The sequence below is a fragment of the Arthrobacter sp. Sr24 genome (assembly GCF_054511175.1).
In genome coordinates this window covers 1-57671 of record NZ_JBTNDB010000020.1, presented here as the reverse complement: position 1 = coordinate 57671, position 57671 = coordinate 1, and the positions used below count along the sequence as shown (strand labels likewise).

Here is a 57671-nt window from a genome sequence, read left to right as displayed (position 1 = left end):
GCGGTGGCTGATTCGCCAACAGCGCCGGTGGCTGCGGGGGTGGCGGGCCGGACGCTGGGAGCCATGGTGCGATCGGCTATTTTTGATCGGCTCGGCGGCGGTTTTGCGCGCTACAGTGTCACGGCGGATTGGTCCGAGCCGCACTACGAAAAGATGCTGTACGACAACGCCGGGCTGCTGCAAGCGTTGGTGCACTGGATCCGGCTGGCCGAGGACACCCCTGGCCAGGAACCGCTGAACGTCCAACATGCCGGTGGTATTGCCCCGCTCAGCGTTGCCGAGGCTCGTGATGCCGTCCGGTCCACGGTGGCGTGGCTGCTGACGGAGATGCGGCTGCCCAGCGGGGCGTTTGCTTCCTCGCTGGATGCTGACACGGTTGTTGACGGCGTCCACTCTGAGGGTGCCAGCTACACCTGGACCCAAGCGGAGTTGACGGTGGCAGCTTTAGAACATTTCCGTGCTGATCATGCTGATCATGCTGAGGGTGCTGACGCGGCGGCACTGGTGGCAGAAGCGGCGGCCATGTTGACTATTGGCCCGCATGGATCGCATCCGCTGCATGCTGGACGCGAGCTGAACGCTGGCGAGCAGGCCACGTGGGAACGGCTCAAGCCAGCCCTCCTGGCTGCCCGGCGGGATCGCACCATGCCTGCCCGTGACGACAAAGTGGTGGCCTCCTGGAACGCCATGCTCATGGGCGCAGTGGCCGAGGCAGCCATGGTCTTGGCGGAACCGGAATGGTTGGTGGCCGCTACCGAACTCGGTGAATATCTCTACGCGGTCCACTGGGACACAGCGCTGACGCGAGTATCGCACAATGGCCGGGCACGCGGCATCAAGGGCCTCCTAGAGGACTACGCCGCCTGCGCCAACGGATACCTGACACTGTACGCAGCCACTGGCGAGACGCGGTGGTTTGACTTCGCTGGCGAGCTAGTGCGCGTCGCGGAGCAGGAGTTCATCGTCGACGGCGTGGTGCTCAATCACGGTTCCAATGGTGATGGTGTTTCTGCTAGCGCACGTGCTGGTGGGGCAGCCGCTGCCGTGCAGGGTTCACGATTCGCGGATCCCTTTGATAACGCCACGGCCGGGGGAGTCGCCCTGTTGGCGCAAGCTTTCACCTCGTGGGCGGCCTACACCGGATCTACCCGGCACAGGGATCTGGCAGGACATTTACTGGCCACGCTGCCGGAGCTGGCCCGGCGGGCGCCGAGATCGGCCGGGGGATTATTAGCTGTTGCTGAGGCGTTGCAGGCAGGGCCGCTGGAAGTGGCGGTGGTGGGTGCGGCCGGCACGGACCGGGAAGCGTTGGTCCGTTCGGCTTGGGCAGCCGCTTCCCCGGGCATGGTCATTGCTGTCTGGGACGGCAGCAGTGCCACATCCGTGCCACTGCTACACGGACGCGCGTTGGCAGATCGTGCTCCGTTGGCCTATGTGTGCCGTTCGCTGAGCTGTGCCCGGCCGGTCTCAAGCACCGAAGAGCTCCGTACCCTCCTGCGCTGACTGGCCAGTTGGCCAGTATTTGACCCTGAATGGTGCGTCATATGGACAGGCGGAGTGTGGCCAGGGTCTCGTTGCTGTGCCGTCGGGTAGATTAATCGGGACACTTCTCCGTTCGGGGATCTGTGGGGAGATTTTCGGAAGGTAAACAAGTATGCGTGTGCTGCGTCGTGTCGTTTTTCCCATCGTCTGGATTCTGATTTTCAGTATCATTGCGGTGGCTCTCGTGAAAATTGCGTTCATTGATGGACTCAGTGACACCAGTGAAGAGATTTTTCCCGAAGCGCGTATTGAAGCGCCGGTCATTGGGGCAAGCCGCGCTACGGTGACCAATACCGTGGAATTGACCGGAACCGTAGAAAGCGACTCCGCTGTGCCGGTGCGCTCCACCGCTGCTGGTAAGGTGGTGCACTTCTTCGTGGAGTCCGGTGCGCAGCTCATTGCGGGGGAGCGGATCTTTCAGATCCGCAGCGAGGTGATGCCCGAGCCGTCCACCGTGGTCATGGACGACTCTGATGATGAGGACTCTGGCGCGTCGCGGCCAGCGCCTGGACCCACCTATTCCTACACCGATGTGCTGGCCACAGCGGCTGGCACCTTGGACACACTCACCGTTTTGATGAACCAAGATACGAGTGTTGGCGAGAGTGTTGGAACCATCAGCCCCGGCACCTTTTCCATCAGCGGTTCGCTGACAACCGCCCAGCAATTCCGCCTCATGGGTAAGCCGACCACCGCCACGGGCACCGTTACCAATGGTCCGGCACCCTTTAACTGCCAAAATGTACAGCTCAGCAATGCAGACGCACCAGCCAACGCTCCCGCTGCAAATACCCAAGACCTGGGCGTCATGCCCGGCACCGGGGCCGATACCGGAACTGGGCACGTCAGTTGTGCCGTTCCAACAGATGTGTCCGTGTTCCCAGGACTTGGAGCCACCATCACTTTGACGGCCGGCGAGGCCAAGGACGTGCTGACTTTGCCGCTAACGGCAGTAAAGGGCAGCGTCCAAAATGGCATTGTCTGGATTCCATCCGTAGACGGCAGCGATGCCCCCGAGGAACGCGAAGTAGTCCTAGGACTCAACGACGGCAGCCAGGTGGAAATCGCCTCCGGCCTCGCCGAGGGAGAGCAAGTCCTGGAATTTGTACCCGGCACTGACGCCCTGATACCTGAGGGTCAGATGTCCGGCTACGGCATGATGGGCGGCTGAGGATGACCAGCATCTTCGAAGACCGTAGCGACCGTAATGACCGTACTGCCCTTGGCGACAGGGATGACCGTGATATCAGCAATGAACTGCGTCCCGCATCAGTTCCGGACGAAGCGTCTCCGGATCAGGCAGACCTACCGTTGGTGGATCTGCGCAATGTTACCCGCACCGTGGTGTTGCCCGATGACGAAAAGCTACACATTCTCCGTGGTGTTGATCTACATGTCCGGGTGGGCGATCACACTGCGATTGTGGGCAGATCCGGCTGCGGCAAGTCCACGCTGCTGAACATTCTGGGTTTGTTGGATGTCCCCAGTAGCGGACAGATGCGCTTTGCCGGAACTCCGGTAGAAAAGCTGCGCAATAACACCCGAGCCAAGCTGCGCGGATCCAAAATTGGTTTCGTCTTCCAGCAGTTCAACCTGTTGCCGGGGCGCACAGCGTTGGAAAATGTGGTGACCCCGCTGATGTACGCCAGCCGCAAGGAGTTTTGGCGCCGCAATGAACTCGGCATGGAGATGCTGGATCGGGTAGGGCTCTCTGCCCGCGCCGCCACCCAACCGCACATGCTTTCCGGCGGTGAGCAGCAACGCGTCGCGATTGCCCGGGCTCTGGTCCGGCGGCCGCGGCTGATCCTCGCCGACGAACCCACCGGAGCCCTCGATGTGGAGACCGGCCAGGCCGTCATGGACTTGCTGGATACCATCGCCACGGAATCCGGGGCAGCCTTGGTTACCATTACCCATGACTACAACGTGGCAGCGCGCGCACGCACCCGTTACCGCCTAGACGCCGGCGTGCTCTCTAGTACCGACGGCATTCCCACCGCCGCAGCCCTCATGGGAGCTGGCGCATGACCGCCTTCATTTCCGCCATGGTCGAGGCCTGGTCCGAGCTGCGCATCCACAAAACACGGGTCCTGTTGGCGTTGATCGGGGTGGCCTTGTCCGTCGCCGTACTGACTACCGTAGTGGGTGTTGGGAACCTGGCACGCGAAGGAATCCGGCTCGATTCTGAGCGTAACGGCGGCCGCGAAGCCACACTCTCCGTCTCGATTTACACCGATCCCAGCGGCGCCGAGAGTCCTGATGCTGCACGGGTCAATGAAATCCTCGACGCCGTGGTGAACCGCTACGGCTTTAACCACGCATCGCACTTGCAGCAGGCGCAGGCCCGATTCCAATTCCCCAGTGGGGTGCAAAATGTGGAGCTGATGGTGGTGGACCCGCCCTACGGCACCATCCACCGGGTGGACGTCTCCAAAGGTGCGTGGTTCGCCCCGGACGACGCCGAGCGGCTGGCTCCCGCCGTCGTCGTCAATGAGGCTTTCTACTCGGCTGCGGGACGGCCGAACCTGGTCACCGAACCCCGGGTGGGGATCTTGGGCAAGCAGCCCGCCACGGCCGTGATCATCGGGGTTATGCCGAATCAGTATCCGGAAGCGATGCCGCAGGCGTTCATGCTGACGGAGGCTGCTGCGGCGGTGGGTGTTGGCGGCGACGGTTATGGCGGCGGGCAGGAGCTGCGCATTTGGGTGCCCAACGGGATGGCTGAGGACCTGGTCCAGGTTCTCAACGCCGACCTCATGCAGCAGCTCCCGGGCGCACACGTGGGGGTTTATCGCAGTGACTATGCGGCCTATGGTGATCCATTTGCTGTCATTCAGATTGCGGTGTCCGGGATTGCGGCGCTTATTCTGTTGCTCGGTGCCGTGGGTCTGCTGAATATTTCCATGGTGACCGTGCGTTACCGGGTGCGCGAGATCGGTATCCGGCGTAGTTTCGGGGCCACCTCGGGCCGAATTTTCACCGGGGTCATGATGGAATCCGTGGTGGGCACCACCGTGGCCGGTGCGCTCGGGGTGATGTTGGCAGTGGCGATCGTGAAGAACCCGCTGGTGGAGGCGCAAGTGGCTCCCGGACTGGAGGCCTACCCGGCGTTCCCTGTGGAAGCAGCGCTTTTGGGGTTGGGATCGGCCGTGTTGGTCGGCGCCCTCGCCGGGGCTATCCCGGCCTTGGTGGCCATTCGCGTCAAGGTCATTGACGCGATCCGCTTCTAGCGGGCGCTGAGCATTTGCTCAGCGGGCGCCCAGCGGTTGCCGAGCGGTTGCCGACGGTGCTAGGCGAAGACCACCAGCACTACGGCCACAAAGTGAGTGGCGAAGGCCGCCACGGTGAGGGCGTGAAACAACTCGTGGAAGCCGAAATGGTGGTGGCTGAAGTTGGGCTTTTTGATCCCATAGATGACGGCGCCGGCAATGTACATGGCCCCGCCCAGGCAGATCAGCAGCGTGGGTATTGCTCCGGCTGCCCAGAATTCTGGGAGGAAGAACAACGCGGTAACGCCCAATAGTACGTATATGGGAACGTACAGCCAGCGCGGGGCGCCCACCCACAGCACCCGGAACAGGACTCCAGCCACGGCTCCGATCCAAATCATCCACAGCAGTAACGTGGCTGTGGGACGGGGCAGCATCAAAAAAGATAAGGGGGTGTAGGAGCCGGCGATCACCAGCATGATGTTGCTATGGTCCAGCCGCTTAAGCGTGGCTTTGGCCGTGGGGGACCAGTTCCCACGATGATAAAACGCACTTGTGCCAAAAAGCAGTACGCCGGTGACGATGTAAATGGCGCACGCAATTTTTGCGGATGTCCCCGGGGCTAGTGCCACGAGAATGATCCCCACTACCAAAACCAAAGGAGCCGTTACGGCGTGCAACCAGCCGCGCCACGTGGGTTTGTGTTCCATTCCGGAGAGGGTGTCCATGGGAAAATTATATCGCGGCACCGCGCTAAGTTACTGATCAGTAGAAAATGGCACAGCGCATCTTGGCAGGATTCCCCGCATGGTGCGGGTAACCTAGAGCTAGCAAGTTTCGTAAGGCCGCAGGGCCATGATCCGTAAAGGTCCGGTGTACTTTCATGGGGGTTTCCACCGCGGCTTTGCGGATGCCCAAGTTCATCTACAACTTTTATGAGCGGCGGCTGGCGAGCCAGCTGGATCTCTCCAACGTGCCCCGCCACATTGGCGTCATGGTGGACGGCAACCGCCGCTGGGCCAAACAGTTCAACGCCCCCACCAGCCAGGGCCACCAAGCCGGTGCAGATAAGATCCTGGAGTTCTTGTGCTGGTGCCAGGACCTCGGCATCAAAGTGGTCACGCTTTACATGCTCTCCACCGATAATATGAGCCGCTCACCAGAAGAGCTCGACGAGCTCATGGGGATCATCGCGAACACACTGGACTTGCTCGACGCCGATGCCGACATCAGCGTCCACGCCATGGGGGCCCCTGAACTTTTGCCAGATTACTTAGCTGCACGGCTCTCATCGCTGACCGCCAGGGTCCCGGCCAAGGAACGCATCCACGTGAACATGGCCATTGGCTATGGCGGCCGCCGTGAAATTGTTGACGCCGTCCGTGAACTGATGCACGATGCCGACTCGGAGGGACGCAGCATGGCCGAGGTAGCCGACAGCCTCACGGTCGATGACATCTCCAAATACCTCTACACCCGGGGCCAACCCGATCCGGACCTGGTGATCCGCACCTCGGGTGAGCAGCGGCTCTCCGGCTTCCTCATGTGGCAGAGCGCCTATAGCGAGTTCTACTTCTGCGAAGCCCTGTGGCCAGCCTTTAGAAAGATCGACTTCCTACGGGCACTGCGCGACTATGCCGGACGTAGCCGCCGCTTCGGCGGCTAGGACCCGGCACCAGTGCAAAGCCACCACCGTTCCGAGATGGCCTTGGCCGCGATTCTCTCCAGCGCTGCCGGATTTGTTGACGCCGTAGGGTTCATCCATTTGGGCGGCTACTTCGTCTCCTTCATGAGCGGCAACTCCACCCGCGGCGGAACGGCCTTGGCCGAAGGAAACTGGAGTGGGTTCGCGCTGGCCTTTGGGCTGGTGGCCGCCTTCTTGACGGGTGTGGTGAGCGCATCGATCCTGCGCCGGCTAGTCCCGTCCCGCAAGCGCATGGCGGTATTGCTGTACGTAACAGCGGCACTGACATCCGCCATCTTCCTCTTCAATTTAGGACTGGATGGCTGGCTGGCGCCGGCCATCATGGCGCTGGCGATGGGAGCCGAGAACGTCATTTTTGAGCGCGACGGCGAGGTCAGCATTGGCCTGACGTACATGACCGGGACGCTGGTGAAGATGGGCCAACACCTAGCCAATGCGATCACCGGCGGAGACAAGCGGCTGTGGCTGCGGTACCTCGCGCTGTGGCTCTCACTCACCCTGGGCTCCATTGTGGGTGGTTTTTCCTACTTCGCGCTGGAGATGAATGCCCTGTGGATTGCGGTGGGCGTGCTGGTAGTGGCCGTGGTGTTCAACGGCTGGTTGCGCCTCAACCCGCCGCGCCCACACGCTACCCGCGTGGTGCTCTAGCGCTTCCGCTGCGAGCTTTAGCTAGGCCCTTTCCGCATTCTGGCAACGTCCCTGGCCGTTGGCAAAAGCGATGCCCAACGTTCACCTGTAGTTATGGCGTGGCTCCCGCAGTGGATGCTGATGCGGCGTAACTTGGAGTCAACGGAGGGCAACTCCGCCCGACGTACCGATTGAGATCCGGACGTTTGCGAGTCCGGAGGGCTGGAGCGTAACGTGGTCGACACCGTGAACCTTGAGCAGCATGCAGAGCCTGCGCACACCGCGACGGATTTGCGCACGTACGTCATCGACACCTCGGTTTTATTATCTGACCCCCGTGCCATCACCCGCTTCGCCGAACACCAGGTGGTGGTGCCGATCGTGGTGGTCTCCGAGCTGGAGGGCAAGCGTCACGATCCTGAACTGGGCTACTTTGCCCGCACGGCCTTGCGACTTTTGGATGACCTGCGCACCGATCACGGCGGTCTGGCATCGCCGGTTCCCATCGGGCACGATGGCGGGACGCTCCGTGTGGAGCTCAATCACGTTTCCCTTGAGGTGCTTCCGCCAGGGATGCGGGGGATGGACAACGATTCACGCATCCTGGCCGTCGCCAAGAATCTAGCCAATGAGGGCCACCACGTCACGGTGGTCTCCAAGGATGTACCGATGCGCGTCAAGGCATCCGCTCTGGGGTTGTCCGCGGAGGAATACCGCAACGAACTGGTGCAGGATTCTGGCTGGACCGGTGTTGCTGAGGTGGATATCACCGAGTCGGAGATGGCTGCGCTGTACAACCATGAGGCGGTGCCCGTCCCCGAAGCTGCCGTGCTGCCGGTGAACACTTCCTTGGTGATCACCAGTAACCGCGGATCCGCGCTGGGACGAGTCGGTGCCGATCAGCAGGTTCGGCTGGTGCGTGGGGACCGGGAAGTCTTTGGTCTGCACGGGCGCTCCGCGGAGCAGCGGCTGGCCTTGGATCTGTTGATGGACCCGGAAGTGGGAATTGTGTCTTTGGGCGGCCGGGCCGGAACCGGCAAGAGCGCTCTGGCCCTGTGCGCTGGGTTGGAGGCGGTGCTGGAACGCAACGAACACCGCAAAGTGGTTGTTTTCCGGCCGCTGTACGCCGTGGGTGGCCAGGAACTGGGTTTCTTGCCAGGTTCTGAAAGCGAGAAGATGAACCCGTGGGCGCAGGCTGTCTTTGACACGCTCGGCTCGGTGGTTTCAGGCACGCTGATGGATGAGATTATGGAGCGCGGGCTCTTGGAAGTGCTGCCACTGACCCACATCCGCGGACGCTCGCTGCACGATTCCTTCGTCATTGTGGACGAGGCGCAGTCCCTGGAGAAGAACGTGTTGCTGACCGTCATGAGCCGTATCGGTCAGCGTTCCAAGATCGTGCTGACTCACGATGTTGCACAGCGCGATAACTTGCGGGTAGGTAGGCATGACGGCGTCGCGGCGGTGGTGGAGACGCTCAAGGGGCACCCACTCTTCGGTCACGTAACCCTGACCCGCTCGGAGCGCTCACCTATTGCAGCGCTCGTGACCGAACTGCTGGAGCGTGCCGAGATCTAAGCCGTTAGCAACATCCACCTCCCGCTCCGCTCCCGTTCCACTCCCGCTCCCGATCCGCTCCCGCAAAATTCGAGTTGCCACTAGATGTTCATGTTTTTGTGCGTCATGAACGTTAAGTGGCAACTCGAATTAGGGGGTGGGGTTGGGTGGCTCTTTGCCATCGATGACTCCCGAACGCATCACTATGAGATCAGCGGAGCCGGACGAATCGATTATCAATATCACAACATCTATGCCGGTGGAGTAGTCGGCGATCCTCACCGAGTGGTTGCGATGATGACCACCAACTACGGGAGCCACTGACAATCGATACGTCCTGTGGTTCTTAGAGGCGCAGATTCTAGGCGGTGGGGCCTAGATCCCAAGGGATGTGGGACCGGACATCTGTCAGACCCATGCTGACCTCTTCGAAGAGGTCATCGAGCATGTATTCGTCAATGCCGTGCAGCACCATCCAATGCCCGGCGCCGGCGCTTTCGCCATCCAGAGACTGCGAGGCCACGCAGATGCCGGTTTCAAGGTCGATCCGAACGGCGGTGCGTCCTGGAAAAAGTAGCGGAGCATCGGCAAAGAGTGGCCGGTAGCTGGTATTCGGTGTCAGCACCGCTTCCACTGCCGCCCGTCCCTGATGGCTGAGCGTGGCAATGTCCGTCACTTCGGCAACATTGGCGAAGGGCGCCTCCAACGGGACAGGGCGCTCTCCTGCCAATTCCACCGGGTCCAACGCTGCGGCGGCCCGGCCGGAACCGTAGGCCGGTTCGCCATAGAGAGCCTCAGGGCGGCGGACCACAAAACCGTTATCGTCTTTGACCGGATTCACCAGCGCTGGAGGCAACAGCCACGGCTTACGGTTCCCGCTAATGAACAGCGAATCCCGGGACTCATTGATCTTGGTGGTGCTGGCCAATAGTTTTCCCTCCAGCGTCTCCACGCGCAGCGCACCGGGCCGACGCACCCAGCAATTCAGCGCCAACACCGGATCGCTCACCCCCGTCGAGGTCCCCGGCACCCAACTGTTGCCTGGTCCGCCGTCGGCCGCGTTGGGAAACTTCCGGTGCAGCTCAAAGCGAAGGCTCTGCCAGCGCCAGGGCGAGGAACGGCAAAGATGTCGAAAGGTATCGGCGGTGAATTCCGTGGCGCTCATATCCACAGCTTAGCCCCGCACCCTGCGCCGGGCGGCCGCGGCGCTGGTAGCATCGCGCTATGGTCACCCGGCTGATGGACTTGTGGGAGAGCAGTGCGCTCGCGCTGGTTTGTGCTCTGGCCGCCACCCTGTATTTGTTGTGGCTGGCGGCGGTGCTGAGCGTCATCGATATTCGTACCCACACCCTCCCGAACCGATATGTGTTGCCGGCCTACCCGATTGCCGGGGCGCTGCTACTTGCGGCGGCGTTGCTGGCCGGGATGCCCGGGCATGCTCTTCGGGCCATGGGTGGCGTGCTCGCAATGTTCGCGCTGTATTGGCTGCTGTGGGCCGTGTATCCGGCTGGCATGGGGTTCGGTGATGTGAAATTGGCGGGGGTGCTGGGCCTTTTTCTCGGATTTCTCAGTTGGCACCATGTGATGTTCGGTGCGGCCGCGGGCTTTGTTGTTGGGGGAGTGTGGGGTGTTCTCTTGATCGTCAGCCGCCGCGGGACAGCCCAATCCGCTCTACCGTTTGGTCCTGCCATGCTGGCCGGCACGTTGGCCACCATGCTGGTACTGCCAGCGTGAGCTAGTGCGGCGCCACGCTGTAGCGGTGCTCGGGCCGCCCGGTGGCGCCGTAACGCAGGGAGATGGCGACAGCGCCGTCGTCGGCCAATGAAGACAGATACCGTTGGGCAGTAGTACGGGAAATTCCGACGGCGGCCGCCACATCCGCCGTCGACTGGTCGCCGCGGGTGGCCAAGGCAGCCAGCACCGCCGTCTCGGTAGCTGTGGCCGCTTTGGGGCCAGCCGCCGGAGAGCTGGGATGGAGTGATTGCCAGGCCGTTTCAAATCTGTCCTGGCTCAGATTCCCAGGCTCGGCCAGCAACCGCCGGTAGCGGGCGTAGCCGCGCAGCCGGGACTCGAGCAGCTCAGCGGAAAACGGCTTGATGAGGTAAGCCAAAGCGCCGCGGCGCAGTGCTGTGCGCATGGTTTGAGGATCGGAAGCGGCACTGAGCATCATGGCGTCCACATCGATGGTGCGCAACAAATCCAGGCCCGACGCGTCCGGCAGGTACACATCGAGCAGGACCAGATCCGGGCGCTGCGCGTGAATGACGTTCAGTCCCTGTGCGGCGGTGGGAGCCGGGGGCAAGGCGCTGAAGCCGGGCACCGAGTCAACGATTCCGGCGTGTAGGCGGCCTACATGAAAGTCGTCTTCGACGATGAGGACGCGAATATCGCCGCTCATGAATGCTCCTTGTTGATGGGCGTCAGGGCCGGGATAAGGCCCACAACGCCGGGCAGTCGGGCACAGAATACTGCGCCGTGTGTTTGGGGTGAACCAGCATCAGCAACCCACACCTCGCCGCCGCGTCGGCGGGCCAGATGGCGGACCAGGGCCAAGCCCACGCCGTGGCCGGTGATGGGATCACTGGGGCCGGCGGTGGTGGGATGAGAGGTAGCAGGGGCGCTGGGAACTGAGAATTCGGTTGATTCGGTTGAGTAGCCAGGAGCGAAGATGAGTTTTGCGCCGTCGGGCTCTTCTACTAGCTCCTGGCCACTAGAGAGGCGCAGCCCGTCACCGGAATCGGCTACCACCAGATGCAAGATGCCCCCGGCCGCTGTGTGTTCATCGAGGAGTTCGACCTCCACCCATTTATGGGGCGAGGTTCCGGCAACAGCGGCTCGGATGGCGTTGTCTAAAAGGTTTCCCAGAATGGCTGTGACGTCTTGCGGATCCGTGATGTGTCCACGGATGAGGGTAGTGGCGCCGATCCGTAACTCCACACCACGCTCATGAGCTTCGATGCTCTTGGCGCCAACGAATGCCTCCAAGTACGGGTCACTGAGCAGGCTCAGATCCTGCACCGGATAGTTCAGTGGTCCGTTGTGCATGATCTCGCCAATGTAGTCGCGAGCCTCGGCAGCGCGGTCAATGTCCAGCAGCCCGGCCACGGTGTGTAGCCGGTTGGCGAACTCGTGCCGTTGCGCTCGCAGGGCGGTGCCGAGTGCGTTGACGGCATCCAGCTGGCGGGTCAGGGCCTGGACCTCAGTTCTGTCCCGCACCATGATGACCCGGCCCAGCGCCAACGCCCCGTCATCACGGTTGTCCTTGAGCCGCACGGCCCTTGCGGTAACGATGACTACCCGGTCGCCCACCACATGCTCGGAGGGGCCAAACTCGGCGGCGGCGTTCACACCACTCGCTGCCAGAAGAAACTCCGGAAGACCGCTGTCAGCGAGGGGGATTCCGCTGTAATCAAGGGTGGAACCGGGCGCCAGTAATCGCCGGGCTCCTTCGTTGAAGACCGTGATGGTGCCGTCGTTGGTGAGGCCAATAACTCCTTCGTCGACGCCGCGCAAAACAGCTTCCTGATCCTGTACCAACCCGGAAATTTCCTCAGGTTCCAGCCCCAGCGTCAGCCGCCGCAGCCGTGAACTCATGACCACTGTGGCCACGGCGCCCAGCGACAAAGAAACCCCCGCAATCAGCGCCACCGGCACAATGTTGGCCAGCATGCCGGCCACAATGTCATCGCTGGAGAAGCCCACACTGACCTCGCCCACCACAGTGGAGGACGATCCCGGAGCGAACACGGGAACCTTGGCCCGCGCCGAGTGCCCCAGGGTCCCGTTTTGCTGTGAAGTCTCCTCGCCCCCAGACAGCGCCACAGAGGGGTCCGTGGATACCTTTTGCCCCAACAAAGCCGGGTTGGGATGCGCAAGCCGCAATCCGTCGTCGTCCGTGATCACCACAAACAGGGCATCAGTTCGCTCCTGGGCCGAGCCCGCATACTGCTCCAAGGGCCCGCCCGCCAGCAAGGCAGGTGTCAACTGTGCCTTGTCGGTGGCGGCCAGGGCGGCAGTTTCACGGCGCACGTCCTCCGAGGAGGCAACGGTGCGGGCCACGGCCAACGCCCGCTCCTGGGCCTGATCGCCGAGCCACTGGTAGGTCAGCGCGGCAAACGTCCCGGCCGTCATGAGCACAATCGTCGAAACCACGGCCAACTGCAGCACCAGCACTCGCGTGGCAAAGCGCATGCGCGGCGTCCGGGCCTGCTGCATTGCAAGGGCTCCTTCAGGCAGTGGACGGAAAGCCGGTGGGCTTAACGGGTTAAACGTATTCAAAGGGTACTAGTTCGGGCAAGTGGGCTAAACCCAATAAGTGATGCAGGCCACTCTAGTCTCTGTAAGTCAGCTCATAAATGCGGCTGGTATTCAAAAGGAGTTCTAATGTTGGTAATCCTCGGATTCGCCATGATCGCGGTCTTCATGGCCCTGATCATGACGAAGAAATTGACGCCCGTGGTGGCCCTGATCGTGGTGCCCACCATTTTCGGGCTGTTCGCCGGGGCCGGGCTGGGCATTGGCGAGATGGTCATGGATTCGATGAAGAGTCTAACCTCCACCGCCGCATTGCTCATGTTCGCCATTGTTTTCTTCGGCATGATGATCGACGTCGGCCTGTTCGACCCCCTCGTGAAACTGATCCTGCGCACACTGGGCAACGACCCCGCGAAGGTAGTAGTCGGCACGGCCGTTCTCGCCGCGGTGGTCTCGCTTGACGGCGACGGATCCACCACATTCATCCTCACCACGGCCGCCATGTTGCCCATCTATTTGCGCCTGGGCATGAGCCCGGTGATCCTGACCTGCGTGGCGGGCCTGGCCAACGGCACCATGAACATCCTGCCGTGGGGCGGCCCCACGGCCCGCGCCGCCGCCGCGCTGAAAGTCTCGCCCAGCGAAGTTTTCGTCCCCATGATCCCGTCGCTGATCGCCGGCATGATCGTCATCTTCCTCTTCGCCTGGCACCTGGGAGTGCGCGAACGCCGCCGACTCGCACTGGCCGGCAGCCTCTGGGTGGGCGCGGCTGATTCTCTGGGCACTTCCAGCACTGGTACTTCCAGCACTGGCACATCCACCGCTTCCACCGCTTCCACGCACGACGCCGGCGCCCCCTCCGGCGGATCCCGCGCCGGTTCCGCACTGTTGACAGTGGAGAAGCCCCGTTCCGCAGCGCAAGCCCGCTTTGATGCCCAAGTGCTGGCCGTGGCAAACGATGATGCGGACTCGGTCAACACCTCACTGGCCGATTCCCAGCTGGATCCCAACCGCGATACTCTTCGACCCAAGCTCTTCTGGTTCAACCTGACCTTGACCGTAGCGGTCATGGTGGTGTTGGTCATGGACATCCTGCCGTTGCCGTACGTGTTCATGATTGGTTCAGCGGTGGCTTTGATCGTCAACTTCCCGAAAATGAAGGACCAGGCCAAGGCGCTTGTCTCCCACGCCGGCAGCATAGTCGCCGTTGTGTCCATGGTGATGGCCGCTGCTGTATTGACCGGTGTTCTCAGCGGAACCGGCATGGTGGATGCCATGGCAGCCTGGCTGGTCAGCGTCATCCCCACCTCGATGGGTCCCTACATGGCCGTCATCACGGGTTTGCTGAGCATTCCAATGACGTTCTTCATGAGCAACGACGCCTTCTACTTCGGTGTCCTGCCAGTGCTCAGTGAAACAGCAGTTCACTTCGGCATCGATCCGGCGGCCATGGCCCGTGCTTCAATTACAGGCCAGCCGGTACACATGCAAAGTCCACTGGTACCGGCCATCCTCCTCCTGGTGTCTCTGTCTCGTGTTGAGCTGGGGGATCATCACAAGTTGGTGCTGTGGCGTTCTTTGGTTGTCTCACTGGTGATGTTGGCCGTAGCGATTGGCCTTGGCGTCATCCCCTTCGGCTAACAGTTGGCCCCGTACCACTTTGCGCCAGCGCACCTTTTGCCCGTAACCACGCGCCACTCATGGAGCTGCGCGTGGTTACAGGCAAACGGTACGCAGTTTCAAACACTTCGGGCGAAGCGCAACAGCTCAAGATGTGGGATGCCGCCGGGATAGGCTGAATCCATGGGATCACCGGACTTCATCGTCAACCTCCGCAAGAAAATTGGCCACGACCCGCTCTGGCTTCCGGGCGTGCGCGGGGTGGTCTTTGACGATCACGGCCGCGTCCTTCTCGGCGAACGTTCCGATACCGGCGGCTGGGCGCTGATCACCGGAATCTTGGAACCGGGGGAGCAGCCAGGCCCAGGCCTCATACGCGAGATCTTCGAGGAAACCGCTGTGGTGGCACGGATCGAGCACCTTTTGGGGGTCACATCCGTGGGACCGGTGACGTTCCCCAACGGCGATGTGTGCGACTTCCTCAACGTCGAGTTCATAGCCCGCCACGTCAGCGGCACCGCCCGCGTCAACGACGACGAATCCCTCGCCGTAGGCTGGTTCGCCATCGAAGAGCTCCCGCCTCTGCGCCCGGGCCACCTCGCCTGCATTGAGCGGGCTCTGGCGTTTACTGGGGAGCCGAACTTCGAGCGCTAACGGCTCTTCGCGACCGGTACCATTGGCGAATCAGGTTCACGGTACAAAAGACTATCGAGGTCACGATGCCTGCTGCCCCGCCCGCCATAGCTCCGAAAGCCATGAATATTCCCCGCAGATCCAAACCGCGCCCACTGGCAAAGTAGGCGTCATAGGGTGGCGGAAATAAAGTACTCGCCAGGATCACGGCGCCCCAGGGGTAGAACAGTGATGCCAGAATGCCCAAGATACCGAGCCAAGGCATTCGCCGTTCCGGAGACTTCAGACACCACAATCCCGCCACCACCAGCGCAGCTACGGGCAGCAGCGCCAGGACAGTACCGACCAGCAGCTCCACAGTGCCGTAATCCATCGCATCCCCCTCGGTCTTCAGTTGCCGAGTCAACCACACCCGAAACATCCCGTACTCGTGCCGTAGGGGCTTGCGGAAGCAGCTGCAAGTGGGGTAAATCGCGAAACTTCGTATCTCGCCGACAACTGAACGGGGGCTAGCCCCGAGATCGGTAGCTACACAGCGGATTTGGTGGCTAACTACCGATCTCGTTGCCGGCCGCGGACGGCGCGTTAACCACTAAAGGCGAGGGCCGGCGTCGTACGTTGAGAAGTACGACGCCGGCCCTCGCCATTTCGGCGCAAGGTTAGGGCTTGTCCGGGGTATCTTCCGGCGCGTCCTTGGTTAGCAGGAGCGTATCCGTGCTCTCAGACGCGGCAGCAGAAGGCGAAGCTGAAGCAGGAGCCCTAGCAGCGGCTAGCTCGGCCTCGAGGCGCAGGGCCTCCTCGCCGCCAATGGCCTCGCCACGGGCCACCATGCCGGAGGTGTCCGAGAGGGGGATGACCTTCATGAACAGGGCCAAGATCAGCGCCACCACCATGAACGGGATGAGGTACCAGAACACCGGTGCCAGAGAATCGGCGTAGGCGTTGACAATGCCGTCTTGAATATCCTGGGGCAGCTTGTGGAGTTCCTGCGGGTCAAGAGTGGACATGGCATTGCCAGCATCTTCCGGCGAGGCACCGCCAGCAGCGAAGACCTTGGTCAGGGACTCAGCCAAGCGGGTGGTGAACATAGCGCCGAAGACGGCCACGCCCAGGGCCGAACCTACTTCACGGAAGTAGTTATTGGTACTGGTGGCCGTCCCCAGCTGAGCAGGCGGGACGGAGTTCTGCACCACGATGACCACGATCTGCATGATGAAACCAAGGCCGGCACCAAAGACGAACAACTGCGCGCAAATGATCCAGATGGGGGTTTCGGCGGACAGTGTAGTCAGCCAGAGCATAGCGAGGATGGTCAGCGATGATCCGATGATCGGGAACGACTTGTACTTGCCCGTTTTGGACATGCGGAGACCGGAGTAGATGGAAGTTCCCATCAGGCCCACCATCATGGGCAGCATCAAGAGCCCGGAGACGGCGGCGGAGGTGCCGGTGGACATCTGCAAGAACGTGGGCACGAAAGCGATGGCCGCAAACATGCCCATGCCCAGGACGAACCCAATGGCTGTGGAGTTCAAGAAGATGGGGTTCTTGAACAGCGAGAGCGGGATGATGGGGTCATCGGCGCGGGCCTCGGTGAAGATGAACAAGGCGATGGCGGCGATCATGCCGGCGCCCCAGGTCCAGGTGGTCAGCGAGGTCCAGCCGTCGGGCTTGCCGCCGAAGTCGGTGAAGAAGATCAAACAGGTGGTGGCGATGGAGAGGAACACCACTCCCATGAAGTCAATCTTTTGCGTGGCCTTCTTGGAGGGCAAAGTCAGTGCGAAGAATGCCACGATGAAGGCGGCAATGCCGATCGGGATGTTGATGTAGAAGGCCCATTCCCACGTCAGGTGGTCCACGAAGTAGCCACCCAAGAGGGGGCCAGCAACGGCGGAGAGGCCGAAGATGGCGCCCAACGGGCCCATGTACTTGCCGCGCTCGTTGGCGGGAACAATGTCAGCGATGATGGCCTGCGAGAGGATCATCAAACCGCCGCCGCCCAGACCCTGCATGGCGCGGAAAATGACAAAGCCCCAGAAATCGGTGGCGAACGCACAGCCAATGGATGCCAGTGTGAAGATGGCAATGGCAGCCAGAAACAGGTTCCTGCGGCCGAGGATATCGCCCAATTTACCGTAGATGGGCATCACGATGGTGGTGGCCAAAAGGTACGCGGTGGTGATCCAGGTCTGGTGCTCCACGCCGCCGAGCTTGCCCACGATGGTGGGCATGGCAGTGGAGACGATGGTTTGGTCGAGGCTTGAGAGCATCATTCCGGCGATCAGCGCCGAGAAAATGATCCAGATTCTTTTCTGGGTTAGCAGGAGCGGTTGCCCTGCTTTCAAAGCGGTACTCATTGAGTCCCCTCAAAGATCAATTGTGAATGGGTAAATAGTTGTTGGGCTGCCAGGAGGTTCTCCTGCAACAGATCCTCGTAGGGGATGGTGTTCTCTTCGGAAAAAAACACTTGACCGGAGCGTTGAGAGCAGGTGCCAAATAATGCCGCCACCATGGTGATCACTGGGTCATCTGGCGGGAGCTGCTCGCGCTCCGCGATGAGGTCGGCAAATTCCTGTTGGCGGTCGAGGGCGCTGCCCATGATTTTCACCATGAGCTGTGGCTCCATTTTCATGGCTGCCATGAGTTGGGCGGTCTGCTCACGGGTCAAATTCATTTCCTCGACCATGGCACAGGTGAGATCGAAGAGATCCTGCAACAGCGTAGTGCTGAGGCCGTTGGGCCCCCGCGCTACACCATTCTCCGGAGCTGCCCCGGCCAAAAATATGGCTGTGGCATCTGCTGGGAACTCATCGAGTAGGTGGCCAATGAGGGCATCTTCCTTGGAGGGGAAGTAGTTGAAAAATGTTCGCCGTGAAACGCCCACGTCTTCACACAGCTGTTCAATGGTGAAGCCGTTGAGGCCGTCTTGGGCGGTGAGGGCCCTGACTCGGGCCGTGATGGCCGATCGGGTCGCCTCCCGCTTGCGGGCGCGCAATCCCTGGGATTGGCAATTTTTTGCACTATCAGTCACAAAGTATAATTTTGCACTATTTTTCCAGGAGTGCAAAATGGTGCGGGGAGATCTCACTCACTTTGCTTCGGTCGCCAGCTACCTTCGGATTCCTTCTAACTTTTGGGTGTGCCTGCACGCAGGGTAACTGGTGCACCCCAGAAAGGGCCCCCACTTCCCGTTCCTGTGCACTAATTGTCCGTTCCCACAGCCTGGGCAGCGTAGGAGCGGCACAGCTTTTCCGGCTGCATCAAGCACCCCAATGTTGTGCTCGTTAGCGAGCTCCAAGAGAAACGGTGATTCTTTGCCTTTGACCGTCAGCAGGGTCACGGAGCGTTTGGCGCGAGTCATGGCCACGTAGAAAAGCCGTCGCTCCTCTGCCATCGGAAAATTGTCCCCAGCCGGCATGGCCAGATGCAAGACGGGATCGTCTGCCATCGTGCTGGGGAAACCATAGGATCCCTTAGTCAGTCCCGGGATGATGACATAGTCGGCCTCAAGTCCCTTAGAGCCGTGGATAGTGTGGAATTGGATATCTAGATGACTGAGGTTGCTCGCGTAGCCCGACGCCGGCGCCACTGCCGCTCGCATTTCCTGCACCAGCTTCCGGTACCTGCACAGGACAAGGACCGTCACCACTCCATGGGTGCTAGCGGGGATCTCACCGGCGGACACCCGTGCGGCCAGTTTCTCCAGGTGCACACGTACAGTGCGCTGAAAGTCGCCAGCATTCGAGAGCGCCACGGCGACGATAGATGGGGAGTATTCCGGTGCGGATGAAACAACGCTCTTACGCAATTGTGCTGGGTTCTTCTGGACGAAGGCGCTCGATAAGCTGGAGATGGACTGCGGGGATCGAAAAGTTCGTTCCAGCCGGACTATTTCGGCTTCACCAAACCATCGTGAAAAATTCGTCATCACCGAGATATCTGCCCCGGCGAAGCCGTTGATGCTCTGCCAATCGTCCCCGACAGCAAACAGCATGCGACCAGGAGCGTTCACCAGCGCATGAGCCAGCCGGGCTCGGGCATGGCTGGCATCCTGCATTTCATCGACCATCACCAGCTCATATCCGGGGTCCCAACGTCCGGCCTCCACATGATCGGCGGCCAATGAGAGCATGTCCTCGAAATCTATATATTCGGACTGCGCAAGTTCCTGATCCCATGCGGCCCGGATGGTGTCAAAGAGATTGAGGAAGACGCTGTGGCGAAAATGCGCGGGTGTCCGTGACCACGCAGTGAGGCGCTCCCTGAGATGCTCGCCGCTGAGCCTGTTGCTTTTGGCGTGGATGAGGAAGGTCCGGAAGGTCCTGATGAGTTGCTCATTACGCATCGGCTCGGGGCCGGTGCCTGGGCGGTCAGGATTGGGATCCAGCGTGATGCCACGCGCTGTGAGCTGTTCGGTCAGCCGGTCAAAAGCGCGCCCGTCCCACAGCTCAGACATGGTGGTTTCCAGCAGTGTGGTCCCGAATTGCCGGTGAAGGGCACGCTTCCAGTGGACACCGTCAAGGTAGCCAGTGAATTCAGGAGGCGGAAGTCCTTGATGATCGAGCGCAAAATGTTCGTGATAGGCGCCGATGCCGGGATAGTAAAAATCCGGACGGTACTGGGAATGGGCAGCATCGACGGTGTCGTGCTCGTAGGGCTGTTCATACACGTAATCGACGCCGTTGTAGAACAGCCAGTCCGCGATCAGCCGTTCACCGTGGCTCTTAACCACCTCGCCTTGGAGCGTACGGAACTCTTCGGATGGCTTGGCGGAGGATCTCGCTCCTGAGCTAGCGGTGTTGCCCGGGCCGCCCGACGGGCCAGGATGATCTGGGCTGCCTGGCCCATGGCCGAATTCCGGGAATCCACGGCTGAGGACCAATCTGAACAGATCCCACTGACGGCGGAAAATGAGATCGGTGTCCCGAAGCTTTTCTACAATTTGGCGAAGCTTTTCCTGGTCAGCGCCATCTTGGACCCAGGGCGCCACGGAGGGTTTCCTCCCGGTCGCCTGTCCTATGATCTCCAAGCCAAAGGCGTGAAAGGTTTTCGCCTTGACGTCTCCACCATCGAGTCCGAGCGGCAGGAGCCTTTCATGGATCCGTTGCTCAAGTTCCTTGGCGGCGTCTGTATTGAAGGCAAGAAGGAGGATCTTCTCAGCCGACACGAGCTTGCGGTGGAGGGCATACCCGGCCTTGGCGACCATGGTTGAGGTCTTACCTGAACCGGCCGAGGCGATGACCTGGACCCGATTGTCGAGACAGACCACGGCACGGATCTGATCGTCCGTCAGAGGAGATCGTTCAATAGTGTCGAAAAAATTCTTGGCGTTGGCGGCCTCAGAGAGCACATGCTGCTCGTTCAGAAGGGCACAGTAGTCACGTAGATCAGCAGCCCAGAGTTCGACGGCGAGACGCACCTGACCGGGTTGCACGCCAAGGCGTTCATCGAGGCCGGGGTTTGCCAGCGAGGCCTCTGCTGATCCCTCCGGTTTGGTGCCTTGCCAGTGATTCCTGAATTCGCGATTTCTTAGACAGAAGCTGTGAATAAGGCGGATTGCGTCGCAGAACGCCATTAAAGGTAGCCTCCGGTGCCCCATCAGCCGTCCTTAGCCACCACCGCCCCACCCTAAAAAAGTACGACGGCGGGAGGTTACCTTTTGTGAAAAAGGTAACCTCCCGCCGTCGTTCGCCACCTCCCACTGCTCGCAGTGAGTCCCTCGTTGGCTCTCTTAGTACAAAGAGGGGTGCTGTTACTTGGGTGCGCGGGTCATGGCCATGACGTCCAGGCCCTTATCCAGCTGCTCCATGGTCAGTTCGCCGCGCTCAACGAAGCCCAAGGCCAGAACGGCTTCACGGATGGTGAGGCCCTCGGCGATGGCGTGCTTGGCGATCTTGGCTGCGTTCTCGTAACCAATGTGCTTGTTCAGCGGAGTCACGATGGACGGTGAAGCCTCGGCCAGGAAGCGGGCGCGCTCAACATTTGCGGTCAGGCCGTCAATCATCTTGTCGGCCATGATGCGGGAGGTATTGGTCAGCAAGCGGATGGACTGCAGCAGGTTCGCGGCCATGACCGGGATGCCCACGTTGAGTTCGAACGCGCCGTTGGTGGAGGACAGGGCGATGGTGGTGTCGTTGCCGATAACCTGCGCGGCGACCATGATGGCTGCTTCGGAGATGACCGGGTTGACCTTGCCGGGCATGATTGAGGAGCCCGGCTGCAGATCCGGGATGGAGATTTCGCCCAGGCCGGTGTTGGGGCCAGAGCCCAACCAGCGCAGATCGTTGTTGATCTTCATGATCGAGTACGCAATGGTGCGCAATTGGCCGGAGGCTTCGATGAGGCCGTCGCGGTTGGCCTGGGCCTCGAAGTGATTCCGAGCTTCGGTCAACGGCAAGCCGGTGTCCGCTGCCAGCAAGGCGATCACACGCTGCGGGAAGCCAGCCGGGGTATTGATGCCAGTGCCAACAGCGGTGCCGCCGAGGGGAACTTCAGCCACGCGCGGCAGTGCAGATTCGACGCGCTCGATGCCATAGCGGATCTGTGCTGCATAGCCGCCGAATTCCTGGCCCAAGGTGACCGGAGTGGCGTCCATCAGGTGCGTGCGGCCGGACTTCACAACTTCTGCGAATTCGCTTTCCTTGCGCTCCAACGATTCTGCCAAGTAAGCCAGTGCCGGGATCAGATCGTTGATCAGGGCGGAGGTTGCGGCGACGTGGACGGAGGTGGGGAAAACGTCGTTGGAGGACTGCGAAGCGTTCACGTGGTCGTTCGGGTGAACAACCTTTTCGGAACCGGCAGCGCTCAGAGCCCGGTTGGCCAAGGTCGCCAGGACCTCATTCATGTTCATGTTCGAAGAGGTTCCGGAACCTGTTTGGAACACATCGATGGGGAAGTCACCGTCGAACTCTCCTGAGACAACTTGATCGGCAGCAGCTTCAATGGCGCGGGCCAGATCGGCGTCCAAGACACCCAATTCGGCGTTGGTGGTGGCGGCGGCCTTCTTGATGCGCGCCAATGCAGCGATGTGGGCAGACTCCAATGTCATGCCCGAAATCGGGAAGTTTTCAACCGCACGCTGTGTCTGTGCGCTGTAGAGGGCGTTGGCCGGAACCCGGACCTCGCCCATCGTGTCATGTTCAATACGGAATTCTTGTGCGTTAGCCGCGGCAGTATCAGTCATATCTACACCTTATCGCCGCCGCGCCCCGAGCCGAAAACCAGTGCCGAAACCATAAGCCACAAACGCCGCCGCGTGGCACGCTTACCCAGCCACACGCTTGCCCAGCCACACGCTTGCCCAGCCACACGCAAAGAAGGCCCGACGGCGGGACTTGCGTTCCGGCGTCGGGCCTTTCGAAAGCGGCTTACTGGTGGATGGAGCCGTTGCTGTAGACAAGATCCGCGTGGCCGTCATTGAGGCGGTACGTCAAGCCCACCACGGCGGTGCGCTGGCGGGCCACGGCGTTGGCGATGATGGGGGAGTTCTCCACGAGGCGGGCCGCGGTCTGCTTGACGTGCTCGGTGATCATGGCGCTGACGTCGGCGTCGGCGTCCTTGCGCAAGGAGGTCAGCACGGACGGGGTGATGCGTTCCACCAGGTCACGGATGAATCCGGCGGGCATGGCGCCTGTAGCAACAGCCTGCTGTGTGGCCGTCACGGCACCACAGTTGTCGTGTCCGAGCACCACGATCAGCGGCACATTCAGGTTGTCAACGCTGTACTCAATGGAACCCAAAACGGTGTTGTCAATCACATGGCCGGCCGTGCGGACCACGAAGGCGTCGCCCAGTCCCAGATCAAAGATGATCTCGGCAGCCAGACGCGAATCTGAGCAGCCGAAGATGACGGCGAAAGGGTTCTGCGTGGCCACGAGCGAGGTGCGGCGGGCAGCGTCCTGATTGGGGTGGGAGGAGTTGCTGCCAACAAACCGGGCATTGCCGGCCATCAGCGTCTCCCAAGCCTCGGCGGGCCGGAGCTGGTGGTTCGGGATTGCGTTGCTGTCTTCTCCACCGGTCATGAGTTATTGCCCTTCGTAGTTGGAATGCTGGTGTGCTAAGGCGCCGGAGCGGTAGCGGGACTTGCTGCTGCCGAGGGTGCCTCTGTGGTGTCAAGTGAGTCTGTTGCTGCTTTGGCGAGGAAATCGAAGTCTGCGAAATCGGCTGCACCGGTCAGAACGATCATGTCCTCGCCGTCGATCAGGACCAGGCTGCGGTCCCCTTTAGGTTTATCACGCAGTTCCCACTCATGCCCATCCACCGTTCGGCTGCCGGTGACCGGAGCGTTCTGAGACTGATCAGCTACCCACGTGGGGTTGGCGGTGATGGACTGGCGCAGCGCGATAAACGTGTTGTTGGAGGTTACGTAACCTACGTCCCAGAAGGCGACGCCGTCGGCGCCGGCAGGATTCCAGCGCGCGTAATTGGCGTACCAACCATCAGGAAGTGCCGGTGCGACCGGGGTGAACCCAGCCGTGTCGGCAGCATTGCTGGCGACCGCGGAAACGTCGATGTTGCTTCGGTATGTGTCGGCTTTTTGCTGTGGGTTGAGCCACACGACGGTCAATACAATGGCAATGGTGGAGAAGATGGCCAAGAACATGCCAATCACCGAGGCGTTGGCGCGTTTAGCGGCGCCGGCGGCGATGGAGGGCTTGAAGGGCGGGGTAGGGCTGGAATCACTCACTGAACCATCTTCCCAGATAAGAGGGGGCAAAGATCACCCCGAACGGCTCTGTGGCGTACCTCACTGGGTAGGGGTTCGCCATTTCACCTATGATTACTTGGGTAGGCAAGAAAACGGCAGACATGCGCGCACCTGCGCAAAGCAAAAACTGCGCCTACCTAAACAATGGGGTTTACACGTGCCTGAAAAAGCATCACAGATGGATTACTCTCAGCTATCCCGGGCCTTGGCCGTGGGCGACGACGAGCCGGACCGCAACCTAGCCCTTGAGCTGGTCCGTGTGACCGAAGCCGCCGCTATTGCTGGCGGTCACTGGGTTGGTTTTGGCGAAAAGAACCTGGCCGACGGCGCAGCCGTGGACGCCATGCGCTCCCTCCTTTCCACCGTTCACTTCAACGGCGTGGTGGTCATTGGTGAAGGCGAAAAAGACGAAGCCCCCATGCTGTACAACGGCGAGGTAGTTGGTGACGGCTCTGGCCCCGAATGCGACGTGGCCGTGGACCCGATCGATGGCACCCGCCTCACCGCCATGGGCATCAACAACGCCTTGGCCGTATTGGCTGTGGCTGAACGCGGCACCATGTTCGACCCCTCCGCCGTGTTCTACATGGAGAAGCTGGTGACCGGCCCCGAAGCGGCTGACATGGTTGACCTGCGCCTCCCCGTCAAGCAGAACCTGCACCTGATCGCCAAGGCCAAGGGTGTGAAGATCAACCAGCTCACCGTCATGGTTCTGGACCGTGACCGTCACCAGCCGCTCATCCAGGAAATCCGCGACGCCGGAGCCCGCACCAAAATCATCCTCGATGGCGACGTGGCCGGCGCTATTGCCGCCGTCCGCCCCGGTACTGGCGTTGACGCGCTGATGGGAATCGGCGGAACTCCCGAAGGAATCGTGGCCGCGTGCGCCATGAAGACCCTCGGCGGCGTCATCCAAGGCCGCCTCTGGCCCACCTCCGATGATGAAAAGCAGAAGGCGATCGACGCCGGACACGACCTGGACCGCGTGCTGTCCACCAACGATCTGGTCTCCAGCGACAACTGCTACTTCGCAGCCACCGGCATCACCGACGGTGACCTGCTGCGCGGCGTGCGCTACGACAAGGGCCGCGTCCTGACCCAGTCAATCGTGATGCGCTCGAAGTCCGGCACCGTCCGCTTTGTTGAAGGCGAACACCAGGCTGCCAAGTGGGAAACCTACGCCCGCATCAAGTAAGCCCGCTTCTGCCCGTTTCTCCAGGTAGCCGGGACCCGGTACTCGAGTGCCGGGTCCCGCGGCTTTCGACACCGGGCCCCTCGCGGGCAGTAAGATTTCTCGCCCGTTCTTCGTTCCTCAGACCGTGCGGGGAAATCCATCCCCGCTCCGGGGCCCGGCGCCTCAGCGCCGCCCGGCACGGTTCTCGGGCGGGACCTTCCTAGCTGCGCCAGCCGGTAGGCTTGAAGCATGACTTTAAGTGTTGTGCCGTGCCGTGTCCGTGACGAGTGGGATGCCGCTGTGAACTCACAGCTGGGACACCCCATGCAGCTGTGGGGGTGGGGCGAGACCAAAGCTGCCCACAATTGGAGCGTTGACCGCGTCCTGGTAAAAGATGGCGAAACCCTGGTGGGTTCCGCCCAGATTCTGTTGCGCGCGCTGCCGTTCCCGTTCCGCTCTTTGGCGTATCTGGCGAGGGGACCACAGGCTGCGTCGGGACGTGAGCAAGAGGTGCTGGACGTCGTCGGACGTTATGTGAAGACCACCCACAAATCCGTGGCCTTGAGCATTGAACCGGACTGGGACGCTGCGACGGTGGCCGTGGCGACTCTGCCGGCCACGGGATGGACTCCCAGCGCCAGCACCATCTTGATTCCGCGCACGCTGATTCTGGATCTGACGCGCACCGAGGACGAACTGCTGGCCGCGATGAGTAAGAAGACGCGCCAGTACATCCGCAAATCGAGCCGGGAAGCGCTGGAATACCGGGCTGTGACGCCGGCTGAGGTTCCGCAGTGCATGGCGGTGTACCGGGAAACTGCCCAGCGCGCCGAGTTCGGAATCCACGAAGACGGCTACTACAGCGACATCCTGAACAACCTCGGATCGGGATCGCCCATTTACGGCGCGTTCGATGGCGAGAAGCTGGTGGCGTTCCTCTGGCTGGCCGCGAGTGATGCCACAGCTTTTGAGCTCTACGGCGGCATGACCGAGGAAGGCAGCACGCTGCGGGCCAACTTCTCGCTGAAATGGCTGGCCATCCAAGAAATGAAGGCCCGGGGGATCACCCGCTACGACTTCAACGGCCTGCTCAATGACGGGGTCTCAAAGTTCAAGTTCGGCTTCGCTGATCATGAGAACATGCTGGCCGGTACCTGGGACTTGAGTCTTTCGCCCCTGTACCCGGTGTTTGCGAAGGCGTTGCCGCTGGTGCGTCGCGCGCTGCGCAAGGCGCGAGGACTGCTCAAGCGCTAAGGGCGTTCGGGCCGTGCCTCGGCCGCGCCTAGGCCGTGTTTTTCACATCCACCCGTCACGTAATGACACTTAGGGGGATCTAAGCGTCATTACGTGACGGGTGGATTTTCGTTTCCCGCCCAGAATTCGTGCGGAGCTAGTCGAAATCTTTACGAGTACTAAGGTGGCCTTCTAGAGACCTGCTCGCTAGATTCTGCGGGTCTGGCCAACCACCGAGTTTGAGAGCTCGAGCAATTTTGGTGATTATCACGGCCTCGCCAGCTTTGAAGTCCTCATTGTTGATCAGTATCTGGTGCCAGCCCAGAGAAGTGGTGATGTAGTTCCGGTCATGATCTTTGGTTTGTTGCTCACGAGAGAAATGGTGCTCGCCGTCGTATTCGGCGCACGTCTTATACTCTTCGCAGGCCAAGTCGGGCCCTACCTTGCCTTCACCAGCAGCGTTTCGAGTCTCCACATTGTGGCTGAATAGGGGTAATTGCCAGCGTCCGATCAGTAGTCGTAGTTCTGTTTCCTTCGGCGAATCAGAACCAACCTCGACCGATTTGATGGCTTCATCCAGCTTGCGGACTCCGCGGTGATTGCGGTTCTGTGCAATGTATGTCCGGAGAGTGGCTAGAGAAACCGTGGGATATTTCTGGTATCCAAATGATCGGTGGTGTTCGCACACCAGCTGGTCCGCAACGGCCACTAGCTCGTCTACTGAGAGCAGGGGGTGCGATATCTAGCAGAGTTCGCTGTTCGGAGGTGATCGGAACTCCGGCGAGTTCACCAATGTCGCGGGGATTCCACTTCATTTCTCGGCCGTGAACGTTTTTTCGGCGAGGTCTTGCTTGGCCAGCCCACTTGGCTAAATCAAACTCTCCCTGCTCTCTGAACCGCCAAGGCAGGTAAAACCCGTAGAGTCTCGCTGCCGTCAAATGTGTAACCACTGCATGGGGTGTCGCAGCGGTCAGGGCTCGGCAGCTATCAAACAGGGTAAAATCGGCATTCTTAGGAACCCGTATGCTCCGGCTGGGAATCCGCAAATCACTGGCACGCGTCCTGCGCACGGATACGCCGTACCGAAGTGCAGAATCGAGTGTGAACGGAACAGTTGCGATGGACATCGGCAGCGGGTCTGGAGTTCTCATAGCTCCATTAGGACAAGTTTCGGCTAGCGCCGGACCCGAAATGTGCTGTTTTCGGCAAATCTGTGGATAACGGAGCCCTACTTCCGCAAGAAATCTCCAAAAAGTTTCAGAGCTAAGGACTTCCGCCCCGAATCCGAGGCATTCCTGGCTGGGTTGGCGGCCCCGCAGCCTCTGAGTCCGGGCCCAAGCCATCGAGCCGTCATGTAATGACACTTAGAAAGTTCTAAGCGTCATTACGTGACGGGTCGATGGCGGAAAGGCCGGATCCGGCTCGTCGAGGCCGGATCAGGGCCGGGAAGGACGTGGGGATGGTGGATCCGGGGCGGGGAAGCCTCAGCCAGCCACGGTAATGGCGAAAATCACGGCCGGGGTGTCGCTGGGATCCCCAACAACCACATGGGGGTGAACCATGACCGGGTTTTCTGCGGCAGGAACAAACACCGAGCCGCCACGACTCAGGACCATGTCGCTGCGGGGGGAGTCCAGCAGCACGGAGCCCGAGACCGCCAGCACCAGCAACGGACCATTCTGCAGCAATGGAACGGGCTCTGAGTCAGCCGAGATCTCCACACGTTGGAGCACAAATTCAGTGAACGGCGGTTCCCAGAGATGCTGCCCGAGGTCTGTTGTTCGGGTGGGGACTACTGGAACGGTGCTGGGATTGAAGTCCACGGTGTCCAGCAATTCCGGGACGTCCACGTGCTTGCCCGTGAGCCCACCACGCAGCACGTTATCGGAGGAGGCCATGACTTCCAGACCCAGCCCGTTCAAGTAGGCGTGGATATTGCCAGCCGGGAGGTAGATGGCTTCCCCGGGCACCAGCGAAACCCGATTCAGCAACAGTGAGACCAGGACACCGGAATCACCTGGATGCTGTTCTGCCAGCACTACCACGGTCCGTAGGGATGCTTCAGCGTTCTCGGGTAGACCAGCAATGTTCCGGCCCTCGCCTTCAAAGCCGAAAGCCGAAGAAGCGGCCAACGCCGAGGCCGCCAGCTCCACCAGGGAAGTAGTCTCGGCCCCGCCATTGACCAAAGTTTCGAAGGCTCGCCGAACCACCATTGGGGCAGCCATACGCGAATTCAAGGTCATCTCGACCTGACGCAACAGCTCCGGAACCGGCGCACCCGTAGCGGTGATTGCCGCCGCCACGGCATGGAACAGCGCGGCCGCTTCGGCACACGGACGGAAACCGCAGAGCGCCTCGAAAGGGGTCAGCGCCAGAATCATCTCCGGCTTATGGTTAGCGTCCTTGTAGCTGCGATGGGCGGCGTCGCGCGGAACACCAGCCGCCTCCTCCGCTGCAAAACGCTCCCTAGCCCGCTCCAACGTGGGGTGAACTTGCAAAGACAGGGCCTGATCGGCTGCCAAAAGCTTGGCCAAGAACGGCAGTTTCGCACCAAAGGAAGCGTGCACATCCGCACCCAGCGCCGCGTGGGGATGCGCCGCGATCAGCTGATCCAGTGGCACCGGGCCCTCAGGGGTGGCCGCGACGGAGGGAGAATCCGGATGTGCACCCATCCACAATTCCGCTTCCGGACCACCACTGGGTTCGGTGCCTAACAACGCGGCGATGGCCGTTGTCGAACCCCACGCATAATTGCGGGTAACGTTCGTCAGAGCAAACATAAGAGATTTCTCCTGGTCTCAGGCAAGCTGTAGATCGATTGAAAATGACTGTCATTGCGCCTCGATAGCGGGCTGAGCACAACCAGCTAAATACAGTGAGCTTAGCCCGGGGAGCAGGTCCCGTTATTGGACAGCAGCGCCCCGAGCGCCACGGCGTCGCCATTGATGGCCAGCTGCTGCAGATAGTCAGCAGTGATCTCCGGCCCGGACGACGGCGCCTCTTCAGCTGGTGCCTCGGGCGCCGGTGCTGCGGGTACTTCGGGCGAAGGAGCGGCGGGAGTGTCAGTGCCAGGTGCGTCGGGAGCAGGTGCCTCTGGTGCGGGGTCCGACGCTGCAGGCGCCGACGGTGCGGGCTTCGCCGGTGCTGGTGGATTGAGTAGTGTCTGCACCCGCTGGTGAAGAACGTCAAAGTCAGGGTAGGTGGGGAAATCTTTATCGAAGTCCGGGGGCCCAACGGTCAAGCGTGAGAGCGGGTTGTCCTTGGACTTCAACGCCAAGGATACAAAGCTACCCAACTGTCCGGCAGGCAGGTCCGATTCCACTACCTTGGCACCGGCGTCGGCCAAAGCACTGAACTTGGTGAAAATGGTGGCCGGATCCATCTGAGACAGCATGGCTGCCTGGATGCACTGCTGGCGCTCGCTGCGGTTGTATTCCAGGACCCATTCACGGGAGCGGGCATACCAGAGAGCGTGAAAACCGTCGAGCTTTTGCACGCCCGGAGCAATCCAGCCCGTGGGTGGTAGGTGGTCGCCGGTGCCGTTGACGTCGTCGCCGCTCATGGGAACCCAGCCCCCCACATTGATGGTGACCCCGCCCATGGCATCGATGAGATCGGAGAAGCCGCCCATATCAATGATGACGTAACCCTGAATGCTCAAACCCAGAATGCCGCCGGCCGCATCCATCATGGCGTTGGCGCCTGGATCATCCGCATCGGGGTATAGATCTGGATGGTTGTTGGTGACGTCGGTGTAGAGGAAGTTGATGATGCACTCATCGCCGCAGTTATAGCCGTCGGGGTACACATCCCAGAGGGGGGAATCGGGCTCAAACGGGGCGTTCTGAAGGTTGCGCGGGATGCTGATGGTGGCGGCTTTGCCCGTCTTGGCATCAACGCTGATCACCACGATCGAGTCCGGACGCCGGCCAGCACGGTCCTCGCCCGCATCACCACCCATGAGCAGAAAATTGTAGCGACCGTCCACGGGCTCCATATTGGGCCCAGAGGCAAAAATACTCGAGATAGCGTTGCGCCCGGAGTTGACCAGGAACGCCCCGTAACCGAGTGTTCCGGTAGTCAGCACCATCAACACCACCATGGCCATGGACACCAAACCGCGCATGCCCGGCGCCAGCAAAGACGGTCTAATGATCTTGAGTGTGTTCAGGAACATGATGGCCCAGCCTGCCGCGACAGCCACCATCACGACGATGATGAGCAGTGATGAGTATGGGCTGGTGAACAGGTTCAGGAGCGCTTCACGCTGGAAAAGTGCAAGTACGACGGCGGTGATCACCAGTGCCCACACCACGAAAGTGCAGCGCAGCGCTATGCGACCAATGCGCTTGTTGCCGGCCACCAGTTGGGCCGAACCTGGCAGAACGAGTGTCAGCAGCAGTAAGATCCAGGCTCGTTTTGAGCGCACGGGTGCTGACGCCGGCTCCGGAAAACGGGCCGGGTTAGTCAACAGGGGCGGACGGTTCGAGGGCCGCGAAACCTTGGGACTGCTAAAACTCATGTGCAGGCGTTTATCCTTCTGTCGTTCCGGAGGGCTCCGGGACTTCGGGCTTCCGAACGGCGATCTCCGGTAGGGCGGTCTCCGGGAGCACAGCCAACGGGTAGGTCTTCCCGGCCTTCTCCCGCAAGGCGGCGCCCTTGGCGGAGGCTTGGTCATTGAGGGATTGGGCAAAATCGGCCAGCTTGGCAGCCAACTCTGTGGCCAGAGCATCGGTGCCACTAGCCAGCATGCGCACGGCCAACAGACCAGCGTTGCGGGCTCCACCAATAGATACCGTGGCTACGGGAACTCCTGCCGGCATCTGCACGATCGATAGTAGAGAGTCCATACCGTCAAGGGTCTTCAGCGGCACGGGCACGCCCACTACGGGAAGTGTGGTGACAGAGGCCAGCATTCCCGGGAGGTGGGCTGCGCCGCCGGCTCCGGCGATGATGACGCGGATGCCGCGGGCTGCTGCGCCCTGGCCGTAAGCAATCATTTCGATGGGCATGCGGTGTGCGGAAACTACATCGGTCTCGAACGGGATACCGAACTCGGACAGTGCAGCTGCGGCAGCCTCCATGACGGGCCAGTCTGAGTCGGAACCCATCACAATGCCCACCAAAGGAGTACCCACCAAAGGAGCGCCTACCGGGGAAGTGGAGCTTTCAGTCATAGTTTTACTTTCCTTCTGCGCCGTCGCGGATGATGTTTGCCACGGTGGTGGCGCGGGCACGGACGGCGGTGACGTCGTCGTGCGTGAAGCCAATCACATTGACGTGGCCAATCTTGCGGCCCGGGCGTACGGACTTGCCGTAGCTGTGGACCTTGACGGTGGGCTCGGCGGCCAGAGCTGCGGAGTAGGCGCTGAAGAGGTCCTGGTTGGCGCCGCCGAGGAAGTTCTTCATGACCACAATAGGCCCCAGCGCCGAGGTGTCACCCAAAGGCAGATCCAGCACGGCGCGTAGGTGTTGTTCGAACTGGCCGGTGATGGCGCCGTCCATGGTCCAGTGCCCGGTGTTGTGCGGGCGCATGGCCAGCTCGTTGATGAGGAATCCGGGGGAGCGGCCGGGGGTTTCGAAGAGTTCGGCGGCCATGACGCCGGTGACGCCGAGCTCGTTGGCGATCCTCAGGGCGGCGGCTTGCGCGGTGGCGGCCACCTCCTCGGAGATCAGCGGCGCGGGGGCGATGACCTCATCGCAGACACCGTCCACCTGGATGGATTCGGCCACCGGCCAGGCGCGGGCTTCACCGGAGGGGGTGCGGGCTACCAAGGCGGAAAGTTCACGGGAGAAGTCCACCATTTCCTCCACCAGCAGCGGGTTCATGGCGTCGAACCAGTCGGCGGCAGCCTCAGCATCGGAGACGGAACGCAGTACTTTCACGCCCTTGCCGTCGTACCCACCGCGGGGCATCTTCAGCACTACCGGCCAGCCGTGGGTATCACCGAAGGCCGCAATTTCAGTGGGGGAGGCGACGGCGGACCAGGCTGGGTTGGGCAGGCCAAGACGCTCAATCGCGGCACGCATCACGAGCTTGTCTTGGGCGTTGACCAAGGCGTCGGGGCGCGGCTGGACATTGACGCCTTCGGCGATCAGCGTCTGCAGGTGTGCGTTGGGGACGTGTTCGTGATCAAAAGTGAGAACATCCACACCCCGGGCAAACTCCCGCAGGGTCGCCAAATCCTTGTAGTCGCCAACAGGTGCATGGGCCACCACGGGCACAGCGCAAACGTCGGGGGCTTCCGCCAAAACTCGCACATCAAAACCAAGGGCCACGGCGGCAGGGGCCATCATGCGGGCCAGCTGTCCGCCGCCCACCACACCGATTACAGGAAAAGTCACAGTCCCCAGCGTACCGAAAGTCTGGCCGGAAGCTTGCTTTGCACTGTTGGCGGGCTTTTTGGGGCTGTGGAGACGCTGCCCCAACAGGGCCCTAAGCCGGAGTTGGACCCGAATGGGCTCGAAAAACTGCTTTCTGAGGCCTATTGCGCACGGAACGCCCAGAAACGTGGCCTAGAATTTTCAGGAGAGGCTGCAGCGCGAATCATCCGTTTTTGGCCGTATCGCCCGACGGAGGACCATGTTTCAGAAGTTAGTTGATCGTATTAAAGGCCTGATGGGCCTCTTTTGGCGAGAAGTAGCAAAGTTCGGTGCGGTGGGCGGCGTCGCCTTTATCATCGACACCGGCATATACGTGTGGTTGCTCAGCGGCAGCATGGCTGGCCACCCCACTAAAGCAAAAATCATCTCGGCCGCCGTGGCCACAGTCTTCTCCTGGCTCGCCAACCGTTACTGGACCTTCCGCCACCGCCGCCAAGCCAATATGGTCCGTGAAGTGGTGCTGTTTATCATCATGAACGGTATTGGTCTGGGCATCGCCGCCGCGTGCGTGTACGTCTCTCACTGGGTTTTGGGCTTTGAATCCGCCACCGCCGACGTGATCGCCGGATCCGTGGTAGGCCTGATCTTGGGCACCATCTTCCGCTTCTTCGCCTACCGCTACTGGGTTTTCACCGAAGAGCTCGACGCCGAACCCGGCTACGAAGGCGACCGCAAACTCATTCGGGCCGACCACGAAGCCTAAGCCCTCAAGCGCCTGTTGGCGTTAGCCCAGTGTGATGTTTTCGCTGGCGCGCACGGTCTCCGAGACTGCCACTCCATCCCCAAGCAGAACCACTGAGCCACCGGCTGCCCAGATTTTCAAGGCGTCATGCACGACGCCGGTCCATCCTTCCTTGGCCTGCAACAGGACCCGCTGCGGTTGGGTGCCCAACGCCGTTTCCGGGATGGATAGCAAATCTTCGCCACCACTCAGGAGCTGGACGTAGCTGATTTCTTGGGTACTGGCGGCGTCTGTACCGTTCGCTTCCGTGTTGTTGCCTGCGACTGTGTGTCGCCAGGCGATGTCTGAGGCATCAGCCTCGGAGTCTGCAAAAAACACGTCAGCGTGTGAGCGCACATCCCCGGAATAGTCCAGGGTGCGTGGGGGAAGCTCGCCCGTCCAGCGCATTTGCAGGGCAGGCAGCGCCACGGCTACTACTAGGGGATCGCCCTTGGCCCCTTGGAGTTGGCTATGAACTGCTGCCGGTGATGCGGTGGCAATGATGTCGGCACTAGCGCTAAAAGCGTCCGCGCCTGAAGTGTCAGCGTTATAAGCTCCAGCCCCATCAGCTGTGACCGCTGTGGCACCCACGGCCCAGGTTGCCAGCATCCAGACCAGGGAGCGCCAGTGCAGCGGGAGGTCTAAGGCAATCACGGTGCCGGGTTCGGCGTCGAGCTCGTCAACGAGGTAGTTGGCGGTTTTAGCCACCCAGTTCTCCAAGACGCGGCCGGAGAATTCCACGCGTTCGGAGTCAGGGCCATACCAAGTCAGCCGGGGTGAGGTGGGGTTGTTACTGCGCAAAGCATGCAGCAATTGGGTGGGGGTGTTCACAGACAGGTTCATGAGAGCCAATTTTGCCATGCCGCCCGCCACGGAGATCCCCATCGTTTGGACAAATCACTTTGTGACGTGACGTGCGTTACAGGGGTTAGTCTGTGAATTCTCGGTGAATTCCAAAAAACAGCCAATTCCGCGCTAGAAGAAGCGTTTGTTGGCGCTTAGACGCCGAAACGCATGAATGTATTGATATGAAATTGCCGGGCGTGGCGTGCCGTATATTCCGCCCTGAGGGTGGTTATCATCTCGGGCCCGCTTGACGTGAGGGACTTACATGGATGTAATTAGACGCACGAACCGCTCATAAAGGCACTGCATTGCGCACATCGTGCGTAACCGCAATTTTTTCTTCGCAGTGCCTGCGGCAACATTCAGGAGGACGATTATGGGGCAAGCGCAGCTGAGTGTGGAGAAATTTCTCGGCGATACAACTGAGGCCCAGGCCGCTTCCGTTTACCGTTCACGGGGTGTTCCCACCGACTGGTACGTAGACCCGGCTGACCCGGAGGCCGCCGCTTTCCACGAACGGGAAAATCGTCAAGTCCTCGAGGACGCGGCAACAGCTTTTTTAACCTCCCGTGAGGATGATGAGCCTGTCACGGCCCATCCCACAGAGGTCAGTGGAGTAGACAATGACCCGATTTGGATCGGCCTTTTGGGTCAGCGTGATGATTTCAGTGATGAAGGTGAACTAGGCTGGCAGACTGATGCATTGTGCGCACAGACCGATCCGGAGGCGTTCTTCCCTGAAAAGGGTGGTTCTACCCGGGACGCGAAGAAGGTGTGCGGCGCGTGCAATGTCAAAGCACAGTGCCTTGAATATGCTTTGGCCAATGATGAACGGTTTGGAATCTGGGGCGGCCTGTCGGAGCGTGAGCGCCGGCGGCTGCGGAAGCGAGCGGTCTAATTCTTGAAGCAGTAAAAGTCACGGCCGTTCTGGTTGCCCACAACGGCGGTGCCTATCTCCCCACAGTCCTGGCCGCAGTGGCCGCACAGACGCGTCCGGCACATCACGTGTTGGGCGCAGACGTCGCCTCCAGCGATAACTCGGGGGAGTTACTGCGCAAGGATCTCGGCGAACGCCATGTGATCTCGCTGGAAGCTCGCACCAGCTACGGTACGGCCGTCAACGCAGTCCTGGAACATCAAAAACGACTTCGGAACGGTGCCATCGTGCCGTTGAAGTCAGCTGCGGCGCCCAGCTCGGCAGCTGCGGCAGAACCCCGCACCGGTGAGCATCCCGGCGGACATCCCGGTGAGCAAAGCTCAACAGAGAATGACCATGCTGGCGCGGTGAGAGTCCTCGACGACGAGCGGCCCACCACCGCAGAAACCACCACAGAAACCACCACCTCCAGTTCCAACGAGTGGATTTGGCTCCTCCAAGACGACGCAGCTCCGGCACCGGATGCCTTGCAGCTACTCCTTGAAGCCACTGAACGCGCCACCACCGCCACGGTGGTTGGTTGCAAGCAGCTGGACTGGGATAACCACCGGCGCTTGGTGGATGTTGGTCTGGAAACCAATAGGTACTTCGATCGCTTTGCCCTGGTGGGTCTGGACGAGCAAGACCAAGGCCAGTACGACCACTTCACCGATAAGTTCGCCGTCAACACGGCTGGCATGCTGGTGCGCCGCGACGTCTTTGAAAAACTAGGCGGCTTTGACCCGGCACTTCTTGGACCCGGCGACGATCTCGATTTCTGTGCCCGCGTCCGCATGGCCGGTGACCGAGTCTTGGTTGTTCCTGCCGCCCATATGTTTCACGTGGTGCACCGACCCAACGGCATGGGCTCGGCCGTGGCTGCCCGCAAGGCCAGTATTTTCCTCCGCCTCAAGCACGCTCCGGCTTGGACTATTCCGCTGGTGACGGTTGGAACCTTCCTCTCTGCCATTTATTGGCTCATGGCCGGTTTTCTCCTGAAGGCCCCAGGACATGCGGTTCGCATGTTCCTCGCCACCTGCGCCGGTCTCATGCGGCCTCTGGCCCTGCGCCGGAGCAGGGCAGCGATGGCTGCCACCCGCACCCAGCGCCGTACCGTCAACAGGGCACTTCGGGTACGAAAAGACACCCAACGCGAACATTTGAAGCTACTGCGCGAGGCCGTGGGCCCTGATGACAGTGTTCCGGAAGAAATCCTGCACGGGCCCTCCATCTTGGAACCCACCGGTGAGGCTCACAGCGAAAGCGTGGCTCCGCTGGCGCTCAGCAAGACTTCACCGATCGTCAGCGCCCTTGCCTTGGTCGCCGTTCTGGCTGTCCTTTCCTTGGTGGCGTTATCGCGTTTCATCGGTGTGCCGGCCCTCATAGGTGGAGCGCTCCTCCCGGTTTCCAGCGAAATCGGTACGGTGTGGCAGCACGCCACCGACTGGTGGGTCTCGCTCGGCTCCGGCCTGCCCGGCCGCGGCAACCCCTTCAACTTTGTGCTCGTTTTGCTCAGCACGCTGGGCGGCAACGGCTCCGTCACGCTCCTGTGGCTGGTGTTGCTGGCCTTGCCGCTGTCCGGCTTTACCGCCTGGCTGGCCGCCGGAGCATTGACGATGCGCCGCTGGCCGCGCATCGTGGCCGGTTTCGCTTGGGCCGGTGCCCCGATGCTGTTGCTCGCGATGGGCCAAGGACGCGTGGGCGCTCTGCTGGCTCACGTCCTGATTCCGCTGGTGATGCTCGGTTTGATCCGTGCCGTGGGCGGGGCCACCAGCCCCGAAAACGTGCCGGGCGCCGTCAAAGGTGTCAGTGGCCCCGCAGCCACCGCCACCGTGTCCAAGATGGGCCGGCCCGGCGTGGCTGGCACCCCTTCCTGGACGGCTGCCGCCGCTGCCGGACTGGCCTTGGCCGTGGTGACAGCAGCCTCGCCACTCCTTTTTGTCGTGGCCGTGGTGGGCGTGCTCCTCACCGCACTGATGCTGGGGCGCCGGGGCAAGACCATTTGGTGGTCCCTACTCCCGTCAGCAGCGGTCTTCCTGCCCGTAGTCTGGTCCGCGTGGGAAAATCCGCGGGCTCTTTTGGCCGATCCGGGAATTCCGGTAGCCTCCATCCAGGCGCCGTTGTGGCAGCAGCTTCTCGGCTTCCCGGCGCAGCTCACCGCGAGTGAGGGCTTGCTGGGCTTGGGCTCTCTTACTTCTGCTCCGTGGTGGACGTGGGTTGCCGCAGGCATCATTGGTGCTCCCGTGGTGGCCGCGGCCGTGGTTGCCCTGTTGCTCCCGCTGCGCCGCGCCGCCACCGTGCGCACCCTGTGGGGTGTGGCCCTGTTGGCGCTGGCGGTGTCTTACGGCTCGAAGTTTATTGCCGTGGCGTTCGACGGCGGGACCTTGGTGACCGCTTTCAACGGACCTGCCGTTTCCCTTGCGTTTTTTGCCCTGCTTGGGGCAGCCCTCGTGGGCTTTGATGCCGCTCATCGACACGCCTACGATCCAGCCCACAAGGCAGGGGAGAGGCACAGGACTGCGAGAGGGACCGCCGTCGTACTTTCAGTGGTTTTGGTGGCAGCACCACTGATAAGTCTGGGGACGTGGACCGTGCAGCAGTTCTCGCAGGATCGGACCGCGGCGTCGCTGAGTGGGCCGTTCATGGTGCAGGCGGCCACGGCCGGGACCATTCCGGCCACGGCTGCCGATCGCGGCACGGGCCCGGAAGCCAGCCGCACCATTGTGCTGTCCGTTATGCCTGAGGGTGGCATTGATGCGGCGCTCATGCAGGGCGCAGGCACCACACTGGATTCACTCTCTGGGATTTTTTCCGCAACACGTATTACCGGCCCTCCGGGTCAGGAAACGGTGCTGCCCAGCGATGCCGCAACGGCAGAACTTGAGCAGGCTATCGCTTCGCTAGTCTCGAATGCGGGACTGGATCCGCGCGCTCAGCTCACCGATCTGGGTGTGGGCTTTGTGGTACTGCGGCCAGGGGATTCGGCCGCTGAACTGTTGGCCAGTCAGCTTGAGGGAGTGCCCGGGCTAAATAGTGTGGGACCCACCGAATCCGGTTGGTTGTGGCGCGTACAACCCACCTATGCGACCGCGGGTGAGACCGATGTGGTCAACCGTGTCCGTTTGGTGGATGCGGCCGGCAAGGCGCTGGCTCCGGTGGGGTCGGACGGGCTCGATGTCAAGACCGAGATTGCTGCCGGTGAATCTGGCCGCAAGGTGGTGCTGGCCGAGCGGTCCGATCCGGGCTGGCAGGCTTGGTTCGATGGCAAGGCCCTCGCAGCTGTAGATTCGGGCTGGGCCCAAGGATTTGAGGTGCCAGAAGCTGCCGGGACACTGGAAATTCGATTCGTTCAGCCGATGAATGCGCTGTTCATTATTGTGCAGTTGGTCTTGTTTGGTTTGACCATCTTGCTGGCTATTCCTGTTCGGGCCCGTCGCGGCCGCACCGGTGCATACCGGGATGAAGCATCGTTGCAAAGGGTTGGTAGAGGTGCCTGAGAACAAGGACAACAACAGCGAAAACGTGCCGGCGGAGAATCTCGCGGCTGATTCTGGAGCTGATTCAGGAGCGAGCGCAGCTGAGAAGAAGGCTGCGGAGCTGGAGTCGGCGGACGCGAAGATTGCCGACACCAAGCCCGCTGACGCGAAGCCCGTCGCAACTGAGCCCGTCGCCGCGCTGGAAAAGGTCAGCACTCGGCGCCAAAAAACAGGCCGATCCGAGAAAACTGCACGAGCTGAAGAAAAGACTCGGCCCGAGAAAAAATCCCGAACCGAAAAGGACAACCGGCGTGCAGTACGCCGCCGTTGGTCTGCCATTGTGGCTGGTGTTGCCACGGCAGCCGTTGCTGTTGCAGCCGTGGGCGCTGGCAGCTTATTTCCGGGTGTTGATGCCACAGCCGTGACCGAACCGGTTCCGCACGTGCTTCCGGTAGGCGAGACCATGGCGAACTGCCAAGGTCCTACGCAATTGCTGGCTGGTTCTGCTGCCGGAGCTGATCCCGAGTTTTCCGCCAACGCTTCCAGCACCAAAAGCACCCTGAACGCCATAGCGCTCAGCGGTACTGCAGGTGAATTGCCGGGTGCGCAGATCCAATCCCTAGACGGGAAGTTCTCCACGCTGCACACACTGTCCAAGGCGCAGGCAACGCCCGCGGCGACACCGTCAGCCACCCCAACAGCGTTGACCGGAGAGCCTCAGGCCCGGGCTCAAGTGCTGCGCGGAAAAAGCATGAACGCGCCGTCCACGCTGCGCCTTGAACCGTTGGGTGAGGCAAGCTCGGTAGGCAGCGGCTCCCTTGTGGTTGATGCCACCGACGGCGACCTTGCCGGACTAGCTGCCGCAACCTGCCAGACCCCAGCCAATGAATTGTGGTTGACGGGCGCCAGCACCTCGGTGGGCCGCACGGCCATTTTGATGGTGAGTAACTCCTCGCAAAGCCCGGCCACGGTCTCCCTGGACTTGTTTGGTTCTGATGGACCTGTCCAGGCCACGGGAAGCAAAGGCCTCGTAGTGGCCCCCGGCACCGTGAGGTCTGTAGTGCTGTCAGGTCTGGCTCCGGATCAGGAATTGCTCAGCGTCCAGGTCAAGAGCGTAGGCGGTCCTGTCAGTGCTGTGATTCAGCAGTCGATCCTGCGCGGGCTGACCCCCGGTGGCATTGATTACTTGGCACCGGTCCAGGCGCCGGCATCCGCGTTAGTTGTCCCTGGCGTGCAGGTTCGTGCCGCAGCTGATGCCGCTAAGATCACAGCCCAGAAAGATTACGCAGACGCCAATACGGTGCTTGCTGTCACGGTGCCCGGGATGAGCGACTCCGTTCTGGAGGTCAGGGCTTTCGGCGCTGACGGCCAGGTGGCTTTGCCCAACGGGGGAGTGTTCACCGCTGCTGCGGGCAAGGTCAGCACGCTCTCGCTTGCGGGGCTCCCTGCGGGCAGTTATTCGCTCGCGGTATCCGCGGACGCGCCGGTGGCGGCTGCCGTCCGGCTGTCCAACTTCACCAAGGAGGGCGTCGCCGTCGATCTCGCCTTGGCACCCTCCACGGACAGGCTGGGAGACACTCACGTGTTGACGCTGCCTGAAGGTGTGCAATCGCGTCTGGCGTTTGCTGCTGTTGAAGGCAGCGCTACCATCAAGCTGGTTCCCATCTCGGCCGGCGGCGTCTTGGGCGAAGGCAAAGATGTGGAACTGCGTGCTGGCACCTCAGTTACCGTAGACCCCGCCAAATTGTTGGGCTCCGGAACCGCGGCCGTGATGGTCTCTGCTTCGGGAGCGCCGGCTTTTGGTTCACAGCTGCTGTTGCAGGACGGCTCGGCAGGCATTGCTGTCTTGCCGCTTGCGCAGTCGATCACCGGAACCCAAGCAATCAACATCACCACCCGCTACTAAACGTCTGCCAGCTCGGATCCAGTTGACTCGCGGGTCGGTGCCGGGGCAAGGCTGGCGTCTGCAGCGGGGTCAGGCTGTGGAGACAGTGGCTGGATCTAGTGCCCGCGGTGACGCCCGAACATCGGGTCCACCGTGTCCGGGTCAATGTTCAGCAGTCCGGCCACTTGCTCCACCAGCACTTCGTGGACCAGTTCACGAACCTGTCCCGGGGTGTCGCACAGGGCCTCAATAGGATGCCGATAAATCGCAATGCAGGGTGGTTCCCCTGGGCTAGCATCCGTGGCTGCGCGAGCCGGGGTGTATTTGCCCAGAGGTGCTTGCGCCTTGGACGCGAGGAGTGATTCGAGTTGCGGGGGGACCTCGTCTACGAGGTATTCCACCGTGGCTAAGGCTTCGGGCCATAAGGTGCGCAGCCGGTCGGCGGAATCCACCACCAGATCATCAAATTTTTCGGCACGGGTCCTAGCACCGGGCAGTCCAGCGTCGAGCAAAGTGCCGCGCAAGCCCCTGCCGTGCCGGTCGCGCCGGCGTTGTGTGAAAGTACGGGCACGTGGAATCCGGGCACCTGGAATCCCGGGCTCTGAAGTTTCTGCTCCGGGATTTTCTGCCGCGTCAGCAAAACCCGCCGAATCAGCATCGGATTCGAGTGGATCCAGAGAGATCCGCAGGGACTGTTCGCCGTCATTTGCCTTGAACTGCATCATTTCACTCTAGGCCGCGGAACCGTCGAGGGGAAATATTGAGGCGGGGAGGGTAGTCTTGGGAATCGTGGGAACCCTTCGTCAATGCACCAGATCCGCCTGCCGAGAATCGGCCGTGGCTACTTTGACGTACGTTTATGCCGATTCAACGGCCGTCTTGGGCCCCTTGGCCACGTTTGCAGAGCCGCATTGTTACGACTTGTGCGCCAAACATTCCGCCCGGCTGACCGCGCCGCTGGGGTGGGAAGTGATCCATTTAGCCCGCTCAGACAAGCCGCCAGCTCCCGGACCGGATGATCTCCTCGCTCTGGCTGACGCTGTGCGTGAAGCCGCAAACGGTGGCAGTGAAGAAACCAGACCCGGCGCTGCCCCGTCGAGGCGCGAATTCCGCGGGAGCCTGGAACAGCCGGCAAATATGCCAGCAAATGCCAGCTCCACGGGCCGCCGCGGGCACCTGCGCATCCTGCGCGACTAGCGATAAGCGACTAGCGACCAGCGATTAGATCGAAGGAAACGGATCACCATGGTAAAGATTAACGAAGACTTGTTGGCAATCCTGCGCTGCCCGGTCACCAGATCGCCGCTGAAACAACTTGGCGAAGAACTGATCAGTTCCGCCAATGGCGAGGACGGGCAGCCGTTGCGCTACACGATCGATGAGGGCATTGCCCTCTTGCTGCGGCCCGAACAGATCACCGCCTAGGCAACTGCAGGCCGGCACGCCACCATCCAACAGGACCAGTAACCAGGGGTAGTCATGATTGCAGCGTGGGAAACCGTCGGGACGTTTGTGCGGCGCAGGCGGGCTGATAATCCCGGCCCCATGACGTTGGACGGGACTAACTCCTACGTTCTGGCCGCTCCGGGCGCCACCGGGGTAGTGGTGGTTGACCCCGGCCCGCTGCTCGAGGAGCACCTGAGCGAACTCGCCGCTGCCGGTGCCGTTGAACTAATCTTGATCACCCACCACCACGGCGACCACACCGACGGCAGTGCCCGCCTCCACGAACTCACGGGAGCACCCGTGCGCGCGGCGCTTCCGGAGTTCTGCCATGGCGCCACGGCCCTGTCCGACGGCGAACTCATCCAGGCGGGCGGCCTCACCATCGAGGTCCTCGCCACCCCCGGACATACTAGCGATTCCCTCTGCTTCGCAGCGGCCCGGGCCGCAACTCGCACCGAGAGCACCACCGAAAAAACCACCGAGAGCACCACCGAACAGCCTGCCGAACAAGTGATCCTCACCGGTGACACTATTCTGGGCAGCGGTAGTACCGTGATCTGCCACCCGGATGGCAGGCTGCGCGACTACTTGGAATCGTTAGCCCTGCTGCGCCACAGGGGAGATCAGAGTACCGGCAACATAAAGGTTCCAGCCCTGCCGGGGCACGGTCCGGTGCTGTCAGATATTGCCGCGGCAGCCAAAGCTTATGAAGATCACCGGGCGGGCCGGATCGCGGAGGTTCGCAACGCCGTCGAACGTCTAAAAGAGGACGGAACACAGGATCCAGACGCGGCACAGGTGGCGGGGATCGTCTACGGTGACATCCCCGAGAATCTGCAGGGTGCCGCCCAATTATCCGTCGCGGCGCAGCTGGCTTACCTGCGTAGTTGAGGCTCGCAATCGGATTGTTGCTTGACAGCGTGGGTCATAACAACCTCACAACATAGCTGAGACTAGGCCTGTTTTGGCCCTCGCACCGCTCGTCGTGGCGTAAAATTGGGTGTTGGTGTATTTTTCGCCACGACCAATGATTGTGGATATGTCCACCGAATGGGGAGTTTGCATGGCTGAGTTGGACGAGACCAAGAGAAGTCGCAAGGGCTTGCGGTTCGCCTTGATCTCACTGGTCGCTTTGGGTATGGCTGTCACGGGAGTCGGCTGCAGTGTATTGCCGAATAGCGCGGCGCCAGCCGCCAGCGAATCCGTTAAGGCCACCGCCGCGCCCTCAACGCCTCCTGCCATTCCCGCCACCACGGAATTCACCCCGGCTACTGGCACCGAAGCAGTCAACCCGGCCAACGAAATCGCCGCCGTGGTCACCAACGGAACCATTGCCAAAGCCGTGTTGGAAGAAAAAGCCACGGGGACACCGGTTGAGGGTGAACTGGTGGTCAGCGGCACGAAGTGGATTTCCAAGGCGCCCCTGAAGTTTGGTACCAACTACGTCTTCAGTGTCATCGCCGAGGACGCCGCCGGCAACAAAAACACCTCGCACAGTGCTTTCTCCACTGTTGCACCCTCGCATGAAGCCGACGCCTGGGTCTACCCGGCCGCCGATTCCACCGTGGGTGTTGGCCAGCCGCTCGAATTCAATTTCAGCGAGCCTGTAGTCAACAAGGAAGCCGTCGAGAAGGCCATCAAGGTCACCACCAGCACCGGTCAAGAAGGCGCCTTCCGCTGGTATTCAGACACCATGGTGCGATACCGCACCGCCGATTACTGGCCCGCCAACAGCGTCCTGAATGTGGACATGGCCCTCTTTGGTATGGATCTGGGCAACGGCATGATCTACAACGCCAACCGTAACTACAACGTCAACGTGGGCAACAAAGTCATCATGGAAGCCGACGCAGCCAACAAAACCGTGAGCATCCTCATCAATGACCAGGTGGCTAAGACCTTCCCCGCCTCCATGGGCGACGAGCGCTTCCCCTCGGCCTCCGGCTTCATGGTGATCACGGCAGACAAGCAGCGCTACGCCACCTTCAAGGCCTCGACCATTGGCCTGAAGCCGGGCGACCCCGGTGACTATGGAAGCGTCGATGTTGAGTACGCTACACGCCTCTCCAATAGCGGTATTTTCATCCACCAGGCCACCCCTGTCGCCATTCCTTACCTAGGGATCAAGAACCTTTCCCATGGTTGCATCGGGCTCTCCCATGAGGGTGCCGGCTGGGTGTTTGAGAACATGCGCCCCGGCGATCTTGTCCACACAGTAGGCACTCCCAATGACACCATTCACCCCACCGACGGCTACGGGGACTGGAACTTCGCGTTCGCTGACTACGCTTCGCGGTAACACTCTGCTTGGGAGGGGTCGGTCCCGTAGCATCAGCCTATGATCACTGTGCTGGCGGACCTCTGGGGCCATAATCCTGTTGCTTTTTGGTTGGTTCTGACAGCCGGACTGTATTACCTGGTGATGGCAACGCGGCTGACCATTATCGATATCAAGCACCAGCTGCTACCGAACCGTATTGTTTTTCCTTCAGCTGCCATTGCCGGTGTCCTGCTGCTGGCGGCCAGCTTGTTCATGCACGACGGCGGCACCGCCTTACGCACTATGCTCGGCGCTGTATCTATGTGGGCTTTGTACGTGGTGCTCAGGTTAGTCTCGCCGTCCAGCATGGGGTACGGCGATGTAAAGCTGGCTTTCGTTTTGGGTCTGTACCTTGGCTTCATCAGCTGGCAGGCACTCCTGTGGGGGACTGTGTTGGCCTTCATTCTCGGCGCGGTGTGGGGGCTGGCGCTTATCGTCACACGCAAAGGCACCGGCAAGACACAGATCCCGTTCGGGCCCTTTATGCTTGCCGGTGCGCTTGTTGCGATGGTGATGGGGTAGCTGTCTAGCCGCCGCCAAAGGCGCCGCCGGAGGAGAAGATGGGAATGATATTGATGACGGCCGGACCCATGATGATGATGAACAGGGTGGGGAAAATAAACAATAGCAGCGGGAACAGCACCAAGACGGGCAGTTTCATGGCCTTTTCCTCAGCACGTTGGCGCCGTTTGATGCGCAGCTGTTGGGCCTGAGTTCTGAGCACCTTGGCAATGCTGATGCCGTAGATTTCCGCTTGTACCACTGCCCTGACAAAGCTCTTCAGCTCCGGAACCGTGCTGCGGGCCGCCATAGCTTGGTATGAATCTTTGCGTGAGCGTCCCATTTGCATGTCCTGCAGGGTGCGCAGAAGCTCTTCAGCGACCGGGCCCTTCCCGTTGGCGGCAGCACGGGCCATGGCACTTTCAAATCCCAGCCCGGCCTCCACCGCAATGAGCATCTGGTCCAGCGTGTCTGGTAGTTCCAGCTGAATGAGTTTCTGCCGTTCTTGCCCTTTACTCAGAATCAAGAGATCGGGAATGAAATAGCAAAAGACTGTCATCGCCACCGCCAATATGAGCATAGGCATCCCAGGGCGGATGGCGAGGAACAACATGGTGATGGCGGCGGCCGCTAGTGCCAGCAGAGGCTTGCCGATGAGTAGCCGCGGGAGCGGCAAATTGGCAGGCCTACCGGCTCGGGCCAGAAGCTCATCAAGTTTGTTGATGTACGGGTCAGGGGTGATTCTTCGGGCAAAACTCAGCCAGCTCTTGTCCGAAAATGCAGCTGTTCCATGACCCAACTGGTCCGTGCGTCCAAGATTGTTGCGGATGGTCAGCAATGACTTTGAATCGATGCTGATGAAGGACCACACCATAAAACTAATGGGGAGGACGATGGCTGCTATCAGGATCCAGGGAAGTGCACTCATGATCTCGCTGCCTCTCAGAATTCTATCCGGATTATTTTTCGCATCCACAGCCCGCCAATAATTAGCATGACGGCTCCGGTTCCCAGTAAAACCCATCCAAGAAGGCTGGAGAATAAAACGCCCATGTACGTTGGGTTGACCACTGAGATGAGTAACCCGATAGCGAAGGGCAGACACATGAGGATAATCGCGGACAATTTACCTTCGGCACTGAGCGCCTGAACTTGGGACTTGATCTCACTGCGCTCCCAAATCGTTTCGCCGACATGGTCTAGAACCTCCGCCAAATCGCCTCCCACTTCACGGTTGATTTGGATGGCCTGACCGACCCAGGAGAAATCGTCACTTTTCATGCGAGAAGCAGTTTCCGTGAGGGCTGTATCCAAATCACGGCCGATTCGCACTTGGTTGACTACGCGAGCAAATTCCTCTGAGGAGGGTGACGCGGCTTCCTTGGCTGCGGCATCAATGGCGGCTAAAACACTGTGTCCAGCCCGGAGCCCGCCGGTGATGAGCATGAGGTTGTCACTGAGTTGTTGGTCAAACTTGGTACGTCGCCGATCAGCCAATATACCCAGAACAAGCCAGGCCAGCGTAGGCGCTATTACTAACAAGAGAAGGGACAGGGGTAAGCCACTCAAGAACAGTCCCAACAAACCCATGATGAGGGTGGCAGACAGGACAAGAAACAAGTAGCTCGAAGGTGGCATGCGCACCCCGGCGTCTTCAAGCCGACTGCGGCTATAGGGGCCACCGCCAACAGACTTGCCCAACACCGCAACCGTGGAATCCGCTAAACCTGCGATGACGGATTTGTCTTTGTCACCGAAGGGGCGCCTTCGTGCCTCAGGAACTAGGGAAGTTCGTGGTTTCACCACGGTGAAGACGAACACCAGTAGCGCTGTAAAACACAGCATTACACCAGCCAGCGGGATCATGAGGTCCATGACTATTTCCTTCCGTCATGGGGTGTAGGTAGCCCAAAAATTTGGGCGGGGACGCTGATACCGATGTCGGCGAAGTGGTCAATAAACCGCGGCCGAACGCCGGTGGGTATGGGCCGGCCCAGGAACCGTCCCGTGCTGTCCACACCGGCAGAATAATCGAAGACAAAGGCATCCTGGAGAGTGACAATGTCTCCCTCCATACCCTGTACTTCAGTGATGTGAGTGATGCGTCTGGTCCCGTCCCGCAAGCGGCTCAAATGCACAATGACATTGATGGCAGAAGAAATCTGCTCCCGGATGGCACGCAGGGGTAGGTCCATACCCGCCATTAATACCAGTGTCTCCAAGCGGGCAATAGCGTCTCTTGGTGAATTGGCGTGAACTGTGGACAGCGAGCCGTCGTGACCGGTGTTCATGGCCTGGAGCATATCCAATGCCTCCCCGCCACGTACCTCACCAACCACAATGCGGTCAGGCCTCATGCGGAGGGTGTTGCGGAGGAGATCCCGGATGGAAACCTCGCCTCGGCCCTCAATGTTGGCCGGACGGCTTTCCAACCGGACCACATGCTGTTGCTGTAATTGCAGCTCCACCGCGTCCTCAATCGTGACAATTCGATCCTCACTTGGCAGGAACCCGGAGAGCACATTGAGTAGGGTGGTTTTGCCCGTTCCGGTTCCGACTGTGACCAGGATGTTCAGCCGGGCACGAACGCAGGCGTCCAAAAGAGTGGCCATATCCGGAGTCATAGTTCCGTAGCGTGCCAGATCCTCCACCGTTAGAGGAACTCTGCTGAACTTCCTAATGGTGAGGGACGGCCCGCTCACTGCCAGTGGCGGGATGATCGCGTTGACTCGGGAGCCGTCCTCCAGACGTGCGTCCACCATGGGGGAGGATTCGTCGATTCGTCGGCCCACCCGTGAAACGATCCGCTCAATAACACGGCGCAGATGATCCTCGGTGGCAAATCGGGATCCGGTCAACGTCAATTGACCGCCACGCTCAATGTAGATTTGATCAGGTTTATTGACCATGATTTCAGTAACAGTGTCATCATCCAAATAGCGTTGGAGCGGACCCAAGCCCAGGACATCGTCACCGATTTCACGGATCAGGCGCCGTCGTTCCTCAGGGCTGAGAGGGACTTGCTCTTCATCGATGACATGGCTGAGTTCCTCGCGAGCAGTTTTGCGCAGTTCCTCCTCAGAAATGTTCGGATCAGTGAGGCGGCCGCCCATGCGTTCAAACAAGGCTTCGCCAGCTCGCTGCTTGAGTGAGGCCAGCGCCGTTCCGATGCCACTATCCACAGCGTCGACCGCTGTGGTGGTAGAGGCCGGGGAGGACGGACTGTCCACAGCGGATGGTGCAGCGGCGGTCGCAACGTGAGGGATTCCACGAGCCACTTTCAATCGGTCCGTAAGATTCATGACATAACCACCCTTCGATGATGCTTCTTTTTCAACGAGGTGCCATGCTGAGGTTCGAAGCGTTCAATGAGCTTCTTCAAGTTCTTTGTCATGGCATTTCTGTTTCCCTCTTGGAGGAGGGGGACACCCTTATTCGTGGCAAAAGGAACCGAAGACGACAAGGGAAGTATGACGTCGATGGGCACCCGGAGGGTGGCTTCAATATCTTGGATATTCAGACCCGTGTGACGGCTGGTGAAGTTGAGCACCACGTGCCGGCCCTGTGGGACAAGGTTGAGTTCCTCAAGAACACTTAATCCTGTGCGAAGTCCCTTGATACTGGGGATATCCATTCCCAGTACCCACACTGCATCGCTGGCCTGATCCAGGGTGGCCAGTGCCAGTTCACCAAGCCCCGGTGCTGTGTCAATGACAACGTATTTGAACTCCGTGGAGAGTTGGGCGATGAGATGGCTGATGTGATCGGCGGTGACCAGATCTGCCTCCTGTGGATTGGTAGGAGCGCAGAGAGCATAGATTCCGCCATCGTGGACGGTCAGAAAGGCCTTCAACACCATGGCGTCGTGGGCTGCGGCTCCCGTTACGGCGTCAACGAGGGTGTGTTCCGGTTGCAGAGATAGCGCGGAGGCAACATCGCCGAATTGCACATCCAAGTCCACGATAACCACCCCCATGGGAGCAATCTTTCCCAATCCCATGGCCAAATTTGTGGCCACGGTGGTTTTGCCTACACCGCCTTTGGGAGACATCACGGCAATAACCCTGCCTGTCTCGTAGTCCGGATTTGTTGGGTTGCTCAGACCTCGCCGACGAGAGGCAGCCGCTAAACAGGCGCGCTCTAAAAGCTTGCGCAATTCAGCAGTGTCGGCGCCGGGGCTGACCACGTCCCGGATGCCTGACCTCATCGCCGTCAGCACCAACTCCGGGGTGGTCTCTGCGGCTAGAACAACACTAATTTCAGGAAATTGCAGGTCCAATACCGTGGCAAGTTTCAGTGCCTCGTCGTTTGAAATACCGGGACCAAGGATGATCACTTCCGGTGGTTCAGCAGGGTCTTGGTGGATGATGTCCTGAGGTGAGCCGTTGATGGCTGATTCGGGCAAACGCTGGATACTCCCGTGGAGCCCTCCCGCCACTGCTGCTCTAATGCGCTGTTCAAAACTGGTGTCAGTAGTGATGATGACGAAGCGGCTCATCTCAACACCTGATTCTTGTGCAGAGTATCCACAGGTGCCGTATCGGTCTCTGAGTTTTCTTTGGACAGGTATATGTGCCCGAACTCAATGCCATGGACAGTCTTGGTGGCGTCGGTTCCTGACTGAGCCAGTGTCACCACGAGAGCTGCATCCGGAGCTTGTGCCGTCTGTGCGTCATCGCCAGAGCCGGATGCAGGATCGCCGGTTCCGATCTTGGTGACCAGCACCTGGTGGAACTGCAGCTTGGTGGCTTGATTTTCCTCGGATCCGGGTTCAACTCCGGAGTTATAGGAGATGAATACGCCGACCGTGTCACCGGCCTTCAAATCGCCCCCCATGACACGCTCCGGGGGCAAAACTAGGCTGACCTCTGCCATGCCCTTGGGTACGTCCACCCGGTTGGGGTCTGCCAGCTCCTTCGGATCAACTAGCCGGGAAGCGAGTAGTTGTTCTCCCGGCACCAGATCGACGGATGTAACCTTGCCGGCAAAATCTCCAAGATTGGAAACAGCACCGGTGGAAACCGCCGTCTTCGGCAGCGACTGGCTCTGGACAAACTGTTCAAGCTCGGCAGCAGTGGTCCCTGCCTCAATGGGTTCTTGTATTACCAGAATGGAGACCGGGTCCATGCCGGCCTGGGCCCGGGCGTCGGAGCCACGGACATATGCGGAAAGAAGGACTGCGCCGACAATGGCTAAAACCAGTGCGACGACGCCCCCCAGCAGGCGTGTTTTCACTTTTTACTCCCTTGTAATTAGTTAGTTAGACGAGCAAAGCGCAAGCCCAGATCCTCTCCACCGAGATAGCTGCCTTCTTCGAGAGACACGTGTTTGATGAACTTGCCAATAATTCCTCTGCAGTCTCCGGTACAGCTGGTTCCAGCCGGTGCCGTGCTCGAGGTGTTGTGGAAGGAGGCGGGAAGCGAGTTATCTCCGCCGGAGAATTTCCAGCCAAGGACTTCGATGGCTGCAAACCCCCGAATGTGATAGCTGCCGTAGGCACCCGAGCCCTTGGGGCCTTTGGAGGCCTCGCTGTTATCAGGGTCACCGGCGTCATCGTAGACGGGAAGCAGAACTACTGCTTTGCCCCCGGAGTTGATGGCAGATGCCCAGTCCTGCATGAGCGAATCACAGTTCTTCGGCCCGCTGTTTCCTGGGCTGACGTCACCTTTACTCGTGTAGCCGGCTGCATTCAAGTTCAACGTGGCCTGACATTTTCCCGGGTCTTCTTGTAGCCAACCGAAATTGCCCGGGATGATCAGACCGGATACACCTCTTTCACACTCAAAACCGGGATTGGTTTTGTGTGACTGCATAAGCTGTGGTGCTCCGGATAGATCAAATTGGCAATTGGAGAACACCAGAGGGAATGCTGCTGCTGAACGCATCAGACTGCCCCAAGAAGCTGTTGCACTAGCCCCAACATCTGTTTCTTCAACGCCCAGGAAGCTGGAAAAAATCGATTGAACGGCATCGCCGTCGGCTTTGTTGACGTGGACCGTCACGCTATTTGCTGATGGCCCAACGACAGTAGCGGTTTGTGCCGCGTCACCGTTGGAGTTGAGCAGTCCAAAGCTTGACGCAACGCCACCTGGATTAGCAGGACATGAACCCTTGGCACACGTCTGTGCAATAGCCAAAGCTGCGGCGTCAGCACCATTTTGCAGTTCGGCGCGTTTTGCGTATAAGAGGCCAACGTCAACGGCGATGGCTGCAAACCCCAAGAGCACTACCAGGAGCAGTGCCGTAGCTATGGCCGTGGCGCCGTGTTGGCGCTGCTGCTGACGGCCTCGAAGCCGGTTGATTAACCGCCACATAGCATGGCCGCCTCACCGGTAATTTGTGGCGCCGTGACCGCGCCCAGAGGAGAGCCAATGTTAAAGAAACCAGTCAACCATCCTCGGGGTGGTTGAACAACTGCGGTCACAGTTCCGCCGCTGGCACAATCACCATCTGAGACGGAGATAACGATGGACGTTCCAACGGGAAGAGACGGCGCAGCGCCTAGGCCGGCACCTCTTGCTGAGGGCAGGAATCCGGGGTCTTGGTAGTGAACTGCTGCGTACCTGGCACCTTCGCGTGCGGCGTTGCTGGCCGAAATTTGTTGGTTGAAGAGAAAGCCAAATTCCATGATTCCCAGCAGCACTCCCAGAAGAACTGGCAGAACCAGTGCAAACTCTACTGCTGCCGCTCCGCGATCATTATCTGCAGACTTCATGGCCACTCCTTAGAACTAGGAGAAAGGTGTTGTGGGGGCCCGGTCACCACCGTGGCCGCCACAACGAGCGAGTTTGACTGACTGCTAGAGTCTTCCCGAAACGGTCGTGAACAGAGCCGCGAGCTCGGTGCCGACTAGGGCGACTGCCGTGATGATGACTGCGGCGATGAGGGCCACCATGATGCCGTACTCAACGGCGGTAGCACCCTTGGATTCGTTGCTGCGGACGCGGTCGGCGCCGGCGATGAACATGGACTGCATGGTTACGAAGAGCTTCAACATTTCAAGTTCCTGCTTTCTGAAAAAGAAAATCAAGGTACCGAAGAACGGGAAGCGGATCAAAGGGTTCGGGCGAGAGACCTAAATGAGAGACTTGTATGGAAAACCATTGGGAGACCATTGAGAGACCTTGCGAGAGACCTTGCGAGAACTGCTGGTGAACTTCGGATGAAACCCCGGTGAAATCATTTCCCCCGGCTGAGAACAACTAAACCCTGTGCCGGCGGTTGGGTCTAGAGTGGTGAAATTCCACTTTTTCTGGGCCCGTTATTAACACTTAGAAATTGTTCATAATCCCTTGTATAAGCTGGCGGTAATCGCTCTCCTAAAAAGGGTAATTCAAGTGTTTTTTTGCTATCAATAATGGATTTTCGCATCGACTCTGACACAAGCCACGTGGGAGTACTTGGTTTTGAAGTGAGTACTGCGTTTTCGGCCCAAGTACGTTGTAACGGCCCACGTAATAGGCTTCAAAAACCAGTAGGTACTTAGCTGCCGCTCACACCGTGGCGCTGCAGCTGGCTACGCACGGAGGCTGCCCGGTTGGCGGCAACGCTGAGGCGAAGGTGTTCGCGGTCGCGCCGTTCGGCGATGAGAGCTGAGAGGAATACCGTCGGGTCTGTACCAGGCGCCGGCAGCGGGGCCACGTAGGCGCTCGCTTCGCCGGCCAGTTCAATAGCCATCGCGAAGCGGGAGTTCCCGGCCATGGCGGATCCTTGACGCAAAAACATGGAGATGCGGCGTGCCAGCGGATCGGGCAGTCGGCCAATGTCCACCAAGGTGGCCCACTGGCTCAATTCCGGAGCCACGGATACCTGCAGCGGTGTGGTCTTCGGGGCGCGGTCGCGAATTGCGTAAGTACCAGCCAACATGTCGCCGAGCCTTTTGGACTTGTCATTGAATAGCGAGACCAAACAGGCCACCGAACCCAGCGTCATGTAAATTTCCAACACAGCGAGCAATGCCCGGACCAGGGCGTGACGGAAACGGATGGAACCGCCGTCGTCCCTCACAATCCGCAGCCCCATGACCAGCTTGCCTAGAGACTTGCCGCGGCTGAGTGTCTCCACCGTGATGGGAACTATCACCAGCAATCCCACGGCCACGCTCAGCACAATGGCGCGCATGGCCGTCGGGTCCACGACCGAATCCAACGAGGCCAGCAGGAAGAACAGCCCAAGGGCAACCAACAGTGTGGCCAAGACATCGATGGCAGTGGCCAACGACCGTGCGGCGAAGGAGGCGGGGCGCAGCTCGAGGACAACGGCTTCGCCGGTGATGATTGCGGACATGAAAACAGTCTATCCACGCCCACACCCGCCGGGCCTATATGCTGGTTTGAATGGACATGGATGCCTTTACCTCGGTGCACCGCCCGCAATGGGAACGGCTCAATGAGCTTGCCCGGAAGCGGCGGCTGAACGGTCCCGAAGCAGACGAGCTCCTGCATTTGTATCAAAGTGTCTCCGGGCATTTGTCGCTGATCCGCTCCGTGACGGCCGAGAGCGCCCTGTCCGCATCGCTCTCAGCCATTCTGGCCACCGCCCGTACTCGCTTCACGGGAGCCCGGAGCAATATCTTCGTGGACATTGCCCGGTTCTTTGTCATCGCCCTGCCAGCGGCTTTTTATCGGGTGCGGTGGCTGACCCTCATCATTGGTGCCGTGTTTGTGGCCATCGCCGCCCTCTTCGCGCTGTGGGTGTCAGGGGATCCTGCTGTACAGGCGGCGCTGGGCACGGATGCCGAGCTGCAACAGCTGGTCAACCACGACTTCGTCAATTACTACTCGGAGAACCCGGCAGCCTCCTTTGCCGGCGCGGTCTGGACCAACAACGCATGGATCGCCGCCCAGTGCGTGGCCTTTGGGATCACGGGCGCCTTTGTGCCGTACCAAATCTTCATGAACGCTCAGAATGTGGGTATCACGGCCGGTGCCATGTTCGCTTATGGCAAGGGTGATGTGTTCTTCAGTTTCATCTTGCCGCACGGCCTCATGGAGCTGACCGCCATCTTCATCGCCGGTGCCGCTGGGCTGCGCATTTTCTGGGCGTGGGTGAGTCCGGGGCCCCGCACACGCCTGGATTCGCTGGCGCTCGAGGGCCGCTCCCTCATGACAGTGGCCGTGGGCCTGGTTCTGGTGCTGTTCGTCTCAGGCCTGGTCGAGGCTTATGTCACCCCGAGCCCGCTCCCCGTCTGGGCCAAGATCACGATCGGCTCACTGGTGCTGGCCGCGTACTGGGCCTACACCCTGATTTTGGGTGGCCGGGCAGTGCGTGCCGGTGAGCTCGGCGATCTAGACGCGGACGACGCCGGAGCCTCCATCCGCTCAGCGTGAGCCCCTCGCTGTTGTTCAGATCGTTACTCGCTGTCCTCTCTGCTGCGTGCGGGGCGCACTCTTCCCCTCACAGCTATCCGAGGTGCAGGATGGGGTCATGGGACTTGATGCTGAACCTCGGGACCTAGGAGGCGCGAACAAGGTGGCGCCTCCGCACCCTTGGCGTCGCTTTGTCGCGTTGGGGGATTCCTTCACGGAGGGCTTAGACGATCCTCAGCCCTACAGCCCCGGCGGCTACCGCGGTTGGGCTGACCGGGCGGCCGAAGACCTCAGTGTGGGCGTTCCCGACTTTGCTTACGCCAACTTGGCAATCAGAGGCCAACTGCTGCACGAGGTGGTGGAGACCCAGATCGGCCCGGCACTGGCCCTGCACCCGGATTTGGTCTCAATCCAGGCCGGTGGGAACGATCTATTACGCCCCGGAGCCGACCCGGACAAACTTGCCGAACACATGGAAGAGGCTGTGGTGCGCCTGCGCATGAGGGGTACAACAGTGCTGCTTTTTGCCGGACCGGATGCAGGCCGCTCTACGGTGATGGGGCAATTCCGGACAAAGATCGCCATCTTCAATGAGAATATGCGCAGCATCGCAGAACGCCACGACGCGATTGTTGCTGATTTGTGGGCCATGACTGAATTGCACGATTCCCGGATGTGGGGCCGTGACAGGTTGCACCCCTCCTCGCTGGGCCACCAGGCCATTGCCTCAATGGTGCTGGAAACACTCAATGTGCCGCACTCGTTGGAGCCACTGATGCCCACACCGCTTCTGGCGCTGAACTGGAGCGAGGCAAGGGTGGGCGACATTCTCTGGGCGCGAGACTACTTGGTGCCCTATATGTTGCGGGGCATCCGGCACCAATCCGCCACCGGAGGGTTCGGCGCCAAACGGCCACTACCAGCACCCCTGCAAGAAATGCCGTTAACCAGGCCACAACAGATCCTCGAGACTGCGGCGGTGCCGGAATTTGAGCCGGAACACGCGCAGGAAATCGTGACAGTATCAGGCATGGGGGCCGGCTCGGATGAAGATACCGACATGACCACTGATGGCTAGTACGGTGACAGTTTGGCAACATCCCGGGGTGGCACCGCCCAGGGGTGACTCCCGGCCGGTATCGTTTCGACTTGTGAGCGAGAACCGAAAGCCCCAAGACTCAGCAGCCCTCGATTCAACGGCCCCTGACGCGGCAGCGGACAGCCCTGCGCGGAACGCTTCCCTTCCGGACAATCCGGTTCAGCCGGAGGGTGCTGCTGCTCGCGCGGCTACGGCCGCGGCCGCGGAGAAAGCTCGTGCCCGGCGCGCGGCCGCACCGGCTGCAGCGCCGGTTGCCGAATCTGGAGTCTCAAAGATCAAAATGAAGGAAGCCGACGAGCCCATGCGCCCGGCGTCTCGCCTGCCGCAGCTCCCCACGGATGAGGAAATAGCTGCTGCCTTGGCCAAGAGTGTTTCAGAGGACGGAACCGAAACCGCGGGGGCAGCGGATGTCTCCGGGGAAGACAGCGCCGCTATGCGACCCTCTGTAGAAGAGTTGGCCAAGCGTCAGGCTGCTAGGGACAAAGCCGCCAACACCAAGCCGGTGCTGACCCGAGTGTTCCAAGTGTTGATCACGGTGTTCTATCCGATCGTCTTGCTGGTGCTGGCCATCAGGCTTGTCACCACCTCTACTTTTTTGTGGATTGAATACCACCGTCCCGGATTCCCCGCCGACAGCTTCGGTTTCACCACTGAGGACCGGGTCACCTACGGCTCCTACACGGTGGATTACCTGCTCAACTTTGCCCCCGCGCGCTATTTGGGAGATTTGGTCAATGACATTGGCAACCCCTTATTCCTGACCCGCGAAGTTGGGCACATGGCCGACGTCAAGACCGTCATCGTCATGGCGTTCTTGAGCGCTTTGGCCTTGGCCATCATTATGGTGATCGGCATGATTTACCTTTCGCGTCGCAGCTTTGGCGGCAACCGTCGGGCTCTCTTCGCCGGATCCATCTTCACGTTGGCCCTGATTATCGGGTTGGGAGTCTTTGCCGTGACTGGCTGGGAGCGGTTCTTCACGGAGTTCCACAAGATCTTCTTCGCCGATGGATCCTGGACCTTCTACACCGATGACACGCTTATCAGGCTGTTCCCCAGCCAATTCTGGATGGACTCCGGCATCTTCATTGGTGCGTTCGTTTTGGTGGTCTCATCACTGACGATGGCGTTTACTTGGCCCACAAAGGACCGACGGGAAGCAGTTGCAGCGGCCTCACGTCCAGGCCGTCGGGCAGCGTAGCCGCACCAACTCAGTCTCCTTCACTGGCAGCGATGAACTCTGTGTCCTCACAATGGAGCCACTTTGCCAATTCACGCTTGGCGGACTCGTTGACTTCGAGGCCAGCGAGCTCTGCACGCTGCAATACGGAAATGAATACTGCGCGAGAGATATCCGCTGCGTCAGGGGAGGGGTCCGCGTCTAAGTCGGTACCCCCACCAAGAATTGCATAAACGACGAATGTGAAGGTCCTGCGCGAGATCCCTCGGCCGGCCACAATGGCCTGGTCTCGTGACCATTTGGTTGATTCCGCCAAGTTGAAAAGGTGCAGGGCGGCATGATCCGCAAGTGTCTGATAAACGAACGGCCAATCGTTCGACGCTATCTTCGGCATTCCCGTGACTTTTGAGTAATGCATGACGGTTGCCGGGATGGAGGGTTGTTCTCTGGTCGGTACGGTCACAGGGACGCTGGGCGGTGAGACTGCTGGAGTTTTTCCTGCCGTGATGGCGGTGGGTGCCTCATGACGGGTTGAGTCCCACAGGTAGTGTTGGGAAAATTTGGCATTGGGCAGTTCTAGAACCTTGATCGCTCGAACGAAGGACTTTGCTCCAAACCATTGGCCATCCAGGGCGCCAATTCCTGGAGTGGCCCTGATTTCCGATCCCAGAAGAGATAGGCTGATCGGCGTTTTTGATCGTGAATATATTCGGCGTGCGGCTTTTTCGAAGTTCTGGTGCTGGCTCCCACCTGGCTCTTTTACTTTGGTCGCCTTCACTTCCGGGGATAGTTTTTCCGGATGTGGAGTGGCAGGAGTCTTAGCTGATTCAGTATTTTTTGGCGATTCGGATGCAATTAACGCGAATATATCTTTCTCATCGAGTAAGCGGTCCGCTAGTGATTCGTAGGCGGCCGAGGTTGCTACAGTCGCAATCACCGTCACCATGCGATCCTCAGCTCGCAACACTTGTAGCAGCGGGGTGAAATCGGCGTCGGCTGATGCGATGACGAACTCGTCGTATTTGACGTTTGATTTTAGAGCCGTCATTACGTCGATTGCGATGCGTATGTCGGCGCCATTCTTGGCCCCTCTAGTCACAGCAGGGCAGTCAACGACCTCGACCCCAGCTCGGGTAAAAAAGGGGCGAAAATTTGAAAAGAGCAGACGCTCTCCCTCTTTGTGAGGGTCGGCGATGGAGCCGGCCGGGTTCATATAGGGCTCTTCAGAATTCAGAGTGTAGTTTCGGTCTGAAGCCTCCGGATTCCAGCAACGATCTGGCGACGTAGTTGGTGAGATTCCGGAAGCCTAGGGCAGAGCCTCGGAGGTG

Annotated in this window: 52 protein-coding genes (1 of these 52 running past the window's edge); 24 read left to right on the top strand and 28 right to left on the bottom strand. The window is 60.4% G+C overall.

The window, feature by feature from the left end; translation table 11 throughout:
* The 4 genes from ACX80D_RS13170 to ACX80D_RS13155 all read left to right on the top strand — a co-directional run.
* Window positions 1-1503: the 3' portion of a thioredoxin domain-containing protein gene (locus ACX80D_RS13170; protein ID WP_459323196.1), read on the top strand. 699 nt of this gene lie to the left of the window's left edge; the window shows 1503 of its 2202 coding nt (coding positions 700-2202); the start codon falls outside the window, past its left edge; the stop codon is at window positions 1501-1503.
* A gap of 151 nt (window positions 1504-1654) precedes the next feature.
* Window positions 1655-2713: an efflux RND transporter periplasmic adaptor subunit gene (locus ACX80D_RS13165; protein WP_459323195.1), complete on the top strand. Its 1059-nt coding sequence runs from the start codon at window positions 1655-1657 to the stop codon at window positions 2711-2713.
* 2 nt (window positions 2714-2715) lie between these two features.
* Window positions 2716-3570, top strand: a complete 855-nt coding sequence (locus ACX80D_RS13160) for an ABC transporter ATP-binding protein (RefSeq protein WP_459323194.1) — start codon at window positions 2716-2718, stop codon at window positions 3568-3570.
* The gene (locus ACX80D_RS13155; RefSeq protein WP_459323192.1) at window positions 3567-4772 is read left to right on the top strand and encodes an ABC transporter permease; all 1206 of its coding nucleotides are present in this window, start codon (window positions 3567-3569) and stop codon (window positions 4770-4772) included. The genes ACX80D_RS13160 and ACX80D_RS13155 overlap by 4 nt, the downstream gene beginning before the upstream one ends.
* Window positions 4773-4831: 59 nt before the next feature.
* Here ACX80D_RS13155 and trhA read toward each other — a convergent pair whose 3' ends face one another.
* On the bottom strand, window positions 4832-5479 hold the full coding sequence (gene trhA / locus ACX80D_RS13150; RefSeq protein ID WP_459323190.1) for a PAQR family membrane homeostasis protein TrhA: 648 nt from the start codon (window positions 5477-5479) through the stop codon (window positions 4832-4834).
* 155 nt (window positions 5480-5634) lie between these two features.
* Here trhA and ACX80D_RS13145 point away from each other — a divergent pair, with 155 nt between their 5' ends.
* The 3 genes from ACX80D_RS13145 to ACX80D_RS13135 all read left to right on the top strand — a co-directional run bounded on the left by ACX80D_RS13145 (window position 5635) and on the right by ACX80D_RS13135 (window position 8661).
* On the top strand, window positions 5635-6417 hold the full coding sequence (locus ACX80D_RS13145; RefSeq protein WP_459323189.1) for an isoprenyl transferase: 783 nt from the start codon (window positions 5635-5637) through the stop codon (window positions 6415-6417).
* A 12-nt stretch (window positions 6418-6429) separates the two neighbouring features.
* Window positions 6430-7104: a YoaK family protein gene (locus ACX80D_RS13140; RefSeq protein ID WP_459323187.1), complete on the top strand. Its 675-nt coding sequence runs from the start codon at window positions 6430-6432 to the stop codon at window positions 7102-7104.
* 213 nt (window positions 7105-7317) lie between these two features.
* Window positions 7318-8661 carry a PhoH family protein gene (locus ACX80D_RS13135; protein WP_459323185.1) on the top strand — a complete coding sequence of 448 codons (1344 nt, stop codon included), beginning with the start codon at window positions 7318-7320 and terminating at the stop codon, window positions 8659-8661.
* Between the two features lie 340 nt (window positions 8662-9001).
* On the opposite strand, the gene ACX80D_RS13130 is transcribed toward ACX80D_RS13135, so the two are convergent.
* Complete coding sequence (locus ACX80D_RS13130; RefSeq protein WP_459323184.1) at window positions 9002-9805, bottom strand: hypothetical protein; 804 nt, start codon at window positions 9803-9805, stop codon at window positions 9002-9004.
* 59 nt (window positions 9806-9864) lie between these two features.
* Here ACX80D_RS13130 and ACX80D_RS13125 point away from each other — a divergent pair, with 59 nt between their 5' ends.
* Window positions 9865-10374, top strand: coding sequence for a prepilin peptidase (locus ACX80D_RS13125; RefSeq protein ID WP_459323182.1), 510 nt, complete (start codon window positions 9865-9867; stop codon window positions 10372-10374).
* A 1-nt stretch (window position 10375) separates the two neighbouring features.
* Here ACX80D_RS13125 and ACX80D_RS13120 read toward each other — a convergent pair whose 3' ends face one another.
* Window positions 10376-11038: a response regulator gene (locus ACX80D_RS13120; RefSeq protein WP_459323181.1), complete on the bottom strand. Its 663-nt coding sequence runs from the start codon at window positions 11036-11038 to the stop codon at window positions 10376-10378.
* Window positions 11035-12855, bottom strand: a complete 1821-nt coding sequence (locus tag ACX80D_RS13115; RefSeq protein WP_459323179.1) for a sensor histidine kinase — start codon at window positions 12853-12855, stop codon at window positions 11035-11037. Before ACX80D_RS13115 ends, ACX80D_RS13120 begins: the two co-directional genes overlap by 4 nt.
* Window positions 12856-13023: 168 nt before the next feature.
* Between ACX80D_RS13115 and ACX80D_RS13110 the strand changes: the two genes are divergently transcribed.
* Together ACX80D_RS13110 and ACX80D_RS13105 are read left to right on the top strand one after the other, a co-directional pair.
* Window positions 13024-14535 carry a CitMHS family transporter gene (locus ACX80D_RS13110; protein ID WP_459323177.1) on the top strand — a complete coding sequence of 504 codons (1512 nt, stop codon included), beginning with the start codon at window positions 13024-13026 and terminating at the stop codon, window positions 14533-14535.
* A 162-nt stretch (window positions 14536-14697) separates the two neighbouring features.
* The gene (locus ACX80D_RS13105; protein ID WP_459323176.1) at window positions 14698-15168 is read left to right on the top strand and encodes an NUDIX hydrolase; all 471 of its coding nucleotides are present in this window, start codon (window positions 14698-14700) and stop codon (window positions 15166-15168) included.
* On the opposite strand, the gene ACX80D_RS13100 is transcribed toward ACX80D_RS13105, so the two are convergent.
* From ACX80D_RS13100 to ACX80D_RS13070, 7 genes are all read right to left on the bottom strand, one after another.
* Entirely contained in the window at window positions 15140-15520 is a 381-nt protein-coding gene (locus tag ACX80D_RS13100; RefSeq protein WP_459323174.1) for a hypothetical protein, read from the bottom strand. The two genes, ACX80D_RS13105 and ACX80D_RS13100, sit on opposite strands and share 29 nt — an antisense overlap.
* Before the next feature lie 286 nt (window positions 15521-15806).
* On the bottom strand, window positions 15807-17504 hold the full coding sequence (locus tag ACX80D_RS13095; protein ID WP_459323172.1) for an MDR family MFS transporter: 1698 nt from the start codon (window positions 17502-17504) through the stop codon (window positions 15807-15809).
* Window positions 17501-18178 (bottom strand): TetR/AcrR family transcriptional regulator, encoded by a 678-nt coding sequence (locus ACX80D_RS13090; RefSeq protein WP_459323170.1) that lies wholly within the window; start codon window positions 18176-18178, stop codon window positions 17501-17503. The genes ACX80D_RS13095 and ACX80D_RS13090 overlap by 4 nt, the downstream gene beginning before the upstream one ends.
* A gap of 78 nt (window positions 18179-18256) precedes the next feature.
* A complete protein-coding gene (locus ACX80D_RS13085; protein ID WP_459323169.1) occupies window positions 18257-20581 on the bottom strand; it encodes a UvrD-helicase domain-containing protein in 2325 nt (774 codons plus the stop codon).
* 318 nt (window positions 20582-20899) lie between these two features.
* Window positions 20900-22330 (bottom strand): class II fumarate hydratase, encoded by a 1431-nt coding sequence (locus ACX80D_RS13080; RefSeq protein ID WP_459323167.1) that lies wholly within the window; start codon window positions 22328-22330, stop codon window positions 20900-20902.
* 184 nt (window positions 22331-22514) lie between these two features.
* Entirely contained in the window at window positions 22515-23168 is a 654-nt protein-coding gene (locus ACX80D_RS13075; protein ID WP_459323166.1) for a carbonic anhydrase, read from the bottom strand.
* 35 nt (window positions 23169-23203) lie between these two features.
* On the bottom strand, window positions 23204-23833 hold the full coding sequence (locus tag ACX80D_RS13070) for a DUF4245 domain-containing protein (RefSeq protein WP_459323165.1): 630 nt from the start codon (window positions 23831-23833) through the stop codon (window positions 23204-23206).
* A 199-nt stretch (window positions 23834-24032) separates the two neighbouring features.
* Here ACX80D_RS13070 and glpX point away from each other — a divergent pair, with 199 nt between their 5' ends.
* The gene (glpX, locus tag ACX80D_RS13065; RefSeq protein ID WP_459323231.1) at window positions 24033-25049 is read left to right on the top strand and encodes a class II fructose-bisphosphatase; all 1017 of its coding nucleotides are present in this window, start codon (window positions 24033-24035) and stop codon (window positions 25047-25049) included.
* A gap of 228 nt (window positions 25050-25277) precedes the next feature.
* Window positions 25278-26282: a lipid II:glycine glycyltransferase FemX gene (locus ACX80D_RS13060; protein WP_459323163.1), complete on the top strand. Its 1005-nt coding sequence runs from the start codon at window positions 25278-25280 to the stop codon at window positions 26280-26282.
* A gap of 136 nt (window positions 26283-26418) precedes the next feature.
* Here the strand turns inward: ACX80D_RS13060 and ACX80D_RS13055 are convergent, their stop codons facing one another.
* From ACX80D_RS13055 to ACX80D_RS13035, 5 genes are all read right to left on the bottom strand, one after another.
* Window positions 26419-26970, bottom strand: coding sequence for an endonuclease domain-containing protein (locus ACX80D_RS13055; protein WP_459323161.1), 552 nt, complete (start codon window positions 26968-26970; stop codon window positions 26419-26421).
* 775 nt (window positions 26971-27745) lie between these two features.
* The gene (manA, locus tag ACX80D_RS13050; protein WP_459323159.1) at window positions 27746-29041 is read right to left on the bottom strand and encodes a mannose-6-phosphate isomerase, class I; all 1296 of its coding nucleotides are present in this window, start codon (window positions 29039-29041) and stop codon (window positions 27746-27748) included.
* A gap of 101 nt (window positions 29042-29142) precedes the next feature.
* A complete protein-coding gene (locus tag ACX80D_RS13045; protein WP_459323158.1) occupies window positions 29143-30783 on the bottom strand; it encodes an LCP family protein in 1641 nt (546 codons plus the stop codon).
* Window positions 30784-30793: 10 nt separating this feature from the next.
* Complete coding sequence (gene purE / locus ACX80D_RS13040) at window positions 30794-31438, bottom strand: 5-(carboxyamino)imidazole ribonucleotide mutase (RefSeq protein ID WP_459323156.1); 645 nt, start codon at window positions 31436-31438, stop codon at window positions 30794-30796.
* Between the two features lie 4 nt (window positions 31439-31442).
* Window positions 31443-32606: a 5-(carboxyamino)imidazole ribonucleotide synthase gene (locus ACX80D_RS13035; RefSeq protein WP_459323155.1), complete on the bottom strand. Its 1164-nt coding sequence runs from the start codon at window positions 32604-32606 to the stop codon at window positions 31443-31445.
* Between the two features lie 238 nt (window positions 32607-32844).
* Between ACX80D_RS13035 and ACX80D_RS13030 the strand changes: the two genes are divergently transcribed.
* Window positions 32845-33348 carry a GtrA family protein gene (locus ACX80D_RS13030; protein ID WP_459323153.1) on the top strand — a complete coding sequence of 168 codons (504 nt, stop codon included), beginning with the start codon at window positions 32845-32847 and terminating at the stop codon, window positions 33346-33348.
* A 21-nt stretch (window positions 33349-33369) separates the two neighbouring features.
* Here the strand turns inward: ACX80D_RS13030 and ACX80D_RS13025 are convergent, their stop codons facing one another.
* Window positions 33370-34227: a TIGR03089 family protein gene (locus ACX80D_RS13025; protein WP_459323151.1), complete on the bottom strand. Its 858-nt coding sequence runs from the start codon at window positions 34225-34227 to the stop codon at window positions 33370-33372.
* Between the two features lie 361 nt (window positions 34228-34588).
* On the opposite strand from ACX80D_RS13025, the gene ACX80D_RS13020 reads away from it, so the two are divergent.
* The 3 genes from ACX80D_RS13020 (at window position 34589) to ACX80D_RS13010 (ending at window position 40510) form a co-directional block, all read left to right on the top strand.
* A complete protein-coding gene (locus ACX80D_RS13020) occupies window positions 34589-35110 on the top strand; it encodes a WhiB family transcriptional regulator (RefSeq protein WP_459323150.1) in 522 nt (173 codons plus the stop codon).
* Window positions 35111-35187: 77 nt separating this feature from the next.
* On the top strand, window positions 35188-38625 hold the full coding sequence (locus ACX80D_RS13015) for a glycosyltransferase family 2 protein (protein WP_459323148.1): 3438 nt from the start codon (window positions 35188-35190) through the stop codon (window positions 38623-38625).
* Window positions 38618-40510 carry a DUF5719 family protein gene (locus tag ACX80D_RS13010; RefSeq protein ID WP_459323147.1) on the top strand — a complete coding sequence of 631 codons (1893 nt, stop codon included), beginning with the start codon at window positions 38618-38620 and terminating at the stop codon, window positions 40508-40510. The genes ACX80D_RS13015 and ACX80D_RS13010 overlap by 8 nt, the downstream gene beginning before the upstream one ends.
* Window positions 40511-40605: 95 nt before the next feature.
* On the opposite strand, the gene ACX80D_RS13005 is transcribed toward ACX80D_RS13010, so the two are convergent.
* Window positions 40606-41214 carry a metallopeptidase family protein gene (locus ACX80D_RS13005; protein WP_459323145.1) on the bottom strand — a complete coding sequence of 203 codons (609 nt, stop codon included), beginning with the start codon at window positions 41212-41214 and terminating at the stop codon, window positions 40606-40608.
* Between the two features lie 64 nt (window positions 41215-41278).
* Here ACX80D_RS13005 and ACX80D_RS13000 point away from each other — a divergent pair, with 64 nt between their 5' ends.
* The 5 genes from ACX80D_RS13000 to ACX80D_RS12980 all read left to right on the top strand — a co-directional run bounded on the left by ACX80D_RS13000 (window position 41279) and on the right by ACX80D_RS12980 (window position 44777).
* Complete coding sequence (locus tag ACX80D_RS13000; RefSeq protein WP_459323143.1) at window positions 41279-41686, top strand: DUF3499 domain-containing protein; 408 nt, start codon at window positions 41279-41281, stop codon at window positions 41684-41686.
* A 48-nt stretch (window positions 41687-41734) separates the two neighbouring features.
* Entirely contained in the window at window positions 41735-41914 is a 180-nt protein-coding gene (locus tag ACX80D_RS12995) for a Trm112 family protein (RefSeq protein ID WP_459323141.1), read from the top strand.
* Between the two features lie 54 nt (window positions 41915-41968).
* On the top strand, window positions 41969-42826 hold the full coding sequence (locus tag ACX80D_RS12990) for an MBL fold metallo-hydrolase (RefSeq protein WP_459323140.1): 858 nt from the start codon (window positions 41969-41971) through the stop codon (window positions 42824-42826).
* Between the two features lie 172 nt (window positions 42827-42998).
* Window positions 42999-44234, top strand: coding sequence for a L,D-transpeptidase (locus ACX80D_RS12985; RefSeq protein ID WP_459323138.1), 1236 nt, complete (start codon window positions 42999-43001; stop codon window positions 44232-44234).
* Window positions 44235-44273: 39 nt separating this feature from the next.
* On the top strand, window positions 44274-44777 hold the full coding sequence (locus tag ACX80D_RS12980; RefSeq protein ID WP_459323136.1) for a prepilin peptidase: 504 nt from the start codon (window positions 44274-44276) through the stop codon (window positions 44775-44777).
* A 4-nt stretch (window positions 44778-44781) separates the two neighbouring features.
* Here ACX80D_RS12980 and ACX80D_RS12975 read toward each other — a convergent pair whose 3' ends face one another.
* From ACX80D_RS12975 to ACX80D_RS12935, 9 genes are all read right to left on the bottom strand, one after another.
* On the bottom strand, window positions 44782-45684 hold the full coding sequence (locus tag ACX80D_RS12975) for a type II secretion system F family protein (protein ID WP_459323135.1): 903 nt from the start codon (window positions 45682-45684) through the stop codon (window positions 44782-44784).
* 14 nt (window positions 45685-45698) lie between these two features.
* Entirely contained in the window at window positions 45699-46631 is a 933-nt protein-coding gene (locus ACX80D_RS12970) for a type II secretion system F family protein (protein ID WP_459323134.1), read from the bottom strand.
* Between the two features lie 2 nt (window positions 46632-46633).
* The gene (locus tag ACX80D_RS12965) at window positions 46634-48058 is read right to left on the bottom strand and encodes a CpaF family protein (RefSeq protein WP_459323132.1); all 1425 of its coding nucleotides are present in this window, start codon (window positions 48056-48058) and stop codon (window positions 46634-46636) included.
* Window positions 48055-49254 carry an AAA family ATPase gene (locus ACX80D_RS12960; protein WP_459323130.1) on the bottom strand — a complete coding sequence of 400 codons (1200 nt, stop codon included), beginning with the start codon at window positions 49252-49254 and terminating at the stop codon, window positions 48055-48057. Before ACX80D_RS12960 ends, ACX80D_RS12965 begins: the two co-directional genes overlap by 4 nt.
* Window positions 49251-49991, bottom strand: a complete 741-nt coding sequence (cpaB, locus tag ACX80D_RS12955) for a Flp pilus assembly protein CpaB (protein WP_459323127.1) — start codon at window positions 49989-49991, stop codon at window positions 49251-49253. Before cpaB ends, ACX80D_RS12960 begins: the two co-directional genes overlap by 4 nt.
* Window positions 49992-50008: 17 nt before the next feature.
* Window positions 50009-51070: a pilus assembly protein TadG-related protein gene (locus tag ACX80D_RS12950; RefSeq protein WP_459323125.1), complete on the bottom strand. Its 1062-nt coding sequence runs from the start codon at window positions 51068-51070 to the stop codon at window positions 50009-50011.
* Complete coding sequence (locus tag ACX80D_RS12945) at window positions 51058-51471, bottom strand: TadE/TadG family type IV pilus assembly protein (protein WP_459323123.1); 414 nt, start codon at window positions 51469-51471, stop codon at window positions 51058-51060. The genes ACX80D_RS12950 and ACX80D_RS12945 overlap by 13 nt, the downstream gene beginning before the upstream one ends.
* Window positions 51472-51555: 84 nt before the next feature.
* Window positions 51556-51753, bottom strand: coding sequence for a Flp family type IVb pilin (locus ACX80D_RS12940; RefSeq protein ID WP_459323122.1), 198 nt, complete (start codon window positions 51751-51753; stop codon window positions 51556-51558).
* 485 nt (window positions 51754-52238) lie between these two features.
* Window positions 52239-53042: an RDD family protein gene (locus ACX80D_RS12935; protein WP_459323120.1), complete on the bottom strand. Its 804-nt coding sequence runs from the start codon at window positions 53040-53042 to the stop codon at window positions 52239-52241.
* Between the two features lie 50 nt (window positions 53043-53092).
* On the opposite strand from ACX80D_RS12935, the gene ACX80D_RS12930 reads away from it, so the two are divergent.
* From ACX80D_RS12930 to ACX80D_RS12920, 3 genes are all read left to right on the top strand, one after another.
* Window positions 53093-54085, top strand: coding sequence for a stage II sporulation protein M (locus ACX80D_RS12930; protein WP_459323119.1), 993 nt, complete (start codon window positions 53093-53095; stop codon window positions 54083-54085).
* A 97-nt stretch (window positions 54086-54182) separates the two neighbouring features.
* Window positions 54183-55142 (top strand): SGNH/GDSL hydrolase family protein, encoded by a 960-nt coding sequence (locus tag ACX80D_RS12925; protein ID WP_459323117.1) that lies wholly within the window; start codon window positions 54183-54185, stop codon window positions 55140-55142.
* Window positions 55143-55215: 73 nt separating this feature from the next.
* Window positions 55216-56364, top strand: a complete 1149-nt coding sequence (locus ACX80D_RS12920; protein WP_459323115.1) for a TIGR01906 family membrane protein — start codon at window positions 55216-55218, stop codon at window positions 56362-56364.
* A gap of 10 nt (window positions 56365-56374) precedes the next feature.
* Here ACX80D_RS12920 and ACX80D_RS12915 read toward each other — a convergent pair whose 3' ends face one another.
* Window positions 56375-57556 (bottom strand): NYN domain-containing protein, encoded by a 1182-nt coding sequence (locus tag ACX80D_RS12915; RefSeq protein ID WP_459323113.1) that lies wholly within the window; start codon window positions 57554-57556, stop codon window positions 56375-56377.
* Window positions 57557-57671: the final 115 nt, after the last annotated feature.

Coding starts and splice junctions, on each gene's coding strand:
- ACX80D_RS13165 (WP_459323195.1), top strand. CDS start 1,655: ATGCGTGTGCTGCGTCGTGTCGTTTTTCCCATCGTCTGGATTCTGATT.
- ACX80D_RS13160 (WP_459323194.1), top strand. CDS start 2,716: ATGACCAGCATCTTCGAAGACCGTAGCGACCGTAATGACCGTACTGCC.
- ACX80D_RS13155 (WP_459323192.1), top strand. CDS start 3,567: ATGACCGCCTTCATTTCCGCCATGGTCGAGGCCTGGTCCGAGCTGCGC.
- trhA (WP_459323190.1), bottom strand. CDS start 5,479: ATGGACACCCTCTCCGGAATGGAACACAAACCCACGTGGCGCGGCTGG.
- ACX80D_RS13145 (WP_459323189.1), top strand. CDS start 5,635: ATGGGGGTTTCCACCGCGGCTTTGCGGATGCCCAAGTTCATCTACAAC.
- ACX80D_RS13130 (WP_459323184.1), bottom strand. CDS start 9,805: ATGAGCGCCACGGAATTCACCGCCGATACCTTTCGACATCTTTGCCGT.
- ACX80D_RS13125 (WP_459323182.1), top strand. CDS start 9,865: ATGGTCACCCGGCTGATGGACTTGTGGGAGAGCAGTGCGCTCGCGCTG.
- ACX80D_RS13120 (WP_459323181.1), bottom strand. CDS start 11,038: ATGAGCGGCGATATTCGCGTCCTCATCGTCGAAGACGACTTTCATGTA.
- ACX80D_RS13115 (WP_459323179.1), bottom strand. CDS start 12,855: ATGCAGCAGGCCCGGACGCCGCGCATGCGCTTTGCCACGCGAGTGCTG.
- ACX80D_RS13110 (WP_459323177.1), top strand. CDS start 13,024: ATGTTGGTAATCCTCGGATTCGCCATGATCGCGGTCTTCATGGCCCTG.
- ACX80D_RS13105 (WP_459323176.1), top strand. CDS start 14,698: ATGGGATCACCGGACTTCATCGTCAACCTCCGCAAGAAAATTGGCCAC.
- ACX80D_RS13100 (WP_459323174.1), bottom strand. CDS start 15,520: ATGGATTACGGCACTGTGGAGCTGCTGGTCGGTACTGTCCTGGCGCTG.
- ACX80D_RS13095 (WP_459323172.1), bottom strand. CDS start 17,504: ATGAGTACCGCTTTGAAAGCAGGGCAACCGCTCCTGCTAACCCAGAAA.
- ACX80D_RS13080 (WP_459323167.1), bottom strand. CDS start 22,330: ATGACTGATACTGCCGCGGCTAACGCACAAGAATTCCGTATTGAACAT.
- ACX80D_RS13075 (WP_459323166.1), bottom strand. CDS start 23,168: ATGACCGGTGGAGAAGACAGCAACGCAATCCCGAACCACCAGCTCCGG.
- glpX (WP_459323231.1), top strand. CDS start 24,033: ATGGATTACTCTCAGCTATCCCGGGCCTTGGCCGTGGGCGACGACGAG.
- ACX80D_RS13060 (WP_459323163.1), top strand. CDS start 25,278: ATGACTTTAAGTGTTGTGCCGTGCCGTGTCCGTGACGAGTGGGATGCC.
- manA (WP_459323159.1), bottom strand. CDS start 29,041: ATGTTTGCTCTGACGAACGTTACCCGCAATTATGCGTGGGGTTCGACA.
- ACX80D_RS13045 (WP_459323158.1), bottom strand. CDS start 30,783: ATGAGTTTTAGCAGTCCCAAGGTTTCGCGGCCCTCGAACCGTCCGCCC.
- purE (WP_459323156.1), bottom strand. CDS start 31,438: ATGACTGAAAGCTCCACTTCCCCGGTAGGCGCTCCTTTGGTGGGTACT.
- ACX80D_RS13030 (WP_459323153.1), top strand. CDS start 32,845: ATGTTTCAGAAGTTAGTTGATCGTATTAAAGGCCTGATGGGCCTCTTT.
- ACX80D_RS13025 (WP_459323151.1), bottom strand. CDS start 34,227: ATGGCAAAATTGGCTCTCATGAACCTGTCTGTGAACACCCCCACCCAA.
- ACX80D_RS13020 (WP_459323150.1), top strand. CDS start 34,589: ATGGGGCAAGCGCAGCTGAGTGTGGAGAAATTTCTCGGCGATACAACT.
- ACX80D_RS13005 (WP_459323145.1), bottom strand. CDS start 41,214: ATGATGCAGTTCAAGGCAAATGACGGCGAACAGTCCCTGCGGATCTCT.
- ACX80D_RS12995 (WP_459323141.1), top strand. CDS start 41,735: ATGGTAAAGATTAACGAAGACTTGTTGGCAATCCTGCGCTGCCCGGTC.
- ACX80D_RS12990 (WP_459323140.1), top strand. CDS start 41,969: ATGATTGCAGCGTGGGAAACCGTCGGGACGTTTGTGCGGCGCAGGCGG.
- ACX80D_RS12985 (WP_459323138.1), top strand. CDS start 42,999: ATGGCTGAGTTGGACGAGACCAAGAGAAGTCGCAAGGGCTTGCGGTTC.
- ACX80D_RS12980 (WP_459323136.1), top strand. CDS start 44,274: ATGATCACTGTGCTGGCGGACCTCTGGGGCCATAATCCTGTTGCTTTT.
- ACX80D_RS12975 (WP_459323135.1), bottom strand. CDS start 45,684: ATGAGTGCACTTCCCTGGATCCTGATAGCAGCCATCGTCCTCCCCATT.
- ACX80D_RS12970 (WP_459323134.1), bottom strand. CDS start 46,631: ATGGACCTCATGATCCCGCTGGCTGGTGTAATGCTGTGTTTTACAGCG.
- ACX80D_RS12965 (WP_459323132.1), bottom strand. CDS start 48,058: ATGAATCTTACGGACCGATTGAAAGTGGCTCGTGGAATCCCTCACGTT.
- ACX80D_RS12960 (WP_459323130.1), bottom strand. CDS start 49,254: ATGAGCCGCTTCGTCATCATCACTACTGACACCAGTTTTGAACAGCGC.
- ACX80D_RS12950 (WP_459323125.1), bottom strand. CDS start 51,070: ATGTGGCGGTTAATCAACCGGCTTCGAGGCCGTCAGCAGCAGCGCCAA.
- ACX80D_RS12945 (WP_459323123.1), bottom strand. CDS start 51,471: ATGAAGTCTGCAGATAATGATCGCGGAGCGGCAGCAGTAGAGTTTGCA.
- ACX80D_RS12940 (WP_459323122.1), bottom strand. CDS start 51,753: ATGTTGAAGCTCTTCGTAACCATGCAGTCCATGTTCATCGCCGGCGCC.
- ACX80D_RS12935 (WP_459323120.1), bottom strand. CDS start 53,042: ATGTCCGCAATCATCACCGGCGAAGCCGTTGTCCTCGAGCTGCGCCCC.
- ACX80D_RS12930 (WP_459323119.1), top strand. CDS start 53,093: ATGGACATGGATGCCTTTACCTCGGTGCACCGCCCGCAATGGGAACGG.
- ACX80D_RS12925 (WP_459323117.1), top strand. CDS start 54,183: ATGGGACTTGATGCTGAACCTCGGGACCTAGGAGGCGCGAACAAGGTG.
- ACX80D_RS12915 (WP_459323113.1), bottom strand. CDS start 57,556: ATGAACCCGGCCGGCTCCATCGCCGACCCTCACAAAGAGGGAGAGCGT.